This is a genomic window from Sneathiella sp. (assembly GCF_002694385.1).
Taxonomy (GTDB): domain Bacteria; phylum Pseudomonadota; class Alphaproteobacteria; order Sneathiellales; family Sneathiellaceae; genus Sneathiella.
In genome coordinates this window covers 1-57,671 of record NZ_NZMB01000009.1, presented here as the reverse complement: position 1 = coordinate 57,671, position 57,671 = coordinate 1, and the positions used below count along the sequence as shown (strand labels likewise).

Here is a 57,671-nt window from a genome sequence, read left to right as displayed (position 1 = left end):
CGGGACAGGCGCGGGCGCCGGAGGCGAACAGCTATGATGCGGCGGCAGTTACGGCCCTAATGGGACATCTGCGTCACCGATATCATTTCATATTGCAGGATCTTGACCGTTCCAGGCCTGCCATTTCCCGTGCCCTGCTGGAAAAGGCGGATGTGCGTCTGCTGGTCATGGATGCGACGCTGGCGGCGGTGCGGGACGCGGCGCGGCTCGTAAAAGAGCTGGGAGGGGAAGAGGCGGCAAAGGAAATACGGATCGTATTGAGCCGCAGCCGGGGGGTGAGCGCCGGAGAAGTGCCGGTAGACAGGATAGAGGAGGTCATCGGCCACAGCGTTGATACTATTATCCCCTTCGACCGCCGCCACCTTGCCCTGGCCAGCCTGAACGGAGAGGCCGCGATGCAGAAAAAGACGGCAGTGCAGGGAGCTTATCTGCGGCTTGCGGCTACTCTTATCGGGCAGAATGGAAAGCAGTGGCACCGTCCTCGATGGTTCCCCAACCGGAAGGCGCGCTGATGTTCGGGAGACGATCAGATACCCAGGGTTTTGGCTTCCTCGGCGAGGAAGAGAGCGGGTTTCTGACAGCACCAGGAGCGGGGCGCAAGGAACTTTTGATTCCGCCGGAGCTCATTGAGCAGGTGAGGGGGCAATTTTTCAATCGCATTGATCCATCCGCCGCGTCCGCCCTGCCCCCGGACCAGCTTATCCTGCGCATTACCGAGGCTGTCGCGAAAATCGTTGATGAGGAGAAGTTGCAGGTCAATGGCTCTGAACAGGCGGCTATTTCGCAGGAGCTATTTGACGATATCGTTGGCATCGGTCCCATCGAGGCCTTGCTCGCCGATCCGACGGTAAGCGACATCCTGGTCAATGGCCCCGACACGGTTTATGTGGAGCGGGCCGGACGGCTCGAGTTGACCGGATATCGCTTTCGCAGCGAGGAGCATGTATTGGAGGTGGCGCGGCGCATTGCTGCGTCCGTCGGGCGGCGGGTTGACGAGGCCAATCCGATGGTGGATGCCCGCCTCAAGGATGGCAGCCGCGTCAATGTCATTGCGCCGCCGCTGTCGGTTTATGGGACGGTCATTTCCATCCGAAAATTCGCAAAAAGCCCGCTTAGCCTCGAAGATCTTGCGGTGGGCGGTTCGTTATCGCTACAGATGTGCCGCTTTCTTCAAATCGCGGCGCAAAGCCGTCTCAATATCCTGATTTCCGGGGGAACGGGATCGGGCAAGACGACGCTTCTCAATGCGCTTTCCGGCCTTATCCATGAGGAGGAACGCATTGTCACCATCGAGGATGCAGCGGAAATCTCCCTGCAACGGCCCCATGTCGTCAGCCTGGAAACCCGTCAGCGCAACAGCGAAGGCGCGGGCGAAGTGACGCAACGCGATCTCCTGCGTAACTCTTTACGCATGCGGCCCGACCGTATCATTATCGGCGAGGTGCGGGGCGCTGAAGTGCATGACATGCTGCAGGCGATGAATACCGGGCATGACGGCTCCATGTCCACTATTCATGCCAACAGCGCCCGAGACGCGCTCCTCCGGCTTGAAAATCTGATGCTTTCCACTCTCGCCAATTATCAGAGCAGCGGCGCACGGCAACAGATTGCCAGCGCCCTTGATCTCGTCATTCATGTGGAGCGGGGCGCCAATGGCCGCCGCTTCATCCGCAGTATCAATGAGATTGTTGCGGTTGAGGCAGGCGTGATCGGCAGCCAGATACTGTTTGACTACAGGGGAGATGACGAGGGACGGGAGCAGAATGATCCGCTCTTTCGTCATAGTGGCGCGCGTCCGCATTTTGAGGAAAAGATCCGCCGCGCAGGATTGACGGGAGACTTGCAGGAGGTGCTGCATCCATGACTGTTGATTTCATGCGACTGCCGGAGAATGACCTCCCGTTGATGATGATTTTCCTCCTCTTTGTGTTGAGTGGCCTGACGCTGCTTTACCTGTTGCAGCAGAGGATGGGCGAGCGGGAAAGACGGCTTAAATTACGCCTGAAATCCCTCCATCATACCGGGCAGGAGAAGGCGGTTGCGATTGCCGAAATGCCAACGGCGCTGCCTGATCTCTACCGGCATGAAAAAAGCAAGGGAAGCTGGCGTGAAAAAGGCCGGGACAGATATCTTCTTCCCCTTCTTGGCGCTATCACGGCGGCAGTCGGGTTCGGTTTTGTCGTTTTGGATGTGCCGGTGATCGTTCTTCTGGTGAGTGCAGGGGCTGCCGGGTTGGGCGGCGGCGTGGCGTTGATCCTTCATTACCGACGCCGTTGGCGGCAACGCCAGTTCATCGACCAGCTACCCGAGGTCATTGACATTATTATCCGGGGGGCGCGGGTTGGTATGTCGCTTCAGGAAAATTTCCGCGTGATTGCCAGCGAAATGCCTGATCCGGTCGGGCGGGAGTTCCGTATTCTCGCGGAAAAACTGGCCATTGGTATTGATCTGGAAAGGGCGTTATCGGCCGCAGTTGATAATACCGGCGCGCGGGAGATGCAGTTTATGGCGACGACGCTGGTTTTGCAACGGCGGACCGGCGGACAGTATGCGGAGGTTCTGGAAAATCTTGCATCGGTGCTTCGTGACCGCCGTTCCCGCCAATTGAAGGCGCGGGCCCTGACGGCAGAGGCCCGCACCTCGGCGCGCATTGTCGCAGGCGTGACAGCCGTAATTCTGTTTATTCTTGCGCTGACCAACAGGGCGCAGTTCGATTTCCTGCTCGATGATCCGCTCGGGAACCGGTTGTTGCTCTATTCCGCTGTCAGCCTGTTTGCCGGCTTTTTCTCGATGTCGCGTTTGCTGGGGAGGCTGAAATGATATTCCCGGAGGGTATGGGCGATGGGGTGGACTATCATCAAGTGGCTGTTCTCGCGGGCATAGTCGTCTCGCTGCTTGTCTCGACCGTCTTTTTCATGAAAGCCGTATTTGCCCGGCGGCAGGAACGGCTGGATCGTCGGCTTTTGCTGTTTGCTTCCGCTGGGGCGGATCGTACGGCTGAAAAAGATCCGCCTGCTATTCGCCTTGATTTTGAAAAGCTGGAAAAGGCGGCACCAGATCCGGAAGGCCAGCAAAGGTTGCGTACATATTTTGAGAGCACAGCGCGACAGCAGCGACTGTATCGGCGGTTTATTCGCGCCGGGCTTAACCCAAAACGGCTGGAGCGACCCTATAAAATCCTGCGAATTGCCTGCTTTGCCTTTGGGGCGCTTGTGGCCGCATCTCTGCTGGAACAGCAGATGCCGGACAGGGGTGCTTATCCCGTCGCGGCGTTGCTGATCATTATCGCCGGGGCCGGGGCGGCGTTTATCCCGCATCTATTGCTGAAGGCGCGCATTCGCCAGCGGCAACAGCGAATTGAGCAGGCAGTGCCTGACATGATTGATCTGATGATCCTCTGTATCGAAGCCGGGCTGACCCTTGAAGTGGCGATTGCGCGCGCCATTGACGGGCTTAAACCCTTCGCTCCGGAAGTCGCGGAGGAAATGCGTCTCACGCTTAATGAACTGCGCATCCTGCCGGATAAATCCATGGCGCTTGATAATCTGGAAAAACGGACGGCTTCACGTAGCCTCAAATACCTGGTGCTCAGTCTTCGCCAGTCGGAACGCTATGGCACGTCCATCGCGGGCGCATTGAAGGCAGTCGCCGCGGAAATGCGCAAGACGACATTGCTGGAGCTCGAAAATGCGGCGGCGCGAATGCCTGCGCTGCTCAGTGTTCCGCTCATTCTTCTGATCCTGCCTCCGGTGGTCGCGCTCTCCGCCGGGCCGGGCTTTGTTCTCATGATGCGCGCCATAGGAGGCTGACCCATGCGACGCCCGCTATATCTTCTGTGTTTATTGACGCTGCTCCTTTCAGGCTGCGCCGCCGGACAGGAAAGCGGCATGGCCGATTTTACGGGTGCCGCAAAGGAGCGCGAGCATGCGCTCAGAATTGCGGATATTGCCGTCCGGACCGGCAATTACCCTGCGGCGATAGATATTTATCAGACATTGCTGGCAAAAAAAGGAACCGATGAGGAGGTTCTGACGCGCCTTGGCGCTGCCTATCTCGCCGCCAACCATGGCGAGGAGGCGATTGCCGTTTATGAACGGTTGTTAGAGATTGATCCCGACAATCCAGTGGCCTTTGTTGGCCTTGGCCGGGCGCATTTGCGGCTTTTCCGGCCAGAGGCGGCGGGGCAGTATTTTACGGATGCTCTTGCACTTACGCCGGAGGATGCGGAGATATTCGGTCTGCTTGCCCTTGCCGAGGATATGTCCGGTGATTATCCGGCGGCGGAGGCGTATTATCTCAAGGCTTTGGAGTTGAGGCCGAGCGATACAGCATTACAGAATAATCTCGCACTTTCTCGCTTGCTCGCCGGTGATTACGACGGCGCGACGGAGGTTTTGCGGAAAATTGCCTTTATGGAGGGGGCGACGCCGCAAATCCGGCAGAATCTTGCGCTCGCCTATGGCCTCATGGGGGATGAGGCGGCGGCAGCCCGAATTGCGCGGATGGACCTTGATGCGGCAGCGGTTGCCGATAACCTGCGTGTTTATGCCGCGCTTCGGCGTCTGGCGGAGCCGTCCCGTCTCCGCCGTTATCTGCTGAATCCGCTACAGCAGGGACCGGAAGGAACATGAAGGAGTACAGCAGTAATCACCGCGATATGTTTCCGCCGTTGCTTGCGCGTTTGAAGCGGGAAGAAAGAGCGTCTCTTGCGGTGGAAATGGCGATCCTGTTGCCGCTAATATTTGCGCTCATCTTTGCGGTGATTGATGTGAGCCGGTTGCTGCTGACGCGGAGCCTGCTCGACCAACTTGCGCAAAGCCTTGCCGATGATTGGCGGCGGGACGTGCCACGCGGGCTTCGCACCACTCTGACGCCTGCCGATGTGGAGGCGCGGCTTGCCGCAATAGTGCCTCTGTTTGGCGGCGAGATGATCCGCGCGGAAGGTCTCACCCTGACGTTGGCGGCATATGAGGATATTGCGGCCCTGATGACAGCCAACTCCGCCATCCCGCCCGTCGGGGTGGGAGCGCCGGGAATGTTGGTTGGCTATCGGCTCGACTATGATATGCCCCTTCTAACCCCTTTTGCCGACTATCTTTACCCGTCAGGCGCGGCGCGGGAAACAGTCTATCTTGTTGTTAAAAATGGCGCTTAATATGTTGGAATATTGCAGGCTTTCCGTTTTCTCAAATCAACGCGGCAGCCTGGCGGTGGAAATGGCTCTGTGTGTCCCGGCTATTCTTTTCCTGTTACTGGGCGGGGTAACGCTGATCCAGATGGCGCAGCTTAACAGGATGACGGAACGGACGGCGGCATTCATCGGCGATGATCTGGCGCAGCGCGATCGCCTGAGAGAGGCGGATTTTGATATAGCGCTTAATGTGATGGAGGATCTCATTGATGCACCGGGTGGTGCGGCCGACGTTGCCTTTCATATTCGCGCCTGGCGACAGGGAGAGGGCGGCACGACGCTGTTATGGGAGCGAAGCCGGGGAAGCGGGGAGATTGCCTGCCTTTTGCCGCCTCTCTCAGGCGGCAGTGTCTCATCTGTGATGGCAGGCGGGGGGATTCTCCATCTGTTGCAGCTTGACCTCTGTGTGCAGCCCGGCTCGGAATTTTATCTGTCAGGCTTTCTCGCCGCCTCCGGTTATCGGACGGACACGCAAATGCTCAGCATTGCCCGCCGTCCATCCGTCCTGAGCCCCGAATGACGTGGCTAAGGGACATTGCTAAACTGTTGCGCCACTTGTCTGGCGATGAACGGGGGGCGGCTTTTCTTGTTTTCGCGTTCGGTCTTTTTTTAACCCTTGGTGGTATGGCGCTCGCCTTTGACCTGACACGTTTTTTTTCTGCTAAAGCCCGTCTTTCTTTCGCCGTGGAAATGGCGGCGGTGGCGGCGGCGCAAAACCTCCCTTTCCTGGAGGAGGAAGAGCTTTTGACGCTGGCCCGTGATATCGCGGCGGCGAATTTTGACGGCGCCGCCTTTTTTAGCTATGCGACTGATGCACCACCTGCCATTTCTCTCGGCTTATTGCCAAATGAAACGGGGGCGGAAATCACCGTGACAGGAGAGACGCTTGTGCCGACAACGCTCCTCCGGGCTTTGCAATTTTTCGATGACGTAACGGTCAGCTCCATGGTCACGGCGCGCGCTGAACAGCCCGAGATGGAGCTTGCCCTGGTGATCGAGGCGTCAGAGGCGTTCGCCGCCGACGGGCGACTGCAAGAAGTGGCGCTGGCGGCGGCCGATTTCGTGAACGCATTCGGAACAGCATATTCGTCTGGCGATGGGGCGCGATTTGCCGTTGTTCCTGTCGGCAATGAATTCGTTAATATCGCGCCGCATGATGACTGGGTGATGGAGGGCGTCTGGCCGATCAATATTCCACCGCAGATTCCCGGCACCACCGAATGGGAGGGCGATCTGGCGGAAGACCGTTGGTGCGTATCTCCGCGGGCGGGAAGTGCAGGGGAAGACGATACACCACCGGACCTTGCGCCTTTCCCGCTGGTGCTGTCCCTGACCTCAACGCCGGATCCGGGAACCGGCTTGCCGCATTTTGAAAATGTCACTACGGCAAGTTGCCGGGCGGACCGAATTCTGCCTCTGTCCGATCCGGCGGCAACGGTCGCGGCGTTGTCCGGCCTTTCGGGTAATGGAGTGGCGACCCATGGCCGCGCCATGATCTGGGCGGAACGATCGTTGTCACCCGGGTGGCGGGAAGCGTGGAATGTGAGCCCGCCTCATCCGGTCGAATATGACGATGCTGCGGTCTCAAAGGCTGTTTTACTTGTTGCGGGGAGTAATCTCGCGGATGCAGTGGAAGAGGCGCGATTTCTCACGACATGTACGCGGCTGCGAGAGCAAGGGGTGGTTATCTACGTTGTTGACTATCTGGCGCCAGCGGCCAGCTCCAGCGCCTTGCAGCAATGTGGCGGAGCGGCGGCTCACTATTTCCGCACGGAGACGGATCTCGCGATGCGGGAGGCGTTCTTCTCACTCGCCAAATTTCTGACCATCGTGCGCTTTCCGGGCGCGTGAAAGCCAGTTATCCGGCGTGACAAAAAGTTGTTTGGTCACGGGTAGGGCCGGACCATTATTCTCCTGCATCAGCGCCACCAGCATGGGCATGCGGGAAGTTTGCAGCGCAAGGCGTACTTCATGGATCAGTGCGGCCCTGTCGCCTTTGATCACTTCATCGGGATAAAAAACAGGCGTGATCCAGCGTTTTTTCTCCAGCAGGCGAAAATGGCTGAAGGCGGGCAGTTCTGCCCCCTCCCGCAACTCCGATATAGGGCACCACAGGCCATAGGGAGCCTGTGGTGAGATCGTTTCAGGACGTAGTTTGACAGTCTTCCCGGCGGGCTGAAACAGGCGGCCTTTGAGATAGGGAGATGAACGCATCGCGGTTAAAGCGTGAGCCGGAAGCGCGGCCTGTGTCTCTACTCGCGCGGGCAGGGTTAGTTGATGGGTAAAGAGCCTGTGAAGTTTTTTGTCCAGCCGATCGTGTAATCCGGGTCCGACAAATGCGGCTTCCGCTGTTCCATCGCCGGTATTGAGGTAGAATTTGACAGCCAGTTCCCAATGGTACAGCGCGCCATCAACGTCAAAGATCAGGTCAATTTCGCCAATTGTCTGCTTCTCTTTGCGGATCACGAGATTGAGGGCAAGAATTTTGACTTGTGGTAGATGATGCAGCCAGAACGCCACAAGCCGCTCGAAATAACGGCCGAGGTTGAGCTTTGTCATATCGCCCAGCCATGCTTTCAAGGGGGCGGAATCTTTTCGTAATTGCTGAAGCAGTGCCGCTGTTTCCGGCATGGCGGCAAGATCGGGCTCAGGACCGGTTGAGAGCAGGGAAGGAGAGAAGATCACCCATTCCAGATCCCGCAGGGCGAAGGAAAGATGATTTCTCTCGCTTTGCACGTCATCCATAGAGGCTGTAGAACATTCTGAGCGATGTCAGAAACAGGAAAAAGGCAAAGGCCTTCTTCAGCATGTTCGCATTGATCTGATGGGCGATTTTTGCCCCAAGCGGCGCGCAGAGGGCAGCAAGTGGAAAGATCACCAGAAAACCGAGGATATTGACATAGCCGAGGTTGCCGGGCGGCAGGTTATCCGCGTTCAACCCCGACAGCAGAAAACCGATGGTGCCAGGCACCGCGATGATCAGCCCGATGGCGGCTGCGGTTCCGACGGCTTTGCGGATGGGATAACTGAACAAGGTCAGGATCGGCACGCTGAAGGTGCCGCCGCCAATCCCCATCATGGCGGAAAAGCTGCCGATAAACAGCCCGATCAGATGCTTCCACGGCGTTCCCGGCAGACGGTCGGCGATATGCGCATTTTCCGGTCGGAACGCCATATTCGCCGCCACCAGCAGGGCGCAGATTGCAAAGACCAACGTCAGGGTGTTGCCGCTCGCCACCCCGGCGAGAGCGGTGCCGATGATGACGCCGATAAAAATAATCGGCCCCCAGCTTTTAAGCAGGGCCATGTCCACGACGCCTTTTTTGTAATGGGAGCGGGCCGAGGAAATGGAGGTTGGAATAATCGTTGCTAGCGAAGTGCCAACCGCCACATGGATGCGCACCTCGTCTGATACGCCGAGGAAGGGTAGCAGGTTATAGAGAACTGGAACGATGACGATGCCGCCGCCAACGCCGAGCAATCCCGCAAGGACACCGGCGATCACGCCCGTCACTCCCATGGCGGCGATCAGGCCGAGCAGCAGGGGCAGGGAGATATCGCCGAGGAAACTCACGAGCTTTTCAGCAGATCACGGATGATCAGCTCCAGCTTGCCAAGGGTGTTGCAGGTTTCTGCCGTCGTGCAGTAAGGGGCGATCCGCAGCATTTCCGAATCGCCCGAGCCCCAGGCGGATTTACGCTCCGGGTTCAGCCAGATCACTCTTTTTGCGCGCTGCTTCACCTCTTTCAGGATGTCGATACGCGGGTCCGCCCCGTTGGAACGCCCATCGCCGAGAAAGATGACCGTCGTCCGGTTGTCAATCTCGTCAAGGCAGAGCTCCTTGAAATCCTCCATTGCGCGGCCATAGTCGGTGGAGCGGCCGCCGAATTTCTCGATGGCGAGCGGAATGGCGTCTTCCGGGCTCATCTTGTTAAAATTGTCGGTGACTTCCCCGAGCGTGCCGGAGAAAGCAAAGGAGCGCACCTTCGGCAGCACTTCATTGAGGCTGTAAAGGAACAGCAGCAGGAAACGTGCGACCTGCGCAACCGAACCGGACACGTCACAGACGGCCATGACCTTCGGCCGGTCTTTCTGTTTCTGTTTCCAGTGGGTTTCGAACATTACCCCGTCATAGGCGACATTGCGCCGCATGGTTTTGCGGATATCGAGATGTCCGCGGTTCTTTACTTTGCGGACGCGGGAATTGAGATCGGTCAGCCGTTTCGCCATGCGCCGGACCAGCTCGCGCATATGCTTGAAATCCCTCTGTTCCACATTGGAGAGGCGGACATTTTTCAGGATATCCTGCCGAAACTGTTTTGATTTTCCCGTGGCCGTGAAGGCAAGCTGGCGATCCACCAGATCGCGGACAGCCTCGAACAGGATATCGAGCCGGCCGGACAGCCGCCGGGCTCCCGTCTCATCGCCCTCGCGTTCGCGGCGGAACAGCTCCTTATTGGCCTCATTGAGGCCCATTTGTTCCATAATGCGGCGGGAATAAAGGCCGCGCTGCGTCATCAGGACAATGTTCTGAAGCTCGACTGCCCCGGCCGCCGACTGCATGGTCATGGTGATTTCCGTCCGGTCGTTGCGTTCCAGCAGATCGACAAGCGGCGATCCGGAGCCGCTACCGCTGGGTGAGCCCGAGAGCCCGCCGCCGCCCTGACCGCCGCCGGAGGTTGGATTTATGCCGCCGGAGCCTTGATCCAGCCGGTCAAGAACGTCCGCTTCGTTACCGTTTTCTTCTCCATTGCCATCTTCTTCCGGATCGGCAATTTCCTCTTCGGGGGCGAAATCGGGGTTGATGCGATAGCTGAAAAACTCATCGAAGCAGCGATCGAAGGCCTCATGCTCCTCAATGGTTTTTGCCATCACCTGCGACAGGGCGATTTTTAGCAGGCCCCGGTCCTGATAGCCGATGAGCCGCACAGTATTGGCGGCATCGACGGTTTCCTTGATGGTGACAGGCACGTCGGAATAGCGCAGCATTTCCACAAATTCGGCAAGCGCCTTGTCCATCAGACTCTTTCTTTCAGCGCCTCAGCGATAAACTTCGGCACGTCGCTGTTCATATTGTCGATATCATCCTCGAATTTCAGCAGGATATTGAGCGTGTTGCGCACAAGATCAACATCCAGCTTTTCCGCATGCAGCAGAAGCAGCGTGCGCGCCCAATCAATGGTTTCGCTGACGGCAGGGAGCTTTTTGAGATCCTGCGCACGCAGTTGCTGTACGAAGGAGACAAGCTGGTTGCGTAAGTCCTCCTCGATCTCCGGCACCCGTTTCTGGATGATCCGCCGTTCCAGCGCGGTGTCGGGGAAGGGGATGTAAAGATGCAGGCAGCGGCGTTTCAGTGCGTCGCTCATCTCGCGGGAATTGTTGCTGGTGAGAAAGACGAGCGGCTTGTTCTTCGCCCGGATGGTGCCGATTTCCGGCACTGAAATCTGATAGTCGGACAGAATTTCAAGCAGATAAGCCTCGAACTCATGGTCCGCCTTGTCGATTTCGTCGATCAACAGGACAGTTTTTTCTTCTGATTTCAGGGCCTGGAGCAGCGGCCGGGCCTCAAGAAATTTCTCGGAATAGAAGCTGTCACCAAATTCATGCAGCTTGTCCATGGAGGCCTCAAGACCCACAGCGCCTTCCAGAAGGTCGCCGAGTTTCTCTTTCAAAATCTGGGTATAAAGAAGCTGCTTGCCGTATTTCCATTCATACAGCGCTTTCGATTCATCCAGCCCCTCATAGCATTGCAGACGGATCAGAGGAGAGGCGAAAATCTCCGAGGAAGCTTTTGCCAGTTCCGTCTTGCCAACGCCGGGAGGTCCTTCCACAAGGATCGGCTTGTCCAGCTTTTGCGACAGATAAATCGAAGTGGCGATATGACGGTCGCAGATATAGCCAGCCGTCTCGAAACCGGCGCGAATTTCCTCGATAGCGGCGGCAGGGTCTTTGTCAATAAGTGTCACGTAACAATTCCAGTTTTTATTGTTGTTCATTCCTGTTGAAAGATTATCTGTTCAATAGCAGGCTCAGCGCCCTTTTGCCAGCGCTAACCAACTGGACAGCGGGCCTGCCGCGCGGTAATACTGGCCGCAAAGTGACACAAAGCGGCATTTGTGTGATGCGAACGGCAAATTCCGGCAAAGGTGGATGGATCTGGAAATGAATACGACGAAAGAAATACGCAGCGCCTTTCTCGACTATTTTGCGAAGAATGGTCATGAAAAGGTGGAAAGTTCGCCGCTGGTACCGCGTAATGATCCGACATTGCTGTTCACCAATGCCGGTATGGTGCAGTTCAAAAATGTCTTTACTGGACAGGAAAAGCGCCCGTACAGCCGTGCCGTGACGACGCAGAAATGCGTCCGCGCGGGCGGCAAGCATAACGACCTTGAAAATGTTGGTTATACGGCGCGTCACCACACCTTTTTCGAGATGCTGGGCAATTTTTCCTTTGGCGATTATTTCAAGGATCAGGCGATTGAATTGGCCTGGGGCCTGCTGACAAAGGAGTTCGGCCTGCCGAAGGAAAAGCTGCTGGTCACTGTCTATCATGATGATGACGAGGCGGCCGACCTGTGGAAAAAGATCGCGGGCCTGCCGGAGGAGAAAATCATCCGCATCGCCACGTCTGACAATTTCTGGTCCATGGGCGATACGGGGCCGTGCGGACCGTGTTCCGAAATCTTCTTTGATCATGGCGAGGGTATTCCTGGCGGACCGCCCGGCAGCCCCGATGAGGATGGCGACCGTTTTATCGAAATCTGGAACCTCGTCTTCATGCAATTCGAGCAGTTTGCAGACGGCCATCGCGAAAATCTGCCGCGCCCATCCATCGACACCGGTATGGGGCTGGAGCGGGTAACCGCGGTTCTGCAAGGCAAGCATGACAATTACGATATCGACCTGATGCGCCATATCATTGAAGCCTCAGCCCGTGTCTCCGGCGTCGATCCGGACGGGGAGTTCAAGGTCTCCCACCGGGTGATTGCGGATCACTTGCGTTCCTCTTCTTTCTTGGTTGCCGATGGCGTGCTGCCATCCAACGAGGGGCGGGGTTATGTGCTGCGCCGGATCATGCGCCGCGCCATGCGCCATGCGCATATTCTGGGCGCCAAGGAGCCGATGGTCTACAAACTGGTGCCGACACTGGTCCGCGAGATGGGCGAAGCCTTCCCGGAATTGATGCGCGCCGAAAGCCTGATCACGGAGACGCTGAAGCTAGAGGAAACCCGCTTCAAGGAAACGCTGGATCGCGGGTTGAAACTGCTGGGCGATGCCACGGCCGAGCTGGGCGAGAGTGCGCCGCTGCCGGGCGAAGTCGCCTTCAAGCTTTATGACACCTATGGGTTCCCGCTCGACCTGACGAAGGATATCCTGCGCGGCCAGAGCCGTGATCTGGACGAGGCGGGCTTTGACGCTGCCATGCAGAAACAGAAGGAGGCCGCGCGCGCCGCCTGGTCTGGCTCGGGCGAAGCCGCAACCGACACGCTGTGGTTTGACCTGCGTGAAAAGCTGGGAGCGACGGAGTTTCTGGGCTATCAGACCGAAGCGGCCGAAGGCAAGGTGCAGGCCATTATCCGAAGCGGCGAAGAGGTGGCGAGTGCCAACTCCGGCGAGGATGTCATGGTGATCTTGAACCAGACCTCATTCTATGGCGAAAGTGGCGGCCAGGAAGGCGATCACGGGACGCTCAGTACGGTTGGGGGATTCCGGATGACAGTGACGGATACCCAGAAGAAACAGGATCTGTTCATCCATATCGGCCGGATCGACGCGGGCGAGTTGAAAACGGGGGATGTGGTGGAAACGCACGTGGAAAACCGCCGTCGGTCCCGCTTGCGTGCCCATCACTCAGCGACGCATCTCCTGCATGAGGCGCTGCGTCAGACCCTCGGTGATCATGTGACGCAGAAAGGCTCGCTGGTGGCGGAAGATCGCCTGCGGTTTGACTTTTCGCATCAGAAACCGATGACAGAGACGGAAATCGCGACGGTCGAAAAATTGGTCAATGACCGCATTCGCCTCAATGCCGATGTGGCCGTGCACCTGACCACGCCGGAGGAGGCGATCAAAGCCGGGGCCATGGCCCTCTTTGGTGAAAAATACGGCGATGAGGTGCGTGTTGTTTCCATGGGCGGCGCGGATGTGAATAAGGGGGCAAATCGTAGCTTCTCAACGGAGCTTTGTGGCGGCACCCATGTCAGCCGCACGGGCGATATCGGCTTCCTCAAGATCATCGGGGAAACCGGTCTTGCCGCCGGAGTGCGCCGGATTGAGGCTGTGGCAGGGGAAGCCGCCCTTGACTATGTCAATGTCCGCGAGAAACTGCTTGCGGACGCGGCGGCAACCCTCAAATCCGCGCCGCAGGACCTCGGCAGCCGTATTGCCGGGCTGCTGGAGGAACGTAAGCGGCTGGAACGCGAATTGGCTGATACCCGCAAGAAACTGGTGAGTGGCGGCGCGGGCGGCGCAACGGAAGCGCCGGAAAAAATCGGGGATATCTCCTTCATCTCACGGCTTCTGAATGACGTGCCGCCGAAGGATCTGAAACCGATGGCGGATGAGTTGAAAAAGAACCTCAAAAGCGGGGTGATTGTTCTGATCGCCAATAATGAAGGCAAGGCCTCTATCGTTGTGAGTGTAACGAATGACCTGACCGCTTCCATCAGCGCCGTTGATCTGGTGCGGGCCGGATCAGAGGCGCTTGGCGGTAAGGGCGGTGGCGGGCGCCCTGATATGGCGCAGGCCGGCGGTCCGGATGGCAGCAAGGGAGCGGAGGCGGTTGCCGCCATTCGCATGTTGCTTGAGAAAGCGCCGATTGCCGCCGCCTGACATTTTATAAGCCCAGAAAAAGAAAAAGTCGGCAGGAATCAATCCTGCCGACTTTTATATACTTGCGAAGATACGGCTTCGCCAAGCGACTTGCGTTCAACCGGGGGGAGGTCCGGCGGAACGACGGCCCTGTCTCTGGCGTCAGGGCACCGGTCTGGTGCTTGTGACCGGCACCATTAAGGTGGCGACTGAATCGGGCCGAAACATGGCACGGAAGGGGCAATATTGCGATACAATATCTGCTCTGTTTGCTTGATATCCACCGCAATTTTCATACATAAGGTATGTATCTGGTTGCGGGGTATGAAATGAACTATTTCAAGACGGGATTGCTGATTGCCGCCATTACGGGCCTGTTTCTCGCGGTCGGATTTTTGATCGGCGGAACGTCGGGTATGGTGATTGCGCTTGTCATCGCCATAGCCATGAATGGCTTCGCCTATTGGAATTCGGACAAGATGGTGCTGCGTATGTATGGGGCGCGGCAGATAACCCGGCAAGAGGCTCCGGAGATTGTCGGCCTTGTCGCCGAGCTTGCCGGGCGTGCCAATCTGCCGATGCCGAAAGTTTACATCATGGATAATCCGCAGCCCAATGCCTTCGCGACGGGGCGAAATCCCGAAAATGCAGCAGTTGCGGTGACACAAGGAATCCTCAAAATTCTCTCTCGTGAGGAACTTGCGGGTGTCATCGCCCATGAGCTGGCGCATATCAAGAACCGCGATACCCTGACAATGACGGTGACGGCGACATTGGCCGGGGCGATCAGCATGCTCGCCAATTTCGCCCTCTTCTTCGGCGGGGGCGACCGGGATAACCGAATGGGAATTATCGGCACACTCGCCATCATGATTCTTGCCCCGCTCGGTGCCATGCTGGTGCAGATGGCCATCAGCCGGACACGCGAATACTCGGCCGATCATACGGGCGCAGAGATATGCGGCAACCCCGAATGGCTGGCATCTGCATTGCAGAAACTGGAGCGCTCGGCGCGCGGTATTGAGAACAGGGAGGCGGAGCGCAATCCGGCCTCGGCCAGCCTGTTTATCATCAACCCGCTTCATGGTGCGCGGGCGGACAATTTATTTTCCACCCATCCGGCAACGGCAAACCGCGTCGCAAAACTGATGGATATGGCCCGCAGTGTGATGCCGGGCGGTGGTGGGCGTTCCGGGCCGGTTAAGCAAAGCCGGGATAAGCGGAAACAACATATGTCGCCGCGCCCCCGTTCCTCACGTGGTTCTACCCCCTATACGGATGGGGATGATGGCTCCTCGGCTTCCGATCCGTCGCGTGGTCCGTGGGGCTAACAGCATCCGGTCAGCGCTTACAACAGGTTTTTCGGTTCCTTGACAAGGGCGCGTGTCAGAAAACGGATCATGTGATCAACATATTCCTGACGGCTTTTCCCCATGCGATAGGCGGTCGGGGCAGACGTCTGGATCAGGCCGATCATGGCATGGCCGATCAGTTCAGGCTCGACATCCTCATACAGCTCCCCTTTCAGCTTGGCATCCCGCAGGCGGCTGATAAATCCGGTTGCGAAACGATTGCGGATTTCCTTGGTGCTGGTGTCTTTCGGGTCAAGAATGCGCGTGTCGATCAGGGCGGAACGTAACAGCCCCGGATTCTGCTCCGAAAATTCCTGAATGGCGATCAGGCTGAAGCGGATATAATCCTCAAATGTCTCAACCTTTGGGATACGGGGGTAGACATAGGTGATCATATCTTCCAATGCGGAATCAGCGAAAGCGAGAAAAATTTCCCGTTTGTCCGTGAAATGGCTATAGAATGTGCCATGCGCGACATCCGCTTCCCGGGCGATGTCTTGCGGTCTGGTTTCGTGATATCCATTTATAATGAAAAGCTTTTTGGCTGCGGCAAGCAACCGCTGCCGCTTTTCTTCTTTTCTCTTGCTGGCTCTGTCTGTTGCAACCGCAAGATCCGCTGGTTCGGTCATGCGTTTCCCACCTTATTATTTTTTATTTTTTCGCCTCTACTACTGGCAATTGTTACAACAATTTGTCAATATCATCACAATAACAGTCCGCAGCATAAAATAGAACAAAAAAAACGGGGTTTGTTCCGCCTATGCCATCAGAGATAGCTTTCCGGCCGTTAAATCGGCCCTTGCCGGACATTGCGGTTATAAACAACAATGACGGGAGTTGGCGGCTTAAAAGCCGAACGCCGATCGGAGATATTGAAACGAATATCGCTTCCTATTACCGGCGCGCGGCCAACGAATTTCCGGACCGGCCTTATCTCGTCCGCTGCTCGCCGGACGATAAGTGGGCTGAGTTTTCCTATCGCGATATCCTGCAACAGGCGGAACGGATCAGCAGTTATCTGCTGTCCCGTGGTTATGGCCCCGACAAACAGGTAATGATTTTGTCGGGAAATAGTTTCGCACATGCAGCATTGAAGCTGGCGGGAGTGCAGGCGGGTATTCCTGTAACGGCCGTTTCCCCCTCCTATTCGCTGCTGGGGAGCGACTTTTCAAAATTGCAATATGCCGTGGAATTGACGACGCCCGGTATGATTTTCGCTGATGACGGAAATCTTTATGCAGCGGCGCTGTCATCTCTGGATCTTGACGATATTGACGTCGTGACAGTCTCAGGGGAAATTCATGGCGGCCGCCGCTATGAGGAATTGCTGGGTCCAATTGATCGGACGGCGGTGGATGCCGCTTATGATGCGGTGACCGGTGAAACACTGGCGATGATTCTCTTCACTTCCGGCTCGACCGGATTGCCGAAGGCGGTGCCTAATACGCACCGGATGCTCTGCGCGGCGCAAAAAACCCTTGAGCTGATTGGCGAACCCGCCGATCCGGTCAATGATCCGGCGCGCATTCTGTGCTGGCTGCCCTGGCATCACACTTATGGCGGAACGGTTAATTTCTTTACCATCGCCCGTCAGTGCGGCACGCTTTACATGGATGACGGCAAGCCTGTACCGGGATTATTCGAACGGACAATCGAAAATCTTGGCAGGGTGCAACCCTCGCGCTTCAGTACGGTGCCCGCGGCCTATAGTTACCTTGCGGACCGGCTGGAGCAGGATGACGATCTGGCACGGAAGTTTTTTGGCAGTGTCCGACTGTGTCAATATGGCGGCGCGGCCTTGTCCCAGGAAATGTTTGAACGCATGCAGCAGTTATCCATTCGCCATACGGGGTTGCGCACGGCGTTCGGGACGGGTTGGGGCTCCACGGAAACAACCGGCAGCGGCACGGCCGTTCACTGGAACACGGAGCGGGTTGGGTTGATCGGTCTGCCAACGCCGGGGGTCGAGGTGAAAATCCTGCCCGTGGGCGAGAAGCTGGAAATCCGCATCAAGGGCCCGAATGTATTGACAGGATACTATAAGCGGCCTGATCTGACCGCGCAGTATTTTGATGACGAAGGCTATTACTGTATCGGTGATGCAGTCCGCTGGGTTGATCCGGAAAATCCGGCGGCGGGAATGATTTTTGATGGCCGGGTGGCGGAGGACTTCAAGTTGCTTAACGGCACCTGGGTGAGCACCGGGCCGCTCCGCCTGGAGCTGATCGACGCGCTTGATCCGCTGGTGCGGGATATTGTCATTGCCGGTCATAACCGGGATGAGATTGGTATTCTGATCCTGCTGACGGAGGCCGTGCAGAAACGCCTTGCCGCCACAGACGCGGTTTCGGAGGATGGCAAAAAGATTGTCGATGCGATCCTGATCAAGGCTGTTCAGGAAAAGCTGGATGTCTATAATCAGGAAAATTCAGCCCCCAGCCGACGGGTTGGGCGGGCGCTTGTCATGGCGGCGCCGCTGTCGGTGGATAAAAATGAGATAACGGATAAACAATATATCAATCAGGGGGCTGTCCTTGCCAATCGTGCTGATCTGGTGGAGGAATTATACAGGGTGCAAGGCGCAGACGGCATTCTGCTGCTGCGCTGACAAATCAGGGGAGAGAATGTCATGACCGTTACAAACAGGCAGATTCTACTTAAATCCCGTCCCGTGGGAGAACCCACGCCGGATAATTTCAAGCTGGTGGAAACACCGCTACCCGAACCGGGACCGGGCCAGTTCCGTGTGAAGGTCATTTATATGTCCCTTGATCCCTATATGCGGGGGCGCATGGGGGCAGAGAAGACATATGCCGCCAACGCCGAACTGGGCGAGCCTATGGTGGGCGGCGGCGTCGGCGTTGTCGAGGCATCGAACAATGACAAATTCAAAACCGGCGATTATGTCATGTGCGCGACCGGCTGGCAGAGCTATTGCCTGTCTGACGGAACGGGCGTGATGAAACTCGACCCCGCCAGCGCTCCGATCTCGACAGGTGTTGGTGTTCTTGGTATGCCGGGACTTACCGCCTATTACGGGCTGCTGGAAATCGGCAAGCCACAGGCTGGGGAAACCGTGGTGGTCGCGGCCGCCTCCGGCGCGGTTGGCGGTGTTGTCGGCCAGATTGCCCGCATCAAGGGATGTCGTGCCATCGGTATTGCCGGATCAGCAGAGAAATGCGATTTCGTGGTGAAGGAGCTGGGGTTTGACGCCTGTCTCAACTATAAGGATGCGGATTTCCCGGCGCAGCTTGCCAAAGCCTGCCCGAAGGGGATTGATGTTTATTTCGAGAATGTCGGCGGTAAGGTGTTTGAGGCGGTTCTGCCGCTCCTCAATGACGACAGCCGCATGCCCGTCTGCGGTCTCATCTCGCAATATAACATGACGGATCTGCCGCAGGGGACAAACATGCTTCCCGCGCTGATGCGGGCGGTGTTGACCCACCGCATTCTGATACAGGGGTTCATCATCTCCTATCATTTCCATCATCTGCCCGCGTTTTTGAAAGATGTCAGCGGCTGGATCAGGGACGGTAAGCTGAAGTACCGCGAAGATATCGTGAAAGGCCTTGAAAATGCGCCGGAGGCGTTCATCGGGCTGTTGCAAGGCAAGAATTTTGGCAAGCTGCTGGTGCAGGTGTCGGATGATCCGACACGGTGACGAACTGCCAAAAAATATCAATAAAGTAACTTAAATGCTTGGAAGGATTTAGAAAGATGACTGCAATCAACGATCTGGTGTCGTATGAAGCAAGGGATGGCGTCGGCGTTGTCACCATTGACAGTCCGCCGGTCAATGCGCTCAGCCAGGGCGTGCGCGCCGGGATCAAGGGCGGGATTGAGGCCGGGGTTGCGGACAACAATGTCTCCGCCATCGTCCTCACTTGCGCCGGGCGCACCTTTATCGCGGGCGCCGATATAACCGAATTCGGCAAGCCGCCGACGGAGCCCGGGCTGAAAGAGGTGATCGGCATTATCGAAGCGTCCAACAAGCCAGTGATTGCCGCCATTCACGGGACAGCCCTCGGCGGTGGTCTGGAAACGGCGCTTGGCTGTCATTACCGCGTTGCGGTCGCCTCGGCCAAGGTCGGCCTGCCGGAAGTGAAGCTGGGCCTTCTGCCGGGGGCCGGAGGCACACAGCGGTTGCCACGCGTGGTTGGTGTGCCCATCGCGCTTGATCTGATTACATCCGGGGAGCATGTGCCGGCGCCGAAAGCCCATAAGCTCGGCCTGATTGATGAGCTGGTCGACGGTGATCTTGTGGACGGGGCGATTGCTTTTGCCAAAAAGATAGTGGCGGAAGGGCGCCCGCTAGTAAAAATCAGCGATCAGAATGACAAGATCGAAGAAGCGAAGAAAACTCCGGGGCTGTTCGATGAGTTCCGTAAAAAGAATGCTCGCCGGTTCCGCGGCTTCGAAGCGCCGGAGAACTGCATCAAGTCGATCGAGGCGGCGGTCAACCTGCCTTTCGATGAAGGGCTGGTGCGCGAGCGGGAGCTGTTTTCCGAATTGCTCGCGGGGGAACAGGCGAAGGCGCAGCAGTATTTCTTCTTCTCCGAACGGCAGGCGGCTAAAATTCCGGATGTGCCGAAAGACACTCCGCTCATCGACATCAAGTCCGCGGGCGTGATTGGCGCGGGCACCATGGGCGGCGGCATTGCCATGAATTTCCTGCAGGCGGGCATCCCGGTGATCATCGTTGAGACCAGCCAGGAGGCCTTGGATCGCGGTATCGAGATCATCAAGAAGAACTATGCCGCAACTGTCTCCAAAGGCCGTCTTTCGCAGGAGAAAATGGACAAATACCTGTCCCTGCTGACGGGCACCACACAGCTTGAGGATATCAAGGATGTGGATATTGTTATCGAGGCAATTTTCGAGAATATGGAGGTGAAGAAGGAGATCTTCGGCAAGCTCGACAAGATCTGCAAGCAGGGCGCCATTCTCGCAACCAATACCTCGACCCTCGATATCGACGAGATCGGTGCAGCGACGACACGGCCGGAATATGTCATCGGGCTGCATTTTTTCAGCCCGGCCAATGTCATGAAGCTGCTGGAGGAAGTGCGGACGCAGAAAACCAGCGCGTCCGTCATGGCGACCTGTATGGCGCTCGCCAAGAAAATCGGTAAGGTGCCGGTCATGGTCCGCGTCTGTGAGGGTTTTACCGGCAACCGGATGCTCGCCAAACGGACGGATCAGGCACAGAAGCTGATCCTGGAAGGCGCGAAGATCGAAGATGTGGACCGTGTTCTCTATGACTTCGGCTTCCCCATGGGACCGTTCGCCATGGGCGATCTGGCGGGCAATGACGTCAGCTGGCGCATCCGTCAGGGCAAGGGCGTGAAAAGCCCGGTTGCCGACGCTATCTGTGAACTCGGTCGTTTCGGTCAGAAGACCGGGGCCGGTTACTATCGCTATGAAGCGGGCAGCCGCACGCCGCAGCCTGATCCGGTGGTGGAGGAAATCATCGAAAAGGCCGCGAAAGAGGCAGGCGTCACACGCCGCAAGATCACGGATGAGGAAATCCTCAAACGCTGCATCTACCCGATGATCAATGAAGCGGCGAAAATCCTCGAAGAGGGGATGGCGACACGCGCCAGCGATATTGATGTGATCTGGGTTTATGGTTATGGCTGGCCGATCTACCGCGGCGGTCCGACCCGTTATGCCGATCATATCGGCGTTGAGAATATCTATAACGATATGCTGCGCTTCAAGTCGGCGCTCGGCGGGGAGGAATGGACGCCTGCGCCGTTGCTGGAAAAGCTGGCGAAAGAAAAGAAGGGCTTCAAGGACCTCTGATCCTGAGCTTTAATTAAAACCGGAAACCCCGCGGATCAGTCTGCGGGGTTTTTCTTTGTCCGCTTCGGCGCGGTAAAAGTGACATACAGTACCGGAATGAGGGCCAGCGCAATAAAGACGCAGGCGATCATAAAGCAATCCTGGAAAGTCAGGGTCATGGCCTCAACAGATTGCGAGGGAGAGAGCGGCGCGCCGTTGTTGAGATCAATCATTTCATTTTGGTAACGGACGGAATGAGCCGTAATCAGCAGGGCGATGATATTGACGCCGATAGTCCCGCCCAGCATGCGGCAGAAATTGAGCGCGCCGCTCGCCTGCGGCACCCGCTGTGTATCGACGCTGGAGAGGCCGAGCGTGCTGTTGGAGGGCAGGATAAAGCCGAGCGCGACCCGGCTCAGCAGCACCCATCCGGCAATCATCAGATATGAACTGGTCTGTTCCGCATGGGTCAGGGCATAGGCGGCAATGACAAACAGCGTAACGCCGACCAGCAGCAGGCGGTGCGTCGGCATCAGATCAACCAGCCGCCCGGCGATGGGTGAGACAACGGCGAGGGCGAGCCCGCCTGGCAGCAGCAGAAGCCCGGCATGGGTGGCGTCGCTCATCTGCACGGTCCGAGCGAACAGGGGAATCATATAGATGCTGGAAAACATGCCCGCACTGGTAATCGCGCCGATGATCACTGCCGAGACGAATTTCGGGTTACGGAACATGGCGAGATGCAGCAGCGGCGTTCTGCTGCGCAGCTCCCGGCTTAAAAACAGCGCGAAAGCGACAAGCGCGATGGCCAGGAAGACAATCACCTGCCAGTCCGTGACGGAATGAAACTGGCTGTTGGAAAGGCCGGTCAGGAGCGTGCCGACGGTCAGCGCAATCAACAGAAAGCTGATCAAATTGAACGGCCCGGTGCCTGGCGCGTCTTCCCGACCGGGCAGGAATATCCAGCCCATGATCGCCGCACAGAGGGAGAGGGGTAGCGCCGCCGTAAAGGTGAAATGCCAGTCGAGGCTGTCGGTGATGACACCGCCGATGGTTGGACCTATAGCGGGGCCGAGAACGATCACCATGCTGAACATGCCAAGCGCCGATCCGCGCCGGTTTTCAGGAAACAACATAAAGACAAGCGCCATGGACAGCGGCTGGATGATCCCGGCGCCCGCACCCTGCAAAACCCGGGCGAAGATCAGCAGGTTGAAGGCCGGAGCGAACTGACCGATCATGCAGCCGGTGAAAAACAGGGCCGAGGCGAACAGCAGTGTCTTGCGCGCGCCGATATTCTGCAGCAGCCAGGCAGAGGTCAGCATACAGACCGCATTAGCGCACAGAAAACCGGTGGACATCCACTGCGCCGAGGCTTGCGTGATGCTGTAGTCCGCCATGATATTGGTGAGCGCGACATTGATCATGGTGGAGGAGAAAATCGCCGCCAGCAGGCCGATAATCACCGCAAAAACGGCGAACCATTTATAGGCTGCGCCGTATTTCTCCTCCAGCCGTTCAATCCGCTCGCTCGCCATTTATCCGGCAAATTCCTTTCTGAGAGCATCGTTGTGCTCTCCAAGGGCCGGGATCGCGCCATATTCCTGCGCCTCACCTGCAAACATAATCGCGGAGGCGGGGACGGAGACGGGGCCTGACGGGCTGTCTGTGGTGATGCGCTCAAGTTGCGGGTGTTCCGACAGATCGGCGACGGAGTTGAGCGATCCGAATGCGATCCGGCCGGCCATTAGGCGCTTCACGACTTCTTCTCGCGAAAGGCTGCCGAACACGGCATTGATCACCTCATTGAGAGCCGCCCGATTTTCGACGCGGAGAATATTGGTCTTGAAGCGCGGGTCATCGGCAAGGGCCGCGTTGCCAAGGCCATGCTCACAGAGATTACGCCATTCCGTCTGGTTCTGGATGGAGATGACAACCGGTCCATCCAGTGTTTCATAGGCTTCATAGGGCGCGATGGAAGGGTGGGACAGGCCGACGCGGCCGGGCGCCTTCCCGCCATAGTCATGATGCAGCAGCGGCACCGCCATCCAGTCCGCCATGCCGGCGAACAGGGTTGATTTAACGGCGCGGCCCTTGCCGGTGCGGTCCCGCTCATAGAGAGCTTCCAGCACGCCGACAAGCCCGTGCATTCCGGCGGCAATATCACAGACGGAGACACCAACGCGGCCGGGTCCTTCCGGTGTGCCGGTGATGGTGGCAAGGCCTGTTTCACTCTGGACCAGCATGTCGTAGGCCTTCATTTTGGCGTAGGGACCGTCCTCTCCATATCCGGAGATATCGACGGTAATCAGCCGCGGATGGGCGATGCGCAATGTTTCGCAATCAAGGCCATAGCGGCCGACCGCGCCGGGCGCGAGATTCTGGATAAACACATCTGCCTTGGCGATCATGTTTTTCAGCAGTGCCAGATCCTCCTCCTGCTTGATGTCGAGCTGGATGGATTCCTTGCCCCGGTTCAGCCAGACGAAATAGCTGCTCTGGCCGTTGACCACATCGTCATAGGCGCGGGCGAAGTCACCCTCTGGCCGTTCAATCTTGATGACGCGGGCGCCCGCGTCGGCCAGTCGGCTGGAGAGATATGGGGCGGCAACCGCCTGTTCGAGGGAGATGACGAGGATGCCGTCAAGAGGTTTGGACATGGTGCTTTCTCTATTGTGTTCTTGAGGGTGCCAGGCGGGCATTTCCTGCCCGTTCTTCGTGAGTTATTGAAATTCTGCTGTCAGCCCGTCCAGGCGGCGAGAGTGCGGCTTATATAGGCATAGGGAGCATTGCTTTCGGCATGCCAGCGGTTGAAGGCCTCCTGCACAATGGCTTGATCCTTCTTGGAGGTAAGCTTGCCTTCCGCCACGCCGAGCTGGTTGAGGGCGCTTATGACATCTTTGGTGAGGATATAGCCGTCTTTTCCCATCATACGCAGGAAGTAGGGGCCGCTATTACCACCGAGCTGTTTGAAACGCTTCGTCAGGTCGGCATATAACCCGGCAATATCCTCGCGCGGCCAGTCGGCGACATAGGCGCCGAAGCTGCCATATTGCTTTTCCACTTCCAGCATGGCGGCGGCATTGTGATGGGTCGCGCGGATTTTACCGAGATGGCGGATGATCGCGCCATTTTCCATCAGGGACGCGATGTCATCCTCACTCATAAAGGCGACTTTGGCGGGGATGAAACCATGAAAGGCGTCCTCGAACGCGGGCCATTTGCCCTTCACCATGGCGGTGTTGAGGCCGCTTGAAAAAATCCGGAAGCTCATTTCCGAAAAATACCGATCAGCCGATATGCTGCGAAGCTCGTCCGCCTGTTTGATTTCCGGCATGCGGGCTTCAAGGGCGGCTGCTCCGCCTGCCTTTTCCGCCGTCGTGGCCTGTATCTCTTTGAATGAAATCATGGAGCTTATATCTCTCTGCATTGCGATTTTCCGCAACCATCTCAATGGGGCATGATCGCCATATGATCTGTTTATATCATAAAATTTATATCATGCCGCGCGCCGGATAAACATGGAATAACAGTTCTGACAGAGCCGCATGGATCCAGAATGCGTCAAAGGGCGGGCGTATCGATTGCTTTGAGGAAGGCGGGCCCGTATTTCTCCAGCTTGCTGCGGCCAACGCCCTGAAGCTCGCCAAAGGCGGTGAGGGTTTGCGGCCGAGCCACCGCCATTTCAATCAGCGTCTTGTCATGGAATATGACATAGGGTGGGACATTCTGTTCTTTCGCAAGAGTAAGGCGAACGGATTTCAGGAGGTTGAAAAGCGCTTCCTCCTCCTTGCTGGCGAAACGGCGGGGCGTGTCAGCGGTGCCGGTCTTGCGGCCCTTTTCGGCGGGCGGACGTTTCAGCTCCAGCCGGCACTCTCCCTTCAGCACTGGACGGCAGCTCTCATCGAGGGAAAAGGTGCCATAGCCGTCCGCATCCACATTGATATATCCGAGGGCGAGGAGCTGGCGCAGGATGGATTGCCATTCATGCCGGCTGTAATCCTTGCCAAGACTGTAGGTGCTGAGTTGACTATGCCCGAACTTTCGGATCCGGTCCGTATCGGCGCCGAGCAAGATATCGATGATATGTGTTGCACCGAAATTCTCGCCACTGCGCCAGATGGTGGACAGTGCCATCTGCGCGGCTTCCGTGCCGTCAAAGAGCGCGGGCGGTGTCAGGCAGTTATCGCAATTGCCACAGCTGTCCGGCGGGGTTTCTCCAAAATATTTCAGGATCAGGTGACGGCGGCACAGCGCGCTCTCGCAATATTGCAGCAGGCTTTCCAGCTTGCCGCGATCAAGCTGCTGCTGCGCCAGCGTCTTGTCCGGATTGCGCATCAGTGATTTCAGCTTGGCGACATCCTGAATACCATAGGATAGCCAGGCATCGGCGGGCAGACCATCACGCCCGGCGCGGCCCGTCTCCTGATAATAGCTTTCCATGTTTTTCGGCAAATCCAGATGCGCGACAAAGCGCACATCCGGTTTGTCGATCCCCATGCCAAAGGCGATGGTGGCGACGATAACGACCGCCTCCTCCTTCAGGAAGCGTGACTGGGTTTCCCGGCGCAGTTCCGCGTCCAGCCCGGCGTGATAGGGCAGGGCGATGCGGCCGCTCGCGGCGATTTTCTCCGCCACCTGCTCAACTTTACGCCGCGACATGCAATAGACAATGCCCGCGTCCGTCGCATGTTCACGCCCGATAAAATCAAGGAGTTGCGACATGCCATTTGCTTTCGGGACAAGGCGGTAGCGGATATTGGGACGGTCAAATCCCGCCCGAAAGACGGCCCCGAAGGACAGGCCGAGCCGGTTGATGATATCTTTTTCCGTCGGCGCATCCGCTGTGGCGGTCAGAGCAAGGCGGGGAATGTTTGGAAAACTTTCTGCAAGTACGGCCAGGCGCAGATATTCGGGACGGAAATCATGTCCCCATTGAGAGACGCAATGCGCTTCGTCAATGGCGAACAGCGAGATATCGAGCTGTCCCAGAAGGTCAATAAAGCCACCCGAAAAAAGTCGTTCCGGTGCGATATAGAGGAGCTTCAATGTGCCGTCCAGAAGCTGTTTGCGCACCGCCGCCTGTTCCTCCGGGCTGTGGCTGGAATTGAGTGCTGCCGCGGCAACGCCAAGCTGCTGCAATGCCTCTACCTGATTTTGCATCAGGGCGATCAGCGGTGAAATGACAATGGCAGTGCCGGACATGGCAAGAGCGGGGATCTGGTAGCAGAGAGATTTTCCGCCGCCTGTCGGCATCAGCACCAGGGCATCACGCTTCGCCATGACATGGGAGATAATTTCGGCCTGCTGGCCGCGAAAGGCGGGATAGCCAAAAGTATCTTTCAGAATCTCGACAGGGGAACGCGACATGCCCCCTTTATACAGCCATCGGCGGCGGGATCAATGATGGAATGAGGAGCGCAGGCAACGGAGGGCAGCAAAATGTTATCCGCGGGATTTGAGCTGTTCTTTCAGCGCCTGAATTTCCAATGCTGCTTCAGCCAATAAATGCTTCAGACGGCGATTTTCCTCATCCACCTGCCGGAGGCGACTGATCTCCTGCTCGCCGGTTCGCTCGGCGCGTTTTTTCCAGCGATAAAGAGTGGCGCGGGAAATGCCGTGATGTTTCGCGGCCTCCTCCACGGTGCGCCCGTCGGCCAGTTCCTTGAGGATCAGGCCGATTTCCTGCGCTGTATGGGTTCTGCGTTCCATCCGACTGACCTTTCTCGATCCTCATATCTGCCCGGGGTTCCTCCGTGGCTGTTGCTGCTGCGCCGGATGTCTCACTGTTTCTTGCCAAGCTCGCTGACCACAGCCTGTAGCGCGGCGAGATTTTCGGGGATGGAGCTGCCTGCCAGAAGTTCTTGCGAGGCTTTGGCGGCCGCCGCCGGATCGGTGGTGAGAAGCTGGCGCGAGGCGGCGATGGTGATGGCGTTGTGAATGGAATAGCTGTGCTGCTGTTGAGCGATCACATTCTGTAGCGCGAGGCCAATGGTATGGGCCATCTGCTGATACAGAATGGCCATGGCCTCCGCCGGTGCATCGCCGAGCACACTCATGTTCGTCTGGGCGATAGAACCCGTTATCTGGCTGTTGACATATGAATCGGTTGGCATTGCCGCTCTCCTGCTGTGATATTCAACGATCGCCTGTCACATCTTTCCGCATTCACGTCTTGGCGGCGGGATGTGCGGCGGCGGGGCCTGGTGCCGCTGTATGATGAACGGCAGCGGCCGGTGCGGGGTGGAAATATGACGCCGTCGCAATGGGCAATTGCCGCTGGTTCAGGATATTCGATGTGCCGCGTGAGGCGGTTGCCGAGGAGAGCGAGAGCAGGGACTGCAAATTCTGTGTGGTTGAGGCCAGCGACAGGCTGTACATATTCTGCTGGTTGGCGACGGCATTTTGCATGGCGGTTCCAACGGCCTGTGCCGTGGTCTGATACAGCGTGCCGATGGATTGCGCGGGCGCAAGGCCGAGGGTTATCATGTTGGTCTGGGTAATGGCATCGGTGATCTGGCTGTTGACCGATCTCGCATTTTGCGAATTATTTTGCGCTGTCATGGGGTTATCCTGTTCAGTTGGTTAAGGTGAGGCGGAATTTGCGCGCCGGACCGGGGTTGCCGCCCCCGGCGCGCAATAGTCCATATCTGAGCGGGAAGACGCCGCTTCCCCGGTTTTTGTGTTTACGTGTTAAAGCGCGGGGTGTTCGGGCCGCCCGGCTCGCGGAAGCTCGACAGGACGGCCTTCAACGAGGACATGGTCTCGGCGACCGGGTTGCCGCTCAGGATTTCCTGCGTTGCCTTGCCTTCCGCCGCCACATCGAGGGTGTAAAGCAGGCTGACCGCACCGGTCACGACCGCAGAATCGATGGTGTTTTTATGCTGCTGGTTCGCCACCATGTTCTGCATGGACATACCGGTAGACTGGGCCATCATCTGATAGAGCATGCCCATGGATTCTGCGGGGGCATCGCCCAGTACCTTCACGTTGGTCTGGGTCACCGCGTCTGTTACTTGGCTATTCATCCAGGTGTTATCCGCCATTGTTTATTTCCTTTTATAATCAGTTATTGAAAGGATCGGTTGAAAGGGGCTCAGAATGCGCGGGACGCAGCCTGAAGTGAAGACAGTGCCTCGGCGACCGGGTTACCGCCGAGAATTTCGGAGGTGGCCTTGGCGTCGGCAGCAGTTGCCATGGCATAGAGAACATTCGTTCCCTGCGTTGTCACGGCAAGGTCGATGGTATTGGCGCCCTGCTGGTTTGAAACCGCATTCTGCATACTGGCGCCGACGACTTGGGCGAATACCTGATAGGCATTCGCCATGGCCACGGCGGGCGCATCGGCCAGAACACCGACGTTGGACTGGGTAACGGCATCGGTTATCTGGGCATTGACTGGTGTATCCCCTGGCATGGGTATTCTCCTTTAAATGTCAGAACAAACTATTTGTTTGCTGATGGTTGAGACTGGGACTGTTGATCGGATTGCGCTTTCTTCAACTCGGCGACAATAGCCTTAAGCGCCAAGACTATTTCGGCATTCGCATTGCCGGACATGACCTCCTGCATCGCTTTCGCATCGCTCATGCTGTCCAGGCTGTAGAGCATGGCGATGCCCTGGCTGACGATGGCGTTGTCGATGGTGTTCATATTCTGCTGGTTGGCGACGGCATTCTGCATGGAGACACCGACCGCCTGCGCCATCATCTGATAGACTGTGCCCATGGACTGGGCGGGCGCCCCACCGATGACGGCCAGGTTTGTTTGTGTCACGGCATCGGTGATCTGGCTGTTGACCGGTGTATCATTTGCCATCGCATTACCTCATTCTTTCCTGTCAGTGTCTGAACGCGGCAGGGCCCGTTCAATGCCGAGATGACGGGCGGCTCTGCCAAGCTGTGACAGAGGAAATGAGAATTTCTTCCCGATTTTTGCGAAAAATCGCAGGGCCGATGCGATACGTCTCGCCTCGCCGAGACGGGAGAGGCCGTCTGAACGGGACAATCTTGGATCGAATTTTAGGCCAGACATCGGGCGAACAGGCGCAAATCAGCCGATTTTCCCCATTACCGCTGAAATCGGGGTAGACAGTGCCACGGTGTTCAGAATGGCATCAGCACAGGTATATTATCGGCGGGTTGGCCGAGCCGGGGAGGTTGTTTTTTGCTGGGATTTGTCTTTACCTGTGCGGGCCGGAGGGCGGAAAATATGTTTTTGGCAGCCGCAAGAGTGCCCCCATAAAGAAAGACGGGCGACGCACGGCCGGGGCGGCCGTCAGGGTGCCGCCCCGCCTGTCATTTCGACGGCGATTAGAAGGTGCTTACGCCCCGCCCATCTGCTTGACAATCTTTTCCATGGCGACGGCGGTGGCCGCGACCGCATCAGCGGTGATCCCGGCGATGTCCTGGCTGGTCTGGGCGGCGAGGGCAGTGCCGCCCGCACTCGTTACGGCGTTGAGACTGGTGACGGCGGCTTGCGTCTGGGAATTGAGCGCCTGGGTAATGGCGGCAGTCTGGGCGTTGTAGGATTCGCCGATGGTTGCTTTCTGCGCACTGATAGAGATGGCCTCGGCGTTTTTAAGCGCCGTCAGCGCCGCCGCGCCCGAATTGGTGACGCTGTTCATCAGGTTCGAGTTGGCGGTCGCATTCTCAAGGGCGAGCCCTGAGGAATGAGCGGCGAATTGATAGAGAAGTCCCATGGCGAATTTCGCGGAATCCTCGATTTTACCGGATGGGGCATCGCCCCCGGAATTGGATGGGCTGGGCATATGATTAATCCATTTTGAAAGAATGAGTGTAAAATAAAATAGGTATCTATGGTTGTAATAAATTAACGAAGGTCGTGCTTATCCTGCATCACCGGCGGCCGGGGCGGCGGGTGCCTTTCCGGCATCTGTGGTTTCCTTTCCAGCATCGGCGGGAGCCGTGGCTTTTCCATCCTCCGCTGGCGCGGCGCCATTGCTGGCGGCGGGTTGGTTATTATTGGTCATCGCCAGCAGCTTCTGCAACAGATCGAGCCGCTCCGCCGGGGTCAGATTTTCCACCTGCGACGCGAAACCGGTTCTGAGCAGGCCGCTGGCGCCGGTGGCGACGGCCGCCGCCCCCAGAATATTGAGATGCTGCTGGTTGCTAACTGCGTTCTGCGAGGCCATTCCGGCGGCATGGGCAAGATTCAAGTACATCGCCGCCATGGATTTTGCATTTGCGCTTCCCAGAAGTATTTCATTAGTTGAAATAATAGAATTTTTAATTTGATCATCAGGCATATCGGTTTCCATTTTAAAATTCTCTATTTATATTATAAGTATTATAAAAATAATATTTATTATTTATAATATCAACTGTTGAATAATATTTATTATTAATTATTATTTGAAATTTGCTTTTTTCTATTACTTAATTGTATCTGCATACACTCGTATTAGATAAATTAAAATACAAAAATACACTTTAAAAGTTTCTTTTTGCGCCCAAATGATGAAGCATCAAGCGGGAGGTGATCACACAAATTCCCCTTGCAGTGTTGTGTTTTTCCGAAAATTCCAATCTTCAAGGGGGATCTCCATGAATCCACTCCGGCATGATATTTCATCCAATTCTGAAATCTTTGCGAACTCTAAAGAGCTACTGCGCGGGGGGCCTTTCCCGCGGAGCCTGTCCCTGACAACGCTGAAGACTGAAATCAGGGCCATCCCGGCGGCACCGGCGCAATCCGCGCCCGAGGCGGTAGCGGCGCGGAAACCGGATGACCCTGAGGAGGTCTCTGGCGTACCCGTCGATCCGGAAGATTTCTGGGCGGCGTGGAACACGCATAAGGAGTATCTTTTTCGCCTCAGCATGATCTGGATGAATATCAGCGCCGCCGATGCGGAGGATGCTTTTGCCGATGCCACCATCCGCGCCTATGAGAAATACGCCGCCCATGCGGCACAAATCAGTAACGAGCGGGCCTGGTTTGCGCGGCTCCTGCATAATATCTGTATCGACCGTCATCGCGCCAACCGGCGGCTTGGCAATCTCTATGACAAGGTGAAGGAGATCAGCGAGATTGAGTTCGCCATGCTGGAAACACGCCAGCTGACGCCGGAGGGGCGGCTGCTCAACCGGGAACTGGGCGGGCGTCTTCACGCGGCCATTACGGAACTGCCAAAACGCCTCCGCGCGCCGGTCATTCTCCGGCTGGTGCAGGGGGAAGAATATGATGATATCGCCCAACGGCTGGGCATTTCCAATGACAATGTCCGCAAGAGGGTGCAACAGGGCCGCGCCATACTGCGCGACAAGCTGGCGGCCTTTCGTGAGTGAGGCAGTGCTCCAACCACCAGTGCGCGCATTATAATTTTCGAATTCTCTATCGACAGTCCCGGCTAAATCGGTAACGATGCAGGCGAGTGCTTCCGGCCTTCGGGCCGGGTTCAAGTAGCTGGGGAGCTATTTATAATGACAGAAGGTATCGGTCTGCGTGATCTGCGCGCGGACACCTCGCCCCTTGTTTCGGACGAGGTGAAATACACGACCTGCTATATGTGCGCCTGCCGCTGCGGCATCCGCGTCCATCTGAAGGACGGCAAACTCCGTTATATTGAGGGCAATCCCGACCATCCGGTGAACAGGGGCGTTCTCTGCGCCAAGGGATCGGCCGGGATCATGCAACAGAATTCTCCGGCCCGCCTGAGAAAGCCGCTGGTCCGGGTGGGCGCGCGCGGCGAGGGGAAGTTTCGCGAAATCGAATGGGAGGAGGCGCTTGCCCTGGCCACAGATTGGCTCGGTGATGTGCGGGCGACGGATCCGTCACGGCTCGCCTTCTTTACCGGACGGGATCAGTCACAAAGCTTTACCGGCTGGTGGGCGAAACAGTATGGCACCCGGAATTTTGCCGCCCATGGCGGCTTCTGCTCGGTCAATATGGCGGCGGCGGGCCTGTACAGTATTGGTGGTTCCTTCTGGGAATTTGGCGAGCCTGACTGGGATCTGACAAAATATTTCCTGATGTTCGGCGTGGCGGAGGATCATGATTCCAACCCCATCAAGATGGGTCTTGGCAAGCTGAAAAGCCGCGAGAATGCGAAGTTTGTCTCTGTCAATCCCGTCAGAAGCGGCTATTCCGCCATCGCCGATGAATGGATCGGCATCACGCCGGGCACTGACGGGCTGTTCGTCATGGCGATCATTCACGAGCTGTTGCGGGCGGAGAAGATCGATTGGGAATATCTCAAGCGTTACACCAATGCCCCCTGGCTGGTGATCGAAGCGGACGGAGACGCGGAGGACGGGCTGTTCGCCCGCAATGTAACCGGTATTCCCCTGATTGCGACGAAAGAGGGCAAGCTGCTGCCGATCAGTGACCGCAAAGCGGAGCCGGTCATGGTCGGGCGCTATACGCTGCCATCCGGCCAGACGGCGGTGCCGGCCTTTCAGGTGATGGCGGAGCGGTATTTGTCGGAGAGCTATGCGCCGGAGGCCGTGGCCGAACGCGTCGGCATCCCGGCGGCCACCCTCCGCCGTATTGCCGCCGAGATTGCCGAAGCGGCATTTGAAAATGAAATCACCCTCGACATTCCCTGGACGGACTGGGCCGGTCGGCGTCAGGAGAAAATGACCGGTCGCCCTGTTTCCATGCATGCCATGCGGGGCATCTCCGCCCATTCCAACGGCTTTCATACCTGCCGCGCCATCCATTTGTTGCAGATGCTGATCGGCAGTGTTGATGTGCCGGGCGGTTTCCGGCACAAGCCACCCTTCCCGAAGCCCTGTCCGCCGGGACCGACGCCGTCGGGGAAGGAAACGGCGGCGAATACTCCGCTTGGCGGAATGCCGCTCGGCTTTCCCAAGGGACCGGAGGATTTGCTGGTTGACGATGCGGGTAATCCATTTCGCATCGACAAAGCTTATTCATGGGAATATCCGATTGCCGCGCACGGCCTGATGCACACGGTCATTCATAACGCCTGGGCGCAGGACCCGGCGGAGATTGACGTGCTGTTCATGTATATGGCCAATATGGGCTGGAACAGCACGATGAATGTGCCCGATACGGTGCGCTATCTCACCGACAAGAACCCGGACGGCAGCTACCGTATTCCAAAGTTTATCTATTCGGATGCCTATTCGTCGGAAACTGTCGCCTATGCGGATCTGGTGCTGCCCGATACCACCTATCTGGAGCGGTGGGATTGCATTTCGCTGCTCGACCGGCCGATATCGAGCGCGCATGGCGCGGCCGATGCCATTCGTCAGCCGGTTCTCAAGCCGGACCGCGATGTGCGGCCGTTTCAGGATGTTCTGCTCGATCTTGGCGTCCGGCTGGGACTGCCCGGTTTTGTCGGGGAGGCGGGGACGGCGCTCTATCCCGGTGGCTATGCCGATTATTTGGTTCATCATGAACGCACGCCTGATATCGGACCGCTGGCGGGCTGGCGCGGGGCGGATGGAACGGGGCAGGGACGCGGCGCGGCCAACAGCTCGCAGCTCGACGCCTATATCGAAAACGGCTGTTTCTGGGAGAAGAAATTCACACCGGAACAGTCCTACTACAAATTTGCCAACAAAGCCTATCTGGAAGAGGCTGTCCGTATGGGCTGGCTTGCCATGCCGGGGCCGGTGGTGATGGAGATTTATTCGGAAACCCTGCAGAAATTCCGCCTCGCGGCGCGCGGGCATGGCGCGCTTCAGCCGCCCGATCACCTGCGCGCACGGATCGAACAGTATTTTGATCCGCTCCCCCTCTGGTATCCGGCGCTGCTGGAACAGGGGGATGCGGCGGCGGATTACCCCCTGCATGCGCTGACCCAGCGGCCAATGCATATGTATCATAGCTGGGGCAGTCAGAATGCCTGGCTGCGTCAGATCACGGCGCGCAATCCGCTGTTTATACATGCCGAAACCGCCGCCGCCGCCGGGGTGGAGGATGGCGACTGGATCTGGGTCATCTCCCCCCATGGCCGGGTGAAGGCGGAAGCGAAGCTGATGCAGGGCGTCAATCCTCACACCGTCTGGACCTGGAACGCCATCGGCAAGCGCAAGGGGGCCTGGAACCTCAAGGAAGACGCGCCGGAGGCAACAAATGGTTTCCTAGTCAACCAAATCATGGCCGAGTTGTTGCCGCCTCGCGCCGATGGTTACCGTTACTCCAACTCCGATCCGGTAACGGGGCAGGCGGCGTGGTATGACCTGCGCGTCCGGATTGAGAAATGCAGCGCCCAAGAGGCCGGGGAGACAGCGCCAATGTTTAAGCCGCAGGGCAATGATTACCTTCTGCCCGCGCCGGATATCCTCCGCTACGGGGAAAGCCTGAAGGGCGGGACGAGTGGCCGCGCGCCCGTGCAGGAAAAAGACTGGATCGGAAACCGGAAGGAGCTTTCCGCAAAAGGGACGGGCATCCGCCCGGGTCATGGCAACCGGATCGACAAAAAAGATGAGGAAGACAATTAAATGACATCGCTTCCCAAACAGCCATCCGGCAAAAAGCTCGGCCTTGTCATTGATCTGGATATCTGCGTTGGCTGCCATGCCTGCGCCGTCAATTGCAAGGAATGGAATACCGGTGGCCATAGTGCGCCGCTGACCGACACGGATCCCTATGGCGCGGCGCCGTCCGGGGTCTGGTTCAATCGCATTCACAGCTTTGAGGTGACAAATGAACAGGGCGCGGGGCGGACGGTTAATTTTCCCAAAAGCTGCCTGCATTGCGAGGAGGCGCCCTGTGTCACCGTTTGCCCGACCGGCGCGTCCTACAAGCGGGAGGAAGATGGCATCGTCCTCGTCAATGCGGATCACTGCATCGGCTGCAAGCTCTGTTCCTGGGCCTGCCCCTATGGCGCGCGGGAATATGACGCCGACGCCGGGGTGATGAAGAAATGCACCCTCTGCGTTGATAAAATCTATAACCCCAACCTGCCGGAGGAAAGCCGCGTCCCGGCCTGCGTTTCCACCTGCCCGACGGGCGCACGCTCGTTCGGCGATCTCGGTGATCCCGACAGTGATGTCAGCCGGCTGGTCGCCAGCCGGGGCGGGTTCGACCTGATGCCGGAGCAGGAGTGCAGGCCAACCAATAAATATCTGCCGCCAAGGCCGAAGAAGACAGGGGACGGCGCGGCACCCGCACAGGCGCTCACGCCCGTTACCGATAGTTCCGCCGGGCTTCTTGCCCGCTGGGTGGACCGTATTTTATCCGCGTAAGTTAGAGGCGTTATGCATCCGGCAAAATCCGTTATTTTCTTCACGACAGCCTCCGGTGCGGGCTACGGGCTTGTTTTCCTGCTGATTGCGGCCGATCTCGCAGGGCTGTTGCCTGCCTCTTTCTGGCTGTCTTTCACAGGATATGCCGTCGGCTTCGCGCTGATTATTGGCGGGCTGCTCTCCTCAACCTTTCATCTTGGGCATCCGGAGCGGGCCTGGCGTGCACTGACGCAGTGGCGGTCTTCCTGGCTCAGCCGGGAAGGGGTGATGGCAATTTTTACCTTTCTTCCGACGGGCCTTTTTGCGCTGCATCAGCTTTTCTGGCCGGGAGATTTTCCCGTATTGGCCCCCTTGGTGGGCCTTGCCGGAATGGCGGCGGCGGCGGTCACCGTCTATTGCACGGCGATGATTTATGCCAGCCTCAAACCGGTGCATGGCTGGCACAATGGCTATGTACCGGTCGGCTATCTATTGTTCTCTCTGATAACCGGGCTGGTGCTGGTGAATGCGCTGTTCGCGGTTTTTGGCTTTTCAAGTCTGCCCCTCTTGCTGGTCGGGCTTGGCGCACTTGCCCTCGGCCTTGTGTTCAAGGTCGCCTACTGGCGTTTCCTTGATGGAACACAAAGCCTTTCAACCCCGGAAAGCGCAACGGGCCTTGGTGAGTTTGGCCGCGTCAGACTGTTTGAGGCGCCGCATACGGAAGCCAATTATCTGATGCAGGAGATGGGCTTTCGCATTGCCCGCAAACATGCGGCGAAGCTGCGGCGGATCGCATTGCTATGCGCCTTTATGCTGCCGTTCCTGCTGACGCTACCGGGTATTTTTGCTACCGGACTTGTGGGAGTTCTCTGCCTCTGTCTCGCGGTTGTTTCTTGTGCGGTCGGTATGGTAACGGAACGCTGGCTTTTCTTTGCCGAGGCCCGCCATACGGTTAGTCTCTATTATGGGACGGCGCATGCCTGACATGCAAAAGGGCCGGTCATCCGGCCCTTTTTTATTCTGATGCGGTTATTGCAGCCAGCCCGGTTCAACTGGCCCGTTTGAATTTCTGCGGCCGAGCAGACGCAGGTTTATTCTGCGCATGTGCAGGCGCCCCCGCGGATTTATGAGACTTAAATCCCGGTTTGCCTTTATTCTTGCTGAAGGACTTCTTCGGGCCCTTGCGAAATGCCTTAACATCATCCGTTGGTACCCGGTCGCGACCGGCGGATGCCTGAGATCGCTTTCTTCCGGGATGATGCTTTTTCTGTCCCGGTTTGGGCTGCGGGGCGGGGAATGGATGATTTTCATCGATTCGTACCTTTTGCTTGAGAATTTGCTCGATATTGCGAAGCAGGTTGCGTTCCCTGGGTTCGCAAATGGACATGGCGATGCCGGTTGCCCCGGCGCGGCCCGTCCGGCCGACGCGGTGAATATAGTTCTCCGCTTCCATCGGCAGGTCATAGTTGATGACGTGAGTGATGCCGGTGACATCAATACCGCGGGCGGCCACGTCTGTCGCCACCAGTACGGAAAAGCGCCCGTTCCGGAAAGACCGCAGCGTGCGTTCGCGCACCCGCTGTTGCATATCGCCATGGATGGCGGCGCATTTCAGCCCCTCAACCTCCGCTTCGATATCATCTTTCAGGCTGTCAGCCGTCGCCTTGGTGCGAACGAACACAATAACCCGTTCCTTCACGCCGTCGGCGAGAAGATGCATGAGAAGATCTTTCTTATGCTGACCGCCGACCATCAGGACCGAATGGTCGATCCCTTCAGCAACGGCTGTTTTCTGTTTCACTTCGACATATTGCGGTTCGGTCAGAAGCTTTTCCGACAGCTTGCGGATGGCCGGGCTCATGGTGGCAGAGAACATGACAGTCTGATGCGTCTCGGGCAGTTTGTCCGAGATCAGGGTGACATCTTCGATAAATCCCATGTCCAGCATGCGGTCCGCTTCATCGAGAATAAAACTCTCGACATTATCAAGCTGCACGGTGCCGCGCTTCATATGATCGAGGAGGCGACCAGGTGTCGCCACCAGAATATCCACACCGCGGACAAGCTGCTGAATCTGCGGGCCATAGGGCGCGCCGCCGTAAACAACGGTGTGAAACAGCTTCATCCCGCGGGTGAAGACACGGATGCACAGGCCAATCTGATGGGCCAGTTCGCGCGTCGGGGCCAGAATGATTGCGGTCGGTTTGTTGGGCTTGGGCTTGCGCCGCTCATGCTGAAGGCGTTGCAGCAGCGGCAGGACAAAGGCCGCCGTCTTGCCGCCGCCCGTCTCGGCAATGCCCATCAGATCCGCGCCGTCCAGCAACGCCGGAATGGCCCGTTTCTGTACGGGGGTCGGTTCTGTAAATCCCTGCTTCTCGATCGCACGGAGAAGCGGCCCAACCAGGTTGAGCTCGGTAAAGTCGGTCATCTGATATCAATCCTCAAAAATACTGTCCCTGCCGCCAGCCTTGCGGACGACAGAGGGGGTCAAATAAAAGGCGGGAACCGTGTCTCCTTGACCCTGCATGATCTTCGAAAGAGAGGATCGGACTGTCAGCGGCGCGCGGGCGCCGTGGAAAAACTGTTCATGTACCTGTTTGCCGTTCGCCTGTCCAAAGAGCGTCGCGAACGTCTGCCAATGCACCGGGCATTGTGCGCTGCACATATGCGCGGCTTTGCCGTCAATGTCAAGGAATATCCGGAGCCGCCGAAGGGCGCAAAGCAAGAAAAAACCGGTTTCGCCTTTTCATTGGCGGCCTTGTTTCCTAAGATGCGGCGGTTATTTTGTTTCACGCCCTCATCCATCACGGCAAAAAAGGGCAGAAGGGGTATCTAATGGATTTGCAACAGGCATCCGATCAGGTTGTTCTGATCATTACGCAATATGGCCTCAGCGTCCTCGGCGCGCTGATTATTCTGATTGTCGGCTATTATCTTTCAAAGAAAATACCGGCGCTGCTGCGTAAAATTATGGACAAACGGGGGATTGACGCGACGGTCAGCGGATTTCTCAGCCGCATTGCGAAATTCGCCATACTCGTCTTTACCGTCCTGCTGGTCCTGTCGCAATTCGGCATCCAGACGGCCAGCCTGATTGCGGTTCTGGGTGCCGCCGGTCTCGCCATCGGCCTCGCGCTTCAGGGAACGCTCAGCAATGTGGCAGGTGGCGTTATGCTGCTGATCTTCCGGCCCATCAAGGTCGGCCAGTATGTCGAGGTTGGCGGTCATGGCGGCACGGTGAAGGATATCAGCTTGTTCACGACCGAGCTGGCGACGGTGGACAATATTCAGGTCATTATTCCGAACGGTTCTGTCTGGGGCAATGCGATCCGTAATTTCAGCTTCCATCCGACCCGGCGCATGGATCTGGTGATCGGCATTTCCTACGAGGATGACATCGACAAGGCCCGCAGCATTATCGAACGGCTGGCCGTTGCCGATGAGCGGTCGCATAAGGATCCGGCGCCGCTGATTGAAGTGGCGGAACTCGCCGATAATTCCGTCAATTTCACGGTGCGTGTCTGGTGTGATAGCGGCAATTACTTCCCGCTCAAATTTGCCCTCACCAAGGCGATCAAGCAGACTTTCGATGCGGAAGGAATCTCCATCCCTTATCCGCAACGCACGGTGCATGTCGTCAAGGAAGGCTGATCCTGCATCTATCGGAATGACTTATGAAAAGCCCCGGTCATCGCCGGGGCTTTTTGCTGCCTTATGTAAATTGGCCCCCTCATTTATCGGATATTGGACCTTTTAATAAGGCCGCTTTTCCCGCAATCTATCCTGACGATTTCTGCGTGGATATAAGGAAATTCTGCCATGTCCGTCGAACTGCCAAGCGTGTGCCCCCTTGATTGCCCCGATACCTGTTCCTTTACGGTGACGGTGGAGGCGGGGGAGGTCCGGAAGGTCCGTGGCAGCACGGCCAACCCGCTGACTAACGGGGTCGTCTGCAATAAGGTGGCGCGCTACTATCCGGAATTTGTGCATGGGGAAAACCGGCTGCGCCATCCGCTGAAACGGGTGGGACCGAAGGGCGGCGAGGATTTCGCCCGCATTTCGTGGGAAGAGGCAATCGACACCATCCACCACCGCTTCAGCGCGATTATTGCCGAATATGGGCCGCAGGCGATCATGCCCTATAACTATGCGGGGCCGCATGGACTGCTGGCGATGGGTTCCATGGATCTGCGGTTTTTCCATAGCCTCGGCGCGACGCTGCTGGCGCGGCGACCGCTCTGTGGCGGTGTGAAATCGGAGGCTTACAAGGGCACATTCGGCGCGGCGGGGGCGATGCAGCCGTTGCAGCTGGAAGCGGCGAAGTTGATCGTCGTCTGGGGCAATAATGTCACCTTTTCCAACCTGCACCTCGCGCCCATTATCAAACGGGCGAAGGCGAAGGGGGCAAAACTCGTTGTTATTGATCCCAAGCGCATCAAAATTGCCGAGCAAGCGGATATGTATATCGCTGTCCGGCCGGGAATGGATATTATCCTCGCTTTCGCCATCGCGGCGGAGTTGGAACGGATCGGCGGGTTTAATCATGACTTTATCGCGCAGCATGTGCAGGGCGCGGATGAATTTATGGCTGAGGCGCGGAAATTGACAATCGAGGAATCTTCCCGGTTTTGCGGCGTCCCGGTTGACGATATCCGCAAGTTCGCCGCCCTTTATAAGGACAGCAGCCCCGCCGCCATTTCCGTCGGCAACGGGATCGAGCGGAACAGGAATGGCGGCAATAGCATCCGCGCCATTTTCGCGCTGCCCGCCCTTGCCGGCAAGTTCGGCCTGCGCGGTGGCGGCATTGTTGGCGGGGCAGGGAATCTGTTTCCGAAAACGCTGGATAAATTGCAGCGGCCCGATCTGGTGCCGCCTGGCACCCGCACCCTTAATATCATTGATATCGGTCGTCATCTGGCGCAGCAGGATCTTGATATCCCGCTGAAGGGGCTGTTTATCTATAACCATAACCCGGTGGTCGTCTCGCCCGATCAGAATGTGACCAAGGCGGGCCTGGCGCGCGAGGATATTTTCACCGTTGGCTGTGATGTGGCCATGACCGACAGTATGAAATATTGCGATATCATCCTGCCCGCCGCGACCCATTTCGAGCATGACGAGATTTTCTGCGCCTACGGGCAGCCCTATCTGCAACGGGCGGCGCCGGTGATTGAGCCGGTGGGCGAGTCCCTTCCCAATACGGAGATTTTCCGCCGTCTCGCGGCCCGTTTCCGCTTCAATGAAGATATTTTCAAGGCGAGCGACAAGGAACTGATGGACGATGCCATTGATGGCACTGATCCGCGCCTCAAAGGCTACCGGCCGAGTGAGATACCACTCGGCACCGCCCTGTCCATGGAGAAGGGGGAGACGGACACCATTCTGTTTGGAAATGCTGTCCCCGCGACCCCAAGCGGGAAAATAGAACTTGCATCCGCTTATTTGCGGGATGCCTTTGGTCAGGAAATTCCGGTTTATCATCCTGTCGAAAGCGAGTATCCGCTCTCCCTCGTCACGCCGTCATCGAACAAGATGATCACGTCAACCTTTGGCGGGGTGAAGGCGAATGACGACACACCAATGCTGGAAATGCATCCTGCTGATGCCGCGGCGCGCGGTCTTGCGGATGGCATCAGGGTCCGGCTTTTCAATGAGTTGGGGGAGGTGTTTCTGCCCCTTAAAATCACGGAGAATGTCCGCGAAGGAGTAATTTATTCGCCAAAAGGATCCTGGTTTAAAACGACGGAGAATAATCAGACTGTCTCCGCCCTTGCGCCAACCTTTAAGGCTGATCTCTCCGAAGGCGCCTGTTTCAATGACTGCCGGGTGGAGGTGGAAGCCGCCTGAACCCGTCGGGATGGGATCACACCTGTCCGTTGGAAAGCACGACGAGGAGGGCGCGCGCCTCTTCCGTTCCGCTGTTGCGGATTTCATGGGGTTGGTCGGCGGCGTAGCGGGCGGTTTCTCCGGGGTGAACAGGCTGGCTCTCCGCTCCGGCGATCACCGTCATCTCGCCGCTGAACACCGTCAGATGCTCCGTCGTCCGGGCGTTATGCGGATTTGACGCCATGCGCCCGCCGGGCTTCATGATCAGCTCATACCATTCCATCTCATTGACAAGGCTCGCCGGGCCCAACACTCTGAGCACATACTGCTTGCCGGTGTCATTGAGAACCGGAGTTGCGTTGGCCGGGACAACGGTCAGGCTGTGGCCGGGATCATCGCCGCGCACAATATCGTCAATGGTAACGCCGAGTGCCTCCGATAATCGCCAGACGGTCGCGAGCGTTGGGTTCGTCTCATTCCGTTCAATTTGCGACAGCATGGACTTCGACACCCCGCAAACAGCGGCAAGCTGATCGAGGGTAAGCTGTTTCTCTTTACGCAGGCGGTTGATAGTCGCGCCAACCGCGGGCGGGTTATTTTTCTCGTCTGACATATTTTCCTGTTGACTGGAAATAAATCCACTATACTTTACGAAATACAGTATAGCGGATTTTTTTCCAATGTCCAGAAAACAGGTGATCCATGTTCACAATTGCCAAAACCGAAGCCTCCCGCGGCCTCTGGCCCGTCCTGAAAGATTCCCTGAGGGAGCCGGAGGCAGGCATGGTCATGGTGGATGTGATTGCCGCCGGTATCTGCGGTACGGATTATCATATTTATAGCTGGGACGCCTGGTCCGCAGGGCGGGTGCGTACCCCGATGACCATTGGCCATGAGTTCGTCGGGCGCATTTCCGCCATCGGCGCGGGCGTAACGGGATTCTCCATCGGCGATCGTGTTTCCGCCGAATGCCATATCGCCTGCGGCACCTGCCGGTTCTGCCGCACGGGCAATGCGCATATCTGCGAGAAAACGAGCATCATCGGCGTGGACCGCCCCGGCGCTTTTGCGGAGCAGGTGGAGGTGCCGGCCAGCAACCTCTGGCATGTGCCGGAAGGTATTCCCGATGCCCATGCGGCGCTGTTCGATCCGGTCGGCAACGCCATGCATATGGTGGCAAGCGCAAAGGTAACGGCGAAGGATGTGCTGATCGTCGGCGGTGGTCCCATCGGGCTGTTCGCGGCGGCCATCGCCAAGGCGCATGGCGCACGCACGGTCGCATTGCAGGAACCCAATCAGGCCCGCGCCGCCATTGCCCGCAGCCTTGATCTCGATCTGGTGGTGAGTCCGCGTGATCCGGATAGCACTGATAAAATTCTTGAGCTGACACGCGGGCAGGGGCCGGAGGTGGTGCTGGAGGTGAGCGGCAATGCCGCTGCCATCAATGCTGCGCTTGATCTGGCCGCGCCGGGGGCGGTGTTTGCGCTGCTCGGCATTCCGTCCGGGCCGGTCGCGCTTGATCTTGGGGCCAAGGTGGTGATGAAAGGGGTCAGCCTGCTCGGCATCACCGGGCGGCGGATGTATGAAACCTGGTATCAGGTGGAGGCTTTCATGCTGAAAAACCCCGCGCTGATGGGCAAGGTGATTACGCATATCCTGCCGGCCACCGATTTTGCCCGCGGCTTCGAGTTGATGGATGAAGGCGCCTGCGGCAAGATAGTCCTTGATTTTGCAAGTCTGAAAGGGAGGCTGCCGCAATGAGCGAACAACTCATCACCCGCCTGACGGAAGAACTTTACAATGCCGACCGCGCGGGCACTTACAAACGTCTCAAAGTGATCGAGGGGGCGATTGGCGACAAGGTGTCGCTCGCCGGGCAGGGGGAGGTGACACTTCTCTCCTCCAATGACTATCTCGGTTTTGCCAACCATCCTGAGATTGTCGCGGCGGCACAGGAGGCGCTTGCCACCTTCGGGGCGAGTACGGCATCGGTGCGTTTTATCTGTGGCACGCAAACGGTGCATCAGACGCTGGAAGAGGACCTTGCTCGTTTCCACGGGACGGAAGCGGCGCTTACCTATTCCTCCTGCTGGGCGGCGAATACGGGGCTGTTCGCGGCCATTACCGCGCCGGGGGATGTTATCCTGTCCGATGCCCTGAACCATGCCAGCCTGATTGATGGTATCCGGGCAACGGCGAAAGGCGTCATCCGCGATGTTTACGCTCATAGTGATATGGCGGAGCTGGAGGCAAAGCTGAAACAGCATCAGGACGCGCCCGCCCGGATTATCGTCACGGACGGAGTTTTCTCCATGGAGGGAGATATTGCGCCGCTTGATAAGATTACCGCGCTTGCTGAAAAATACGACGCCCTTGTGGTGCTGGATGATTCCCATGGCCTCGGAGTGATGGGAGCGACGGGACGCGGCACGGCGGAGCATTTCGGCGTGCAGGATCGCATTGATATCTTCACCGGCACCCTCGGCAAGGCATTGGCAGCGGGGACCGGCGGGTTTGTTGCGGGGCCGAAGGCGGTGACTGAAACCCTGATCCAGAAATCGCGGCCGCATCTCTTTTCGAATGCGCTGCCGCCCTCCGTTGCGGCGGCAGGTAGTAAGGCGCTTGAACTGCTGGATGCATCGCCCGAACGGGTTGCCGCGCTCCAGAAAAAATCGGCGGACTTTCGCATTCTTCTGAAGTCAAAGGGTCTCAACCCGCTTGAGGGGGAGAGCGCGGTAGTTCCCGTCATCGTCGGGGAAACGGCAACCGCGATCCGATTGGCGGGCGAGTTGCTGGAGAAGGGGATATTTGTCACCGGCTTTGGCTATCCCGTCGTGCCGGAGGGAGAGGCGCGGTTGCGCTTTCAGCTATCCTATGCCCATACGGATGCGGAACTGCAGGAGGCTGCATCGGCCCTTGCGGTCTTACTGGGGTGAGGGTGTCCACCGCTGCATGGCTGCCATTCATGGGCGGTGATTGACAGAACAGGGGGATCGGGCGAGATTACGTCCTCCCGTCCGTCTGCCGAGTAAGCCCGCCCATGGAAGCCTGGATTGTCATCACTCTTTTCGCCGCCTTTCTGCAGAATGTGCGGACGGCACTGCAAAAGGCGCTGAAGGGCAGGCTTTCAACCGGCGGGGCCACCTATGTGCGGTTTCTCTATGGCGCACCCTTCGCGCTTCTCTATCTTGGCGGCCTTATTCTCATGACCGACTTGCCGCTGCCCCGGCCCAATGGAGAGTTCCTGATCTATGCTCTCGTCGGTGGGCTCGCGCAGATTTTTGCGACCGGACTGCTGGTCAGCCTGTTCAGCCTGAAGAATTTTGCCGTCGGCACTACCTACGCCAAGACGGAGACCGTGCAGGCGGCGCTAATCGGCATGGTCTTACTGGGCGATCATGTGGGGATCGGTGCCATTCTTGCCATCGCTATCAGCTTTGTCGGCATCCTCCTGATTTCCATGTCATCAAGCGCTTTTACATTGAAGGATTTTCTGTCCGGCTGGATGAGCCGGGCGGCAGGGATCGGGCTGCTCTCCGGCGCGCTGTTCGGCATTTCCGCTGTCAGCTACCGTGGCGCCTCGCTGGCGCTTGGCGGGCAAGGCGTGATCATCCAGGCCGCCTATACGCTTGCCTTCGTAATGATCTTCCAGACAGTGGTGATGAGCCTTTATCTACCGCTGTGCGAGGCCGGACAGATTACCAAGGTTTTCAGAAACTGGAAAATGGCCATCTGGGTCGGGCTCACCGGAATGCTTGGCTCCGCCTGCTGGTTTACGGCCATGACGCTGCAAAACGCCGCCCTTGTCAAAGCCGTCGGACAGGTGGAGTTGGTCTTTTCCTTCATCGCCTCCTATTTCTTTTTCAAAGAAAGGACCAACCGCATCGAACTTTGCGGTATCCTGCTGATTGTGCTTGGTATTCTGCTGTTGCTGCTCGACCGCGTGTAATGTCATAATTTTTAAACAATTCTGCGGTTTGCGGCTTTTGTTTTGAGATATCATCAGCTATGCTGGCGATAAGTGGATGTCAAACAATTACGAGGCCGCATTTGGGGGCGCAATATTCCAGTCGGGAAATGATTGAAAAGCTGGTCGGCTTCGACACGGTTTCCCGCAGTTCCAACCTTGCCCTGATCGACTTCGTTGCGGAGTATCTCGCGGGCCATGGTATAACCGCGACACGGGTCTATAACGCGGATAAAACGAAAGCCAATCTATATGCCACCGTCGGGCCGCAAGTTGAGGGCGGCATTGTCCTTTCGGGTCATACGGATGTGGTGCCGGTTGATGGTCAGCCCTGGGTGACGGATCCGTTTGTGCTCACGGAAAAGGACGGCCGTCTCTATGGCCGCGGCACGGCGGATATGAAAAGCTTCTCTGCCATCGCGCTCGCCAAGGTGCCGGAGATGCTGGCGAAGCCTCTCAAATACCCCCTGCATTTCGCGCTCTCCTATGACGAGGAGGTGGGCTGTCTTGGCGCGCCGGCAATGATTGATGAGATTGCGACGCGGCTGCCGCGTCCGCGCGCCGTCATTGTGGGGGAGCCGACGATGATGGAGGTTGTCTCGGCCCATAAGGGGATCATGACGCTGCAAACCACCGTGACGGGGCGCGAGGCGCATTCAAGCCTGGTGGAGGATGGGGTGAGCGCGGTCATGGTGGCGGTGCGGCTGATCGCCTTCATCGGCGATATGATGGCGGAGAACAAGGCCCGCGCGATGCCGGACAGCCCGTTCTGGCCGCCTTACAGCACGCTAACCTGCGGCATTGTCAATGGTGGAACGGCGGGGAATATTCTCGCGCGGGAATGCCGGTTTCTGTGGGATATCCGTCATATCCCCGAGGATAACCCGCTGGATTTCATCACCCGTTTCCAGGCCTATGGGGAAGGCGTTCTGTTGCCGCCACTGCGCGTAATCGCGCCCGAAGCGGCGATCGTCACCGAGATAATCGCGAATGTGCCGGCCCTTGCACCGGAAGCGCAGGGTGAGGCGGAAATGTTGTGCCGCTCCCTGACCGGCCTGAACACCACCAGCGCGGCCTCTTACGCGGCGGAAGCGGGGCAGTTTCAGCAGGCCGGTTTTTCCACCGTTCTGTGCGGCCCGGGCTCCATTACGGTTGCCCATCAGCCAAATGAATACATAGAGTTAAGTCAGGTGAAGGCTGGCGAACAGTTTCTGTCAAAACTCATCGGCAGGCTTTGCTTATGAGGAAAAGTGAATGCAATGGACAGGGGTGCAACTATTCGCTAATCTCAATCTCAAATGCCGCGGGAAAATAATAACAAACCGGCGAAAACAGCCCGTTTCCGGGCGCCTTGTGACAGTCATTTCAGATAAAAACTAAGGGAGTTATCATGAAACTAAGGACAGGATTATTTGCAGCGGTCGCGGCCGTCGCCCTGGCGGCGACCACACCGGTGCAGGCAAAAACTTTCAAATACGCGTTTCAGGGAGATTTGAGCTCCCTTGATCCGCATTCACTGAATGAATCCTTTTTGCTGGGCACGCTCGGCAATATCTATGAAGGACTCGTTCTTTATGATGATCAGATGAACATTGTGCCAGGTCTCGCCGTTTCCTGGAAAACGCTGACGCCGACAACGTGGGAATTCAAGCTGCGTGAAGGGGTCAAGTTCCACGGCGGTCAGGATTTCACAGCCGATGATGTGATCTTCTCCTGGCAGCGTTCGCTTTCCGAAGGTTCCGACCAGAAGGTGCGCGGCGGTTCCATGAAGAATATCACCAAGGTCGATGATTATACCATTGTTGTCGAGACTCCGGCGCCGAACCCCATCCTGATCCGCGATATCGCGCTGCTCTATATCATGGACAAGGAATGGTCCGAAGAGCATGGCACCACCAATGCGACGAGCGCCACCGGCACGGACAAGGGCAATTACGCCAACCTGAATGCCAACGGCACCGGTCCCTTCATGGTGGAAAGCCATCAGGCGGATGTGAAGACGGTGATGAAACGTCATGAAGGATATTGGAAGGAAGTCCCCTCCAATGTGACGGAAGTGATCTTTACGCCGATCAAGGAAGCGCCGACCCGCGTTGCCGCCCTGATCTCCGGCGAGGTGGATATGGTCTACCCCGTGCCCGTGCAGGACTGGGATCGCCTCGATGGGGCGGATGGCGTGAGTGCTCTCGCCGGGCCGGAAGCCCGCTCCATCTTTCTCGGTATGGATCAGGGACGCGATGAGCTGCTCTATTCCAGCGTGAAAGGAAAAAACCCGTTCAAGGACCAGCGCGTGCGCGCCGCCTTCGCCCATGCCATCAATCTTGAAGCCATCAAGGACAAGATCATGCGCGGGGCCTCTTCCCCGGCCGGGCAAATGGTCGCCCCGCAGATCAACGGCTATGTGCCGGAGCTGAAGGAACCCTACAGCTACGATCCGGAAATGTCCAAGAAGCTGCTGGCCGAGGCGGGGTATCCCGACGGGTTTGAAATCACCCTCGACTGCCCCAATGACCGGTATTTCAATGACGAGAAAATCTGTCAGGCGGTTACCTCCATGCTGGCCCGCGTCGGCGTTAAGGCGACACTGAATGCCATGCCGAAATCGAAATATTTCGGCAAGATCCTTGAGACCGGCGGCTTTGACACCAGCTTCTATATGCTCGGTTGGACGCCAGGCACCATGGATGCGGAAAACACGCTGTCCTCCCTCATCGTTTGCCAGGACAAGGAAAACAAGAAGGGCCTGTTCAACATCGGCAATTACTGCAACAAGCGGGTGGATGAACTGACCGCCGCCGTCGGCAGCGAGACCGATCAGGACAAGCGTAATGCCATGATCAAGGAGGCCTTTACCATCCTGAAGGATGAGGTGGGCTATCTGCCGATCCATGAACAGCCGATCTCCTGGGGTGTCAGTGACAAAGTCACCGTCAATCAGCGGGCGGACAATATCCTCGACTACCGCTACGTCGTCGTGAATTAAACCGAACCGGGCGGCCCGCGTTTCCCGCGCGGGCCCCCATTCCAGGCGTTAGCGGGATAAGTCATGATTTCCTTTGTTATCAAACGGTTGCTGCAATCCGTTTTCGTGATGCTGGCGGTTGCGCTCATTGCCTTTTCCATGTTCCGCTATATCGGCGATCCGGTCAGCAATATGGTCGGGCAGGACACCACGCAGGCGGAACGGGAGGCGCTTGCCGAACGGCTTGGCCTGAATGACCCGTTCTTCATGCAGTTTGGCCGGTTTGTGGTGAAGGCGGCGCAGGGGGATTTCGGTATTTCCTACAAATACCGTGAACCGGTCAGCCATCTGATCGAACAACGATTGGCCGCGACTCTCGAACTTTCCTTTGTTTCCGCCATTCTTGCCCTTGCCATCGGCATCCCGGCGGGGGTGTATACCGCGCTCCGGCCAAGGGGCCTGCTGTCCCGCGCCATCATGACCTTGTCGCTGGTCGGTGTCTCGCTGCCGACCTTCCTGATCGGTATTCTGCTGATCCTTTTCTTCGGCGTCATTCTCCGCTGGCTGCCCACCTTCGGGCGCGGCGATGTGGTGGCGATCGGCTGGTGGACAACGGGGTTCCTCACCGTTTCGGGAATCAAGTCGCTGATCCTCCCGGCCATCACCCTCGCGCTGTTCCAGATGACGCTGATTATGCGGTTGGTGCGGGCCGAGATGCTGGAGGTGCTGCGCACCGATTTCGTGAAATTCGCCCGTGCCCGCGGCCTGCCGGATCGCTCAGTGCATTTTATCCATGCGTTGAAAAACACGCTGGTTCCGGTTATTACCATCACCGGTTTGCAGCTTGGCTCCCTGATTGCCTTCGCCATCATTACCGAAAGTGTCTTTCAGTGGCCGGGTATGGGTCTGCTGTTTATTCAGGCCATCAGTGACGTGGATATTCCGATCATGGCCGCCTATCTGGTGCTGATTGCCTTTTTCTTCGTCATTATCAATATGATCGTCGATATTCTTTACTATATGGTTGACCCGCGTCTGCGGGCGGATAATGCGGGCTGAGGGGGCGAGGATGTCGACAACGGACTATCTGGAAAAATCCCGGCTTCGCCGTTTCTTCGAAGGTGACGTGTGGTACAGCTTCACGCGCAATCCGGTGGCCATCGTCGCGGCCGTCGTAACCGTGGGCATGATCCTCGCCGCATTGCTCGCCCCGCTGGTCGCGCCCCATGACCCCTTCGATCTCGCCAAGCTCGATATCATGGATGCCAGCCTGCCGCCCGTCTGGGAGGCGGAGGGGGACGCGCGCTTCCTCCTTGGCACCGATGATCAGGGCCGCGATATCCTCTCCACCATTCTCTATGGCGCGCGCATTTCGCTTGTGGTCGGTTTTGCCTCTGTTCTCTTCGCCATGGTGGTCGGAATCATTCTCGGCCTCATCAGCGGATATGTCGGTGGGCGGACAGATGCCTTCATCATGCGCATTGCCGATATCCAGCTTTCTTTTCCGGCCATCCTGATTGCGCTGCTGATCGACGGCGTGGCGCGCGGCCTGATCCCGAAGGAGCTGCATGCCAACATTTCGATCTATGTTCTGATTTTCGCCATCGGGGTATCGGGCTGGGTGCAATATGCGCGGACGGTGCGCGGCTCCACGCTGGTTGAGAAAAACAAGGAATATGTGCAGGCCGCCCGTGTCATCGGCATCCGTCCGTTGACCATTCTGCGCCGCCATGTCTTGCCCAATGTGATGGGGCCGGTGATGGTCATTGCCACCATCCATCTCGCCATCGCCATCATTACGGAGGCAACACTCTCTTTCCTTGGGGTGGGGGTGCCGCCGACGACGCCGTCGCTTGGCACCTTGATCCGTATCGGCAATGAATATCTCTTCTCTGGCGACTGGTGGATCACCATTTTCCCGGGCGCGACGCTGGTCATTCTGGTACTGGCGGTCAATCTGCTGGGCGACTGGATGCGCGATGCGCTGAACCCGAAGCTGCGATAGGGACAGGCCATGGATCTTCTCAATATCAATAACCTGCGTATCGAATTCCCGAGCCGTCACGGCACTGTCGTCGCCGTCGATGACGTGACGCTGAAGGTGCAGCCTGGGGAAGTTCTCGGCGTTGTCGGGGAATCGGGCGCGGGCAAATCCACCATCGGCAATGCGGTGATTGGCCTGTTGGAGCCGCCCGGCGAGATGACCGGCGGGCATGTGTTCCTGAAGTCGAAGCAGATTGATACCCTTGGCGCGGAAGCGAAACGGAAAATCCGCGGACGGCGGATCGGCATGATCTTTCAGGATCCGCTGACCTCCCTCGATCCCCTGCAAACCATCGAGCAACAGCTTGTCGAGACCATTGAGCTGCATTTGAAGCTCGGCGAGAAGAAATCGCAGGAGCGCGCCGTGGATCTGCTCCGTCAGGTCGGCATCCCGGATCCGGAAACCCGTATCAAGAACTACCCGCATCAGTTTTCTGGCGGTATGCGGCAGCGGGTCGTGATCGCCCTTGCCCTTTGTGCGGAACCGGAAGTTATTATCGCCGATGAGCCGACGACGGCGCTTGATGTGTCGATACAGGCGCAGATCCTCGATCTCATGCGCCGCCTGTGCCGGGAAAAGCAGGTCGGCATGATCATCATTACCCATGATATGGGGGTCATTGCCGATATTACGGATCGCGTTGCCGTCATGTATCACGGCAAGCTGGTGGAGGAGGGGACGACCGCCAAGATCCTCGGCAATCCTGATCATCCCTATACCCAGAGCCTGATCAGCGCCGTGCCGCGCCCCGATATACGGCTTAAGCGCTTTCCCATGGTCAATTATATCGAAGCGGAGAGCGTCCGTCCGCGGCATATTGATCTTGCCACTCACTGGCTCGGCAAATCGCGGGATTTCGAAGATGTTTCCGGCCCGCTGCTCAGCCTGAAAAATCTGGTGATGACCTTTGTCACCCGGCATTCCATCATCAAAAGTCGGCGGAAGACCTTCAATGCCGTGGATGATGTCTCCTTCGATATCGCGGAAGGGGAGGTGTTCGGCCTGGTGGGGGAAAGTGGCAGCGGCAAGTCCACCGTCGCCCGCATGGTGTGCAGCCTTTACAAACCGGCGGCGGGAGAGGTCAATTTCGCAGGGACAGACCTAACAAAAATTGCCTCTGAATCCGAGCGGGATCATTTTCGCCGCCAGATGCAGATGATTTTTCAGGACCCGTTCTCCTCCCTCAACGGGCGGATGAAGGTGATGGATATCATTGCCGAGCCGATCCGCTTTCACAAGCTCGCCCGCACTAACCGGGAGGTGGAGCAGATCGTCACCGATCTGCTGGATCATGTGGGGCTTGGCGCAAAGGCGGCGGTCAGGTTCCCTCATGAGTTTTCAGGTGGGCAGCGGCAGCGTATTTCCATCGCCCGCGCGCTTGCGACACGGCCGCGCTTTCTTATTTGCGATGAGCCGACCTCGGCGCTCGATGTGTCTATTCAGGCGCAGATCCTCAATCTTCTCAAGGATTTGCAGGAACAGCTCGGCCTGACCATGTTGTTTATCAGCCATGACCTGCCCGTCATCCGTCAGATGTGCGACCGGGTTGGTGTGATGAAGCAGGGCAAGCTGGTGGAAGTGGCGGCGACGGAGGATCTGTTCGAAAAACCGCAGGCCGCCTATACCCGCGAGCTTCTGGATCTGATGCCGCGCCTTGACAAGCTGTCGCATGAAGGACTTGAGGTGGAAAAGGCCTGACGCCTCGTCAGAGCGACCGCATCATGAAAAAGCTCGCCGGATCATTTGTGTAATCGCCAAACGGCGGGCATTCACTAAAACCATGGGCGGCATAGAAGGCCCGCGCCGGGGCAAAACCCGGTTGCGACCCCGTTTCCAGATAGAGCCGTGTATAGCTGCGCTCCCGCGCCGTGACGAGGATCATGGCGAGCAGCGCGGCGGCCACGCCTTGGCCGCGATGGGCGGCGGCGGTATGCATGGATTTGATCTCGCCGGTCTCTGCATCCAGCGCTTTAAGGGCACCGCAGCCCAGCAATTCGCCCGTTGCCGTCTCGGCCCGCCAGAAGGTGATCTCCGCCGTACGCAATCCGTCAAGGTCAAGGGCATGCACACTCTCCGCCGGGGAGAGGGAGCGCATCAGATCAAGATGCGCCTGTAACAGGCCGATTATGGCGTCGGAGGTAAGCCCGTCTCGCACCACGCGGAGAGGAGTGGCGCTCATTCCGCGCGTCTCACCCCGGCAATTGCCTTGTTGATTAACTCGACCCCGCGCGTCCAGACCATTTCCTTCCAGTCGTCGGCATCGCAATAGAAGGCATCGCGCATCTGCTGTTTGATGGCCTTGCCCTGCGTGCTTTCCACATCGCCCTTGATATAGAGCCAGTTATCGGCGCGCAGCGCATTCAGAACTTCCAGCACCGGAATGGTACCATATTCGATGGCAATGGCCGTCAGGCTGGCGTTCGGTGCGCTTTCGGCAATGCCCGCATCAATGGTGCCCCGCACGATCGCGGAAGCGGAGGTCCCGGCCTCCGGCGAGGTGACATCATCGCCATACCATTCCGTGGCGCGCGGCAGGCCCTCTGGATCACCGACATAGATGATTTCCCCGTGGCCATAGGGACCAAGGCCCGTATGCAGGTCAATAAAGGCGAGATGCCGGGCATTTTTCGCATGTTTTGCAATAACGCCCCGCAGCGTCTTGTTGGACCAGGAGGGGCCGAAGCCGCCGAAAAACAGCCCGTCCGCATGGATATGCTGACCGCCGGTGACCGCCGCCTGAAAGGTCTTGAGCCCCTTGTCCTCAATATAGTGCTGGATTGCCGCATCCGCCTTGGCCCGCGCCGGTCCATCCCAGTCATCGGGCAGCAGCCACTCATGCACCTCATGATAGGCGGGATTGTCCGGTACGCCATCTGTAAAATCGAGAAAATTGCGGTTGAGGTCGATATTGTCCTCATTCACCCGGCGGATATGGGAAAAGCCGTAGGGGTTGATGGCATGGATCAGCAATACGGCGGTATCGGCGGGCAGGTTTTGAAAGGCTTCCGTCTCCAGCAGGCCGACCTGAATGCCGGAGCCGCAGAAACCTTCCCCCCCATGGGTGCCGGAGGAGATCACCAGCAGCCGGGACGCTTCCTGCGGACCGATCCGCGCCACATCCATATACAGATCTTCCCCATCCGCGCCCTTTGCCCGTTCATTCAGATGGTTTTCAACCCTGATGTCCCGCTTCATGCAGCATTCGAGAAAGCGCGTGCGCGCTTCGGCATAGGTGGCGGAGAAAAATCCCGGTACGTCCATATCGTCTCTTTCCCTTTTTTGTATTCTCTGTTGTTATATCAGAGGTAGTCGCCCCGTCGAAGCATTTCGAGGGGCGAGAAGGCAAACAGGGAAAAATAACAATGTCAGAAAATGCCTACGTCATCATCGGGTCCGAATATTCGCCTTTCTCCGTCAAGGTGCGATCCTATTTTCGCTATAAGAATATCCCCCATGAATGGCGGCAGCGCACCCTCGCCAATATGGCGGAGTTTCAGAAATATGCCAAACTGCCGCTGATCCCGCTGGTTGTCGGCCCGGGAGAGGAGGCACTCCAGGATTCCACCCCGATTATCGAAAAGATGGAGCGGCGCTTTGCCGATCCGGCGTTGCAACCGCCATCAGAGACGCTGGCCTTTCTTTCTGCCCTGATCGAGGATTATGCCGATGAATGGGTCAACAAGCCGATGTTTCATTACCGCTGGTGGGCGGATGAGGATCAGATCGCCGTTGCCAAGGGGCTCGCACGGGGCATGAACCCGGCGGCCGATGCCGCGAAAATCGACGAAATGGCCGTCAGCATCCGCGCCCGTATGGTGCCGCGTCTGCGTTTCGTCGGATCGAGCGAGCAGACAAAGCCGGTGATTGAAGCCTCGCTCGACAATCTGCTGGCGTTGCTGGAGGCGCATCTTGCAAACCGTGCATACCTGTTTGGCGCCCGTCCGGCGCTTGCCGATTTCGGGCTGTTCGGCCAGGTCAATGGTTGCCTGCAACAGCCGACGACGGAACGGATGATCCGTGGCCATTATCCGCGCACGCTGGACTGGCTGGAACGGATGCAGGATCCGAAGGCGGACGGCGCGTTTGAGGAATGGGAAACCTTGGCCGCAACTCTCGGCCCCCTGCTCAAATCGGAAATCGGCAATCTCTATCTGCCCTGGAGCCTTGCCAACGAGAAGGCGGTGGCGGACGGGGAGGAGACTTTCACCGCGCATTTGTCAGGGCAGGACTTTACCCAGCAAATTTCCAAATATGCCACGAAATCTATCCAGGTTTTGCGCAACAAGCGGGCGGCAATCACGGACCGTCGCGATCTCGACGCTATTCTGGCGGAAAATGATTGCTTACAACCTTTAGTATTGGTTGATTGAGCGGCCTATCAGGGGCGGATCATATTTTTGCCGGAATTAATCTCTATAATTCATAATATGTGCTTGACGGAAGGCAGAATTTGACTGTTGGCGGATTTGTGACCATGCAAATTTTGAAAATTTGCCATATGACAAATATTTGATTAAAATTAGATGGTTAGTAGGTTTTTCTCATATGAGAATAAGCTTTGTTGCTTTTGGCAAACTAACTATTGACCATCTTCAAACTAGTATAATATACAATATCGGTGATTATTGGGATATGATACCGGTTGCAATGGAAGCGGGGAAGTTCAGTGGCGAGAATAGATGCGCTTGTGAAATCAGGGGTTGTAAATCCGGAGGGCTTTTATACGCTTGGCGGACGGCTGGCCATCGATTTTGCCAACAGTTACAAACGTATCGGCCGTGACCGGGAAGGCATTGCCAGTTTCGACGATCTGCTAACCTTCATGAAGTCGCACCATCTGCTGCATGAGGACGAAGCCTCTGATCTGCATATGTTTCATTTCCAGAATCCGGCGCGCTGTCAGAGTGTTGTGGAAACGCTGCTTACGCTGCGTCATTCATTCCGCAGCATCTTGACAGATCTGTCGCAGGGCTGGCCGCTCAATCCGGATTTTATGGAGGTGGTCAATGGCCAGCTTCAGTCCTTCAAGAGTTTTCACCGGATTGAACCGGGGGAGGAGGGGATGGAGCTCAAAACGGTCATAGACGAGGCCGGGCCGGAAAAGCTTATGTTCCCGATCCTGCATGATATCGCGGCCTTTCTGACCTCCGATCATGTGGAGAAAACCCGCGGCTGCGCCAGCGAAGACTGCAATCTCTATTTTATCAATACATCGCGCAACGGGCGTCGGCGCTGGTGCTCCATGTCCACCTGCGGCAATCGCGCCAAGGTCAATGCCTATCTGAAGCGTCAGGAAGAAGAAGGCTGAACGCTCTTGCGTCCGGGATGTTCATCTCGTCCGGGCATCAGGTTTCTCCCTATCATATCAACGCGTGGATAAGCAGGCAGGGCAAGGATATATGCCGCCCGCCCGTGACTTTTCAGCCACCAATTAAAATCATTGCGCGCTATCAGCTTTTCGCGCGCTCTATCGCCTGATCGCGTAGCTGGTTCTTCTGCACCTTGCCCATGGCATTGCGCGGCAGGTCGGAGACGATATAGACTTCTTTCGGCACCTTGAAATTGGCGATCCGGTCCTTGATTGCAGCGGTGATATCGCCTGCAGTAAGGGCTGCTCCCGATGCATTCGCCACCACGAAGGCGACGACGGCCTCGCCAAAATCCGGATGCGGTCGGCCGACCACGGCGCTTTCCTCAACCCCCGAAATTTCGTCGATGAAGCTTTCGATTTCTTTCGGATAGACATTGTAACCACCGGAGATGATCAGATCCTTGGCGCGGCCGACGATGCGGTAATAGCCGTCTTCGCCCTTGCGGGTCATGTCGCCGGTAATGAAATAACCGTCAGGGCGAAATTCGGCGGCCGTCTTTTCCGGCATCCGCCAGTATCCCTTGAAAACATTGGGGCCCTTGATTTCCAGAATGCCGATCTCGCCATCTTTCACAATCTTCCCCTCTTCATCGGCGATGCGCACGTCGTTATCGAGCGGGAAACCCACCGTGCCCGCCTTGCGCTCCCCCTCATAGGGGTTGGAGGTGATCATGCCCGCCTCCGTCATGCCATAGCGTTCGAGAATGACATGGCCGGTTCGCTCAACAAAGGCATTGAAGGTTTCTTCCAGCAGCGGCGCGGAACCGGCGGTGAACAGCCGCATGTTGCGGCAGGCCTCGCGCGTGAAGTCAGCCTCGCCGAGCAGGCGGACATAAAAAGTGGGCACGCCCATGAAGACGGTTGCGCGGGGAAGCTGACGAATGACTTCCTCCGCATCGAATTTTTTAAGGAAAATCACTTTGCCCCCGGCGAGAAAGGCACAATGCAATGCAACGAACAGCCCATGCACATGAAAGATGGGCAGCGCATGCAGCAGGATATCATCCTCCCGGAACTGCCAGTAGCGATGCAGCGTTTTGGCGTTGGACGCCAGGTTATCATGGCTCAGCATCGCCCCCTTGGACCGTCCGGTGGTGCCGGACGTATAGAGAATGGCGGCAAGGTCATCGCCCGCGCGCCGGACGGTGACAAATTCGGCGGGCAGCGCCGCGGCGCGATCCATCAGGCTGCCGTTGCCGTCACTGTCGAGGGTGAAAACCTCCCGCACGCCGGCGTTGTTCGCAATGGCCCGCAGCTCATCGGCGGCGGCGGGATCGCAGACGACGATGGCGGGTTCGGAATCACTGATGAAATATTCCAGCTCCGCTGATTTATAGGCGGTATTCAGCGGCAGATAAACAAGCCCGGCGCGCAGGCAGGCGAGATACAGCAGTACGGCCTCTACTGATTTGCCGACCTGCACCGCCACGCGGTCGCCCGGCGCGGCGCCGGATTGAAGCAGCAGGTTGGCGATGCGCCCGGCGCCCTCGCGCACTTCCTGAAAGCGATAGGTGCGGATTGAAGGTCCTTCGAAGGCGATGGCCTCCGGCTGCTGCTCGAAACGCGCATCAAAAAGGTTGTAGAGATTGCTGTCGGTCATGGATATTTTGTCCCGCAGTTTTAAAAGAACTGTCATCGGGTTTATGATACTCTTTTAATTTGCGCAAGGCGGTTCCGCACTGCATCCGGTGCAATCGGGTATTTCGTCGAAATTTATGTGAAAACATACTTTTACCTGATTTCGAAAGTATTACATGCCTATATATACAGGACAATATGACTATCCCTGACCGGCTGTCCGGCGGGGGTGCAACCGAAGAACGAGGGGTTTATGGCGCCGACTTTTGTCTCACAACTTTTTAATTCCATTGCCGATACGGGGCGTGAGTTGCTGGACTTGCGCGGCGGCAAGAAAACCAGCCACGATATCAAGGGATACTGCCGCGATCTGCTGACCCAGAGGGGGGAGGCGTCGGGCATGGCGCTTGCCCGCGATGTGGTGGAGGCCTGGAGTCGGCTGGAGGACGAAGAAAAACTCGATTTCCTACTGTTTCTGCATGAGGAAATGGCCCCCGATCAGGAGGAGATTGAAGAAGCGGTCGCCGCCTATCACAAGGAGCCGACGGCGGAAAATTACAGCCTGCTCTCCGCCGCCATCGAGGCGCCGCGGCAGGAGCTGATGCGGCGGATCAGTTTTGCGC

Annotated in this window: 53 protein-coding genes (1 of these 53 running past the window's edge); 31 read left to right on the top strand and 22 right to left on the bottom strand. The window is 57.5% G+C overall.

The genetic code is table 11. From position 1 onward, the window contains the following. The 8 genes from CMN55_RS04060 to CMN55_RS04025 form a co-directional block, all read left to right on the top strand. A protein-coding gene (locus tag CMN55_RS04060; protein WP_293948257.1) for a cellulose synthase operon protein YhjQ/BcsQ crosses the window boundary here: on the top strand, positions 1-512 show its 3' end. 712 nt of this gene lie to the left of the window's left edge; only the last 512 of its 1,224 coding nucleotides appear in the window; the start codon falls outside the window, past its left edge; it ends in the stop codon at positions 510-512. After that, positions 512-1,864, top strand: coding sequence for a CpaF family protein (locus tag CMN55_RS04055; protein WP_293948256.1), 1,353 nt, complete (start codon positions 512-514; stop codon positions 1,862-1,864). The genes CMN55_RS04060 and CMN55_RS04055 overlap by 1 nt, the downstream gene beginning before the upstream one ends. After that, the gene (locus CMN55_RS04050; RefSeq protein ID WP_293948255.1) at positions 1,861-2,820 is read left to right on the top strand and encodes a type II secretion system F family protein; all 960 of its coding nucleotides are present in this window, start codon (positions 1,861-1,863) and stop codon (positions 2,818-2,820) included. The genes CMN55_RS04055 and CMN55_RS04050 overlap by 4 nt, the downstream gene beginning before the upstream one ends. Beyond that, on the top strand, positions 2,817-3,809 hold the full coding sequence (locus CMN55_RS04045) for a type II secretion system F family protein (protein ID WP_293948254.1): 993 nt from the start codon (positions 2,817-2,819) through the stop codon (positions 3,807-3,809). The genes CMN55_RS04050 and CMN55_RS04045 overlap by 4 nt, the downstream gene beginning before the upstream one ends. Positions 3,810-3,887: 78 nt before the next feature. Then, a complete protein-coding gene (locus tag CMN55_RS04040; RefSeq protein ID WP_293948253.1) occupies positions 3,888-4,631 on the top strand; it encodes a tetratricopeptide repeat protein in 744 nt (247 codons plus the stop codon). After that, on the top strand, positions 4,628-5,155 hold the full coding sequence (locus CMN55_RS04035) for a TadE/TadG family type IV pilus assembly protein (RefSeq protein ID WP_293948252.1): 528 nt from the start codon (positions 4,628-4,630) through the stop codon (positions 5,153-5,155). Before CMN55_RS04040 ends, CMN55_RS04035 begins: the two co-directional genes overlap by 4 nt. A 61-nt stretch (positions 5,156-5,216) precedes the next feature. Next, positions 5,217-5,711, top strand: a complete 495-nt coding sequence (locus tag CMN55_RS04030) for a hypothetical protein (protein WP_366931966.1) — start codon at positions 5,217-5,219, stop codon at positions 5,709-5,711. After that, entirely contained in the window at positions 5,708-7,042 is a 1,335-nt protein-coding gene (locus tag CMN55_RS04025) for a pilus assembly protein TadG-related protein (RefSeq protein WP_293948251.1), read from the top strand. Before CMN55_RS04030 ends, CMN55_RS04025 begins: the two co-directional genes overlap by 4 nt. On the opposite strand, the gene CMN55_RS04020 is transcribed toward CMN55_RS04025, so the two are convergent. Genes CMN55_RS04020 through CMN55_RS04005 form a run of 4 tightly spaced genes read right to left on the bottom strand, consistent with a single transcriptional unit; the run spans position 6,998 to position 11,157 of the window. Next, positions 6,998-7,936, bottom strand: coding sequence for a DUF1853 family protein (locus CMN55_RS04020; RefSeq protein WP_293948250.1), 939 nt, complete (start codon positions 7,934-7,936; stop codon positions 6,998-7,000). The genes CMN55_RS04025 and CMN55_RS04020 overlap by 45 nt on opposite strands. Continuing rightward, a complete protein-coding gene (locus tag CMN55_RS04015) occupies positions 7,929-8,765 on the bottom strand; it encodes a sulfite exporter TauE/SafE family protein (RefSeq protein WP_293948249.1) in 837 nt (278 codons plus the stop codon). The genes CMN55_RS04020 and CMN55_RS04015 overlap by 8 nt, the downstream gene beginning before the upstream one ends. After that, positions 8,762-10,210, bottom strand: a complete 1,449-nt coding sequence (locus CMN55_RS04010; protein WP_293948248.1) for a VWA domain-containing protein — start codon at positions 10,208-10,210, stop codon at positions 8,762-8,764. Before CMN55_RS04010 ends, CMN55_RS04015 begins: the two co-directional genes overlap by 4 nt. Next, a complete protein-coding gene (locus tag CMN55_RS04005; RefSeq protein ID WP_293948247.1) occupies positions 10,210-11,157 on the bottom strand; it encodes an AAA family ATPase in 948 nt (315 codons plus the stop codon). The genes CMN55_RS04010 and CMN55_RS04005 overlap by 1 nt, the downstream gene beginning before the upstream one ends. A 196-nt stretch (positions 11,158-11,353) precedes the next feature. On the opposite strand from CMN55_RS04005, the gene alaS reads away from it, so the two are divergent. Further along, positions 11,354-14,026: an alanine--tRNA ligase gene (gene alaS / locus CMN55_RS04000; RefSeq protein ID WP_293948246.1), complete on the top strand. Its 2,673-nt coding sequence runs from the start codon at positions 11,354-11,356 to the stop codon at positions 14,024-14,026. A 308-nt stretch (positions 14,027-14,334) separates the two neighbouring features. Then, positions 14,335-15,336: a zinc metalloprotease HtpX gene (gene htpX, locus CMN55_RS03995; RefSeq protein ID WP_293948245.1), complete on the top strand. Its 1,002-nt coding sequence runs from the start codon at positions 14,335-14,337 to the stop codon at positions 15,334-15,336. Positions 15,337-15,353: 17 nt separating this feature from the next. On the opposite strand, the gene CMN55_RS03990 is transcribed toward htpX, so the two are convergent. After that, the gene (locus CMN55_RS03990; RefSeq protein WP_293948244.1) at positions 15,354-15,986 is read right to left on the bottom strand and encodes a TetR/AcrR family transcriptional regulator; all 633 of its coding nucleotides are present in this window, start codon (positions 15,984-15,986) and stop codon (positions 15,354-15,356) included. A 170-nt stretch (positions 15,987-16,156) separates the two neighbouring features. On the opposite strand from CMN55_RS03990, the gene CMN55_RS03985 reads away from it, so the two are divergent. The 3 genes from CMN55_RS03985 to CMN55_RS03975 are packed head-to-tail and all read left to right on the top strand — an operon-like array spanning position 16,157 to position 21,162. Next, complete coding sequence (locus CMN55_RS03985) at positions 16,157-17,965, top strand: AMP-binding protein (RefSeq protein WP_293948243.1); 1,809 nt, start codon at positions 16,157-16,159, stop codon at positions 17,963-17,965. 21 nt (positions 17,966-17,986) lie between these two features. Continuing rightward, entirely contained in the window at positions 17,987-19,018 is a 1,032-nt protein-coding gene (locus tag CMN55_RS03980; RefSeq protein WP_293948242.1) for an NADP-dependent oxidoreductase, read from the top strand. Positions 19,019-19,074: 56 nt separating this feature from the next. Beyond that, positions 19,075-21,162, top strand: coding sequence for a 3-hydroxyacyl-CoA dehydrogenase NAD-binding domain-containing protein (locus tag CMN55_RS03975; protein ID WP_293948241.1), 2,088 nt, complete (start codon positions 19,075-19,077; stop codon positions 21,160-21,162). A 35-nt stretch (positions 21,163-21,197) separates the two neighbouring features. On the opposite strand, the gene CMN55_RS03970 is transcribed toward CMN55_RS03975, so the two are convergent. From CMN55_RS03970 to CMN55_RS03915, 12 genes are all read right to left on the bottom strand, one after another. Beyond that, positions 21,198-22,679 (bottom strand): DHA2 family efflux MFS transporter permease subunit, encoded by a 1,482-nt coding sequence (locus CMN55_RS03970; RefSeq protein WP_293948240.1) that lies wholly within the window; start codon positions 22,677-22,679, stop codon positions 21,198-21,200. Continuing rightward, a complete protein-coding gene (locus CMN55_RS03965) occupies positions 22,680-23,801 on the bottom strand; it encodes a CaiB/BaiF CoA transferase family protein (protein ID WP_293948239.1) in 1,122 nt (373 codons plus the stop codon). Between the two features lie 80 nt (positions 23,802-23,881). After that, a complete protein-coding gene (locus CMN55_RS03960; protein ID WP_293948238.1) occupies positions 23,882-24,550 on the bottom strand; it encodes a DNA-3-methyladenine glycosylase I in 669 nt (222 codons plus the stop codon). Positions 24,551-24,705: 155 nt separating this feature from the next. After that, positions 24,706-26,511: a DNA helicase RecQ gene (gene recQ, locus CMN55_RS03955; protein WP_293948237.1), complete on the bottom strand. Its 1,806-nt coding sequence runs from the start codon at positions 26,509-26,511 to the stop codon at positions 24,706-24,708. A 75-nt stretch (positions 26,512-26,586) separates the two neighbouring features. Next, positions 26,587-26,853: a transposase gene (locus CMN55_RS03950; protein ID WP_293948236.1), complete on the bottom strand. Its 267-nt coding sequence runs from the start codon at positions 26,851-26,853 to the stop codon at positions 26,587-26,589. A 71-nt stretch (positions 26,854-26,924) separates the two neighbouring features. Next, a complete protein-coding gene (locus CMN55_RS03945) occupies positions 26,925-27,257 on the bottom strand; it encodes a RebB family R body protein (protein ID WP_293948235.1) in 333 nt (110 codons plus the stop codon). Between the two features lie 52 nt (positions 27,258-27,309). Further along, on the bottom strand, positions 27,310-27,705 hold the full coding sequence (locus CMN55_RS03940; RefSeq protein ID WP_293948234.1) for a RebB family R body protein: 396 nt from the start codon (positions 27,703-27,705) through the stop codon (positions 27,310-27,312). A 122-nt stretch (positions 27,706-27,827) separates the two neighbouring features. Beyond that, a complete protein-coding gene (locus tag CMN55_RS03935) occupies positions 27,828-28,169 on the bottom strand; it encodes a RebB family R body protein (protein ID WP_293948233.1) in 342 nt (113 codons plus the stop codon). A 68-nt stretch (positions 28,170-28,237) separates the two neighbouring features. After that, entirely contained in the window at positions 28,238-28,558 is a 321-nt protein-coding gene (locus CMN55_RS03930; RefSeq protein ID WP_293948232.1) for a RebB family R body protein, read from the bottom strand. Between the two features lie 29 nt (positions 28,559-28,587). Next, positions 28,588-28,959 carry a RebB family R body protein gene (locus tag CMN55_RS03925; protein ID WP_293948231.1) on the bottom strand — a complete coding sequence of 124 codons (372 nt, stop codon included), beginning with the start codon at positions 28,957-28,959 and terminating at the stop codon, positions 28,588-28,590. A 505-nt stretch (positions 28,960-29,464) separates the two neighbouring features. Further along, entirely contained in the window at positions 29,465-29,911 is a 447-nt protein-coding gene (locus CMN55_RS03920; protein WP_293948230.1) for a RebB family R body protein, read from the bottom strand. Positions 29,912-29,989: 78 nt separating this feature from the next. Continuing rightward, complete coding sequence (locus tag CMN55_RS03915) at positions 29,990-30,409, bottom strand: RebB family R body protein (RefSeq protein ID WP_293948229.1); 420 nt, start codon at positions 30,407-30,409, stop codon at positions 29,990-29,992. A 298-nt stretch (positions 30,410-30,707) separates the two neighbouring features. Between CMN55_RS03915 and CMN55_RS03910 the strand changes: the two genes are divergently transcribed. From CMN55_RS03910 to CMN55_RS03895, 4 genes are all read left to right on the top strand, one after another. Next, the gene (locus CMN55_RS03910; protein ID WP_293948228.1) at positions 30,708-31,448 is read left to right on the top strand and encodes an RNA polymerase sigma factor; all 741 of its coding nucleotides are present in this window, start codon (positions 30,708-30,710) and stop codon (positions 31,446-31,448) included. 135 nt (positions 31,449-31,583) lie between these two features. Further along, entirely contained in the window at positions 31,584-34,574 is a 2,991-nt protein-coding gene (locus CMN55_RS03905) for a molybdopterin oxidoreductase family protein (RefSeq protein ID WP_293948227.1), read from the top strand. Beyond that, positions 34,575-35,321 (top strand): 4Fe-4S dicluster domain-containing protein, encoded by a 747-nt coding sequence (locus CMN55_RS03900; RefSeq protein ID WP_293948226.1) that lies wholly within the window; start codon positions 34,575-34,577, stop codon positions 35,319-35,321. 12 nt (positions 35,322-35,333) lie between these two features. Then, on the top strand, positions 35,334-36,284 hold the full coding sequence (locus CMN55_RS03895) for a dimethyl sulfoxide reductase anchor subunit family protein (protein WP_293948225.1): 951 nt from the start codon (positions 35,334-35,336) through the stop codon (positions 36,282-36,284). Between the two features lie 64 nt (positions 36,285-36,348). Here CMN55_RS03895 and CMN55_RS03890 read toward each other — a convergent pair whose 3' ends face one another. Beyond that, positions 36,349-37,728, bottom strand: a complete 1,380-nt coding sequence (locus CMN55_RS03890; protein WP_293948224.1) for a DEAD/DEAH box helicase — start codon at positions 37,726-37,728, stop codon at positions 36,349-36,351. Positions 37,729-37,815: 87 nt separating this feature from the next. Here CMN55_RS03890 and CMN55_RS03885 point away from each other — a divergent pair, with 87 nt between their 5' ends. The 3 genes from CMN55_RS03885 to CMN55_RS03875 all read left to right on the top strand — a co-directional run bounded on the left by CMN55_RS03885 (position 37,816) and on the right by CMN55_RS03875 (position 41,147). Further along, positions 37,816-38,136, top strand: a complete 321-nt coding sequence (locus tag CMN55_RS03885) for a hypothetical protein (RefSeq protein WP_293948223.1) — start codon at positions 37,816-37,818, stop codon at positions 38,134-38,136. Beyond that, a complete protein-coding gene (locus tag CMN55_RS03880) occupies positions 38,136-38,951 on the top strand; it encodes a mechanosensitive ion channel family protein (protein ID WP_293948222.1) in 816 nt (271 codons plus the stop codon). Before CMN55_RS03885 ends, CMN55_RS03880 begins: the two co-directional genes overlap by 1 nt. Before the next feature lie 168 nt (positions 38,952-39,119). After that, positions 39,120-41,147, top strand: a complete 2,028-nt coding sequence (locus tag CMN55_RS03875) for a molybdopterin-dependent oxidoreductase (RefSeq protein ID WP_293948221.1) — start codon at positions 39,120-39,122, stop codon at positions 41,145-41,147. A gap of 16 nt (positions 41,148-41,163) precedes the next feature. Here the strand turns inward: CMN55_RS03875 and CMN55_RS03870 are convergent, their stop codons facing one another. Beyond that, positions 41,164-41,739, bottom strand: a complete 576-nt coding sequence (locus tag CMN55_RS03870) for a helix-turn-helix domain-containing protein (RefSeq protein WP_293948220.1) — start codon at positions 41,737-41,739, stop codon at positions 41,164-41,166. 89 nt (positions 41,740-41,828) lie between these two features. On the opposite strand from CMN55_RS03870, the gene tdh reads away from it, so the two are divergent. The 8 genes from tdh (at position 41,829) to CMN55_RS03830 (ending at position 51,797) form a co-directional block, all read left to right on the top strand. Continuing rightward, positions 41,829-42,887 (top strand): L-threonine 3-dehydrogenase, encoded by a 1,059-nt coding sequence (tdh, locus tag CMN55_RS03865; protein ID WP_293948219.1) that lies wholly within the window; start codon positions 41,829-41,831, stop codon positions 42,885-42,887. Continuing rightward, positions 42,884-44,062 (top strand): glycine C-acetyltransferase, encoded by a 1,179-nt coding sequence (locus CMN55_RS03860; RefSeq protein WP_293948218.1) that lies wholly within the window; start codon positions 42,884-42,886, stop codon positions 44,060-44,062. The genes tdh and CMN55_RS03860 overlap by 4 nt, the downstream gene beginning before the upstream one ends. A 104-nt stretch (positions 44,063-44,166) precedes the next feature. Then, positions 44,167-45,075 carry an EamA family transporter gene (locus CMN55_RS03855; RefSeq protein WP_293948217.1) on the top strand — a complete coding sequence of 303 codons (909 nt, stop codon included), beginning with the start codon at positions 44,167-44,169 and terminating at the stop codon, positions 45,073-45,075. A gap of 59 nt (positions 45,076-45,134) precedes the next feature. Beyond that, on the top strand, positions 45,135-46,337 hold the full coding sequence (gene argE, locus CMN55_RS03850) for an acetylornithine deacetylase (protein ID WP_293948216.1): 1,203 nt from the start codon (positions 45,135-45,137) through the stop codon (positions 46,335-46,337). Between the two features lie 146 nt (positions 46,338-46,483). Further along, positions 46,484-48,076 (top strand): ABC transporter substrate-binding protein, encoded by a 1,593-nt coding sequence (locus CMN55_RS03845; protein WP_293948215.1) that lies wholly within the window; start codon positions 46,484-46,486, stop codon positions 48,074-48,076. 63 nt (positions 48,077-48,139) lie between these two features. Next, complete coding sequence (locus CMN55_RS03840) at positions 48,140-49,114, top strand: ABC transporter permease (protein WP_293948214.1); 975 nt, start codon at positions 48,140-48,142, stop codon at positions 49,112-49,114. Between the two features lie 10 nt (positions 49,115-49,124). Next, positions 49,125-50,060 carry an ABC transporter permease gene (locus CMN55_RS03835; protein ID WP_293948213.1) on the top strand — a complete coding sequence of 312 codons (936 nt, stop codon included), beginning with the start codon at positions 49,125-49,127 and terminating at the stop codon, positions 50,058-50,060. 9 nt (positions 50,061-50,069) lie between these two features. Next, positions 50,070-51,797, top strand: coding sequence for a dipeptide ABC transporter ATP-binding protein (locus tag CMN55_RS03830; protein ID WP_293948212.1), 1,728 nt, complete (start codon positions 50,070-50,072; stop codon positions 51,795-51,797). Between the two features lie 7 nt (positions 51,798-51,804). On the opposite strand, the gene CMN55_RS03825 is transcribed toward CMN55_RS03830, so the two are convergent. Beyond that, positions 51,805-52,278: a GNAT family N-acetyltransferase gene (locus CMN55_RS03825; RefSeq protein WP_293948211.1), complete on the bottom strand. Its 474-nt coding sequence runs from the start codon at positions 52,276-52,278 to the stop codon at positions 51,805-51,807. After that, positions 52,275-53,360 carry a M14 family metallopeptidase gene (locus tag CMN55_RS03820; protein ID WP_293948210.1) on the bottom strand — a complete coding sequence of 362 codons (1,086 nt, stop codon included), beginning with the start codon at positions 53,358-53,360 and terminating at the stop codon, positions 52,275-52,277. Before CMN55_RS03820 ends, CMN55_RS03825 begins: the two co-directional genes overlap by 4 nt. Positions 53,361-53,461: 101 nt before the next feature. On the opposite strand from CMN55_RS03820, the gene CMN55_RS03815 reads away from it, so the two are divergent. Together CMN55_RS03815 and CMN55_RS03810 are read left to right on the top strand one after the other, a co-directional pair. Further along, a complete protein-coding gene (locus CMN55_RS03815; RefSeq protein WP_293948209.1) occupies positions 53,462-54,469 on the top strand; it encodes a glutathione S-transferase family protein in 1,008 nt (335 codons plus the stop codon). A 296-nt stretch (positions 54,470-54,765) separates the two neighbouring features. Continuing rightward, positions 54,766-55,407 (top strand): CGNR zinc finger domain-containing protein, encoded by a 642-nt coding sequence (locus tag CMN55_RS03810; RefSeq protein ID WP_293948208.1) that lies wholly within the window; start codon positions 54,766-54,768, stop codon positions 55,405-55,407. 142 nt (positions 55,408-55,549) lie between these two features. Here the strand turns inward: CMN55_RS03810 and CMN55_RS03805 are convergent, their stop codons facing one another. Then, the gene (locus tag CMN55_RS03805; RefSeq protein WP_293948207.1) at positions 55,550-57,070 is read right to left on the bottom strand and encodes a malonate--CoA ligase; all 1,521 of its coding nucleotides are present in this window, start codon (positions 57,068-57,070) and stop codon (positions 55,550-55,552) included. A 231-nt stretch (positions 57,071-57,301) separates the two neighbouring features. Between CMN55_RS03805 and CMN55_RS03800 the strand changes: the two genes are divergently transcribed. Continuing rightward, a partial coding sequence (locus CMN55_RS03800) for a malonyl-CoA decarboxylase N-terminal domain-containing protein (RefSeq protein ID WP_293948206.1) occupies positions 57,302-57,671 on the top strand: 370 nt, incomplete at its 3' end.

Excerpts from the sequence above, each read along its gene's own strand:
- CMN55_RS03925 (WP_293948231.1), bottom strand. The coding sequence starts at position 28,959 with ATGGCAAATGATACACCGGTCAACAGCCAGATCACCGATGCCGTGACA.
- CMN55_RS03950 (WP_293948236.1), bottom strand. The coding sequence starts at position 26,853 with ATGGAACGCAGAACCCATACAGCGCAGGAAATCGGCCTGATCCTCAAG.
- CMN55_RS03845 (WP_293948215.1), top strand. The coding sequence starts at position 46,484 with ATGAAACTAAGGACAGGATTATTTGCAGCGGTCGCGGCCGTCGCCCTG.
- CMN55_RS03990 (WP_293948244.1), bottom strand. The coding sequence starts at position 15,986 with ATGACCGAACCAGCGGATCTTGCGGTTGCAACAGACAGAGCCAGCAAG.
- CMN55_RS03835 (WP_293948213.1), top strand. The coding sequence starts at position 49,125 with ATGTCGACAACGGACTATCTGGAAAAATCCCGGCTTCGCCGTTTCTTC.
- CMN55_RS03935 (WP_293948233.1), bottom strand. The coding sequence starts at position 28,169 with ATGAATAGCCAAGTAACAGACGCGGTGACCCAGACCAACGTGAAGGTA.
- CMN55_RS03880 (WP_293948222.1), top strand. The coding sequence starts at position 38,136 with ATGGATTTGCAACAGGCATCCGATCAGGTTGTTCTGATCATTACGCAA.
- argE (WP_293948216.1), top strand. The coding sequence starts at position 45,135 with ATGCTGGCGATAAGTGGATGTCAAACAATTACGAGGCCGCATTTGGGG.
- CMN55_RS04050 (WP_293948255.1), top strand. The coding sequence starts at position 1,861 with ATGACTGTTGATTTCATGCGACTGCCGGAGAATGACCTCCCGTTGATG.
- CMN55_RS03970 (WP_293948240.1), bottom strand. The coding sequence starts at position 22,679 with ATGGCGAGCGAGCGGATTGAACGGCTGGAGGAGAAATACGGCGCAGCC.
- CMN55_RS04035 (WP_293948252.1), top strand. The coding sequence starts at position 4,628 with ATGAAGGAGTACAGCAGTAATCACCGCGATATGTTTCCGCCGTTGCTT.
- CMN55_RS03975 (WP_293948241.1), top strand. The coding sequence starts at position 19,075 with ATGACTGCAATCAACGATCTGGTGTCGTATGAAGCAAGGGATGGCGTC.
- htpX (WP_293948245.1), top strand. The coding sequence starts at position 14,335 with ATGAACTATTTCAAGACGGGATTGCTGATTGCCGCCATTACGGGCCTG.
- CMN55_RS03860 (WP_293948218.1), top strand. The coding sequence starts at position 42,884 with ATGAGCGAACAACTCATCACCCGCCTGACGGAAGAACTTTACAATGCC.
- CMN55_RS03915 (WP_293948229.1), bottom strand. The coding sequence starts at position 30,409 with ATGCCTGATGATCAAATTAAAAATTCTATTATTTCAACTAATGAAATA.
- CMN55_RS04025 (WP_293948251.1), top strand. The coding sequence starts at position 5,708 with ATGACGTGGCTAAGGGACATTGCTAAACTGTTGCGCCACTTGTCTGGC.
- CMN55_RS03815 (WP_293948209.1), top strand. The coding sequence starts at position 53,462 with ATGTCAGAAAATGCCTACGTCATCATCGGGTCCGAATATTCGCCTTTC.
- CMN55_RS04045 (WP_293948254.1), top strand. The coding sequence starts at position 2,817 with ATGATATTCCCGGAGGGTATGGGCGATGGGGTGGACTATCATCAAGTG.
- CMN55_RS04020 (WP_293948250.1), bottom strand. The coding sequence starts at position 7,936 with ATGGATGACGTGCAAAGCGAGAGAAATCATCTTTCCTTCGCCCTGCGG.
- CMN55_RS03870 (WP_293948220.1), bottom strand. The coding sequence starts at position 41,739 with ATGTCAGACGAGAAAAATAACCCGCCCGCGGTTGGCGCGACTATCAAC.
- CMN55_RS04010 (WP_293948248.1), bottom strand. The coding sequence starts at position 10,210 with ATGGACAAGGCGCTTGCCGAATTTGTGGAAATGCTGCGCTATTCCGAC.
- alaS (WP_293948246.1), top strand. The coding sequence starts at position 11,354 with ATGAATACGACGAAAGAAATACGCAGCGCCTTTCTCGACTATTTTGCG.
- CMN55_RS03930 (WP_293948232.1), bottom strand. The coding sequence starts at position 28,558 with ATGCCAGGGGATACACCAGTCAATGCCCAGATAACCGATGCCGTTACC.
- CMN55_RS03945 (WP_293948235.1), bottom strand. The coding sequence starts at position 27,257 with ATGCCAACCGATTCATATGTCAACAGCCAGATAACGGGTTCTATCGCC.
- CMN55_RS03840 (WP_293948214.1), top strand. The coding sequence starts at position 48,140 with ATGATTTCCTTTGTTATCAAACGGTTGCTGCAATCCGTTTTCGTGATG.
- CMN55_RS03980 (WP_293948242.1), top strand. The coding sequence starts at position 17,987 with ATGACCGTTACAAACAGGCAGATTCTACTTAAATCCCGTCCCGTGGGA.
- CMN55_RS03895 (WP_293948225.1), top strand. The coding sequence starts at position 35,334 with ATGCATCCGGCAAAATCCGTTATTTTCTTCACGACAGCCTCCGGTGCG.
- CMN55_RS03910 (WP_293948228.1), top strand. The coding sequence starts at position 30,708 with ATGAATCCACTCCGGCATGATATTTCATCCAATTCTGAAATCTTTGCG.
- CMN55_RS03890 (WP_293948224.1), bottom strand. The coding sequence starts at position 37,728 with ATGACCGACTTTACCGAGCTCAACCTGGTTGGGCCGCTTCTCCGTGCG.
- CMN55_RS03820 (WP_293948210.1), bottom strand. The coding sequence starts at position 53,360 with ATGGACGTACCGGGATTTTTCTCCGCCACCTATGCCGAAGCGCGCACG.
- recQ (WP_293948237.1), bottom strand. The coding sequence starts at position 26,511 with ATGTCGCGTTCCCCTGTCGAGATTCTGAAAGATACTTTTGGCTATCCC.
- CMN55_RS03940 (WP_293948234.1), bottom strand. The coding sequence starts at position 27,705 with ATGACAGCGCAAAATAATTCGCAAAATGCGAGATCGGTCAACAGCCAG.
- CMN55_RS03830 (WP_293948212.1), top strand. The coding sequence starts at position 50,070 with ATGGATCTTCTCAATATCAATAACCTGCGTATCGAATTCCCGAGCCGT.
- CMN55_RS03920 (WP_293948230.1), bottom strand. The coding sequence starts at position 29,911 with ATGCCCAGCCCATCCAATTCCGGGGGCGATGCCCCATCCGGTAAAATC.
- CMN55_RS03960 (WP_293948238.1), bottom strand. The coding sequence starts at position 24,550 with ATGATTTCATTCAAAGAGATACAGGCCACGACGGCGGAAAAGGCAGGC.
- CMN55_RS03805 (WP_293948207.1), bottom strand. The coding sequence starts at position 57,070 with ATGACCGACAGCAATCTCTACAACCTTTTTGATGCGCGTTTCGAGCAG.
- CMN55_RS04055 (WP_293948256.1), top strand. The coding sequence starts at position 512 with ATGTTCGGGAGACGATCAGATACCCAGGGTTTTGGCTTCCTCGGCGAG.
- CMN55_RS03900 (WP_293948226.1), top strand. The coding sequence starts at position 34,575 with ATGACATCGCTTCCCAAACAGCCATCCGGCAAAAAGCTCGGCCTTGTC.
- CMN55_RS03965 (WP_293948239.1), bottom strand. The coding sequence starts at position 23,801 with ATGTCCAAACCTCTTGACGGCATCCTCGTCATCTCCCTCGAACAGGCG.
- CMN55_RS03855 (WP_293948217.1), top strand. The coding sequence starts at position 44,167 with ATGGAAGCCTGGATTGTCATCACTCTTTTCGCCGCCTTTCTGCAGAAT.
- tdh (WP_293948219.1), top strand. The coding sequence starts at position 41,829 with ATGTTCACAATTGCCAAAACCGAAGCCTCCCGCGGCCTCTGGCCCGTC.
- CMN55_RS03825 (WP_293948211.1), bottom strand. The coding sequence starts at position 52,278 with ATGAGCGCCACTCCTCTCCGCGTGGTGCGAGACGGGCTTACCTCCGAC.
- CMN55_RS03905 (WP_293948227.1), top strand. The coding sequence starts at position 31,584 with ATGACAGAAGGTATCGGTCTGCGTGATCTGCGCGCGGACACCTCGCCC.
- CMN55_RS04040 (WP_293948253.1), top strand. The coding sequence starts at position 3,888 with ATGGCCGATTTTACGGGTGCCGCAAAGGAGCGCGAGCATGCGCTCAGA.
- CMN55_RS04030 (WP_366931966.1), top strand. The coding sequence starts at position 5,217 with ATGGCTCTGTGTGTCCCGGCTATTCTTTTCCTGTTACTGGGCGGGGTA.
- CMN55_RS03875 (WP_293948221.1), top strand. The coding sequence starts at position 39,120 with ATGTCCGTCGAACTGCCAAGCGTGTGCCCCCTTGATTGCCCCGATACC.